Source organism: Amycolatopsis ruanii (assembly GCF_003385175.1).
GTDB lineage: Bacteria > Actinomycetota > Actinomycetes > Mycobacteriales > Pseudonocardiaceae > Amycolatopsis_E > Amycolatopsis_E thermalba.
In genome coordinates, this window is record NZ_PQHY01000041.1 from 1 (window position 1) to 56,951 (window position 56,951).

57 protein-coding genes (1 of these 57 running past the window's edge) are annotated in these 56,951 nt (G+C 73.0%); 19 read left to right on the forward strand and 38 right to left on the reverse strand.

Features of this window, described 5'->3' with window-relative positions; translation table 11 throughout:
- Together D0D28_RS21310 and hmgA are read right to left on the reverse strand one after the other, a co-directional pair.
- Positions 1-446: phosphoribosyltransferase (locus D0D28_RS21310; protein ID WP_275895912.1), on the reverse strand; the 446-nt coding region annotated here is incomplete at its 3' end.
- 120 nt (positions 447-566) lie between these two features.
- Complete coding sequence (gene hmgA / locus D0D28_RS21315) at positions 567-1,889, reverse strand: homogentisate 1,2-dioxygenase (protein WP_116111747.1); 1,323 nt, start codon at positions 1,887-1,889, stop codon at positions 567-569.
- A 113-nt stretch (positions 1,890-2,002) separates the two neighbouring features.
- On the opposite strand from hmgA, the gene D0D28_RS21320 reads away from it, so the two are divergent.
- Together D0D28_RS21320 and D0D28_RS21325 are read left to right on the forward strand one after the other, a co-directional pair.
- Positions 2,003-2,602 (forward strand): HNH endonuclease, encoded by a 600-nt coding sequence (locus D0D28_RS21320; protein ID WP_094008370.1) that lies wholly within the window; start codon positions 2,003-2,005, stop codon positions 2,600-2,602.
- Between the two features lie 59 nt (positions 2,603-2,661).
- Positions 2,662-3,993 carry a carboxylesterase/lipase family protein gene (locus D0D28_RS21325; protein ID WP_116111748.1) on the forward strand — a complete coding sequence of 444 codons (1,332 nt, stop codon included), beginning with the start codon at positions 2,662-2,664 and terminating at the stop codon, positions 3,991-3,993.
- A 202-nt stretch (positions 3,994-4,195) separates the two neighbouring features.
- Here the strand turns inward: D0D28_RS21325 and D0D28_RS21330 are convergent, their stop codons facing one another.
- Positions 4,196-5,104, reverse strand: coding sequence for a proteasome assembly chaperone family protein (locus D0D28_RS21330; protein WP_116111749.1), 909 nt, complete (start codon positions 5,102-5,104; stop codon positions 4,196-4,198).
- Between the two features lie 211 nt (positions 5,105-5,315).
- Here D0D28_RS21330 and D0D28_RS21335 point away from each other — a divergent pair, with 211 nt between their 5' ends.
- The 3 genes from D0D28_RS21335 to D0D28_RS21345 are packed head-to-tail and all read left to right on the forward strand — an operon-like array spanning position 5,316 to position 8,950.
- A complete protein-coding gene (locus D0D28_RS21335) occupies positions 5,316-6,842 on the forward strand; it encodes a prenyltransferase/squalene oxidase repeat-containing protein (RefSeq protein ID WP_116111811.1) in 1,527 nt (508 codons plus the stop codon).
- Positions 6,843-8,075: a cytochrome P450 gene (locus tag D0D28_RS21340; RefSeq protein WP_116111750.1), complete on the forward strand. Its 1,233-nt coding sequence runs from the start codon at positions 6,843-6,845 to the stop codon at positions 8,073-8,075.
- On the forward strand, positions 8,063-8,950 hold the full coding sequence (locus D0D28_RS21345; RefSeq protein WP_116111751.1) for a UbiA family prenyltransferase: 888 nt from the start codon (positions 8,063-8,065) through the stop codon (positions 8,948-8,950). Before D0D28_RS21340 ends, D0D28_RS21345 begins: the two co-directional genes overlap by 13 nt.
- Here D0D28_RS21345 and mmuM read toward each other — a convergent pair.
- Positions 8,919-9,797, reverse strand: coding sequence for a homocysteine S-methyltransferase (gene mmuM, locus D0D28_RS21350; protein ID WP_116111752.1), 879 nt, complete (start codon positions 9,795-9,797; stop codon positions 8,919-8,921). The genes D0D28_RS21345 and mmuM overlap by 32 nt on opposite strands.
- Positions 9,794-10,417: a TetR/AcrR family transcriptional regulator gene (locus D0D28_RS21355; protein WP_094008376.1), complete on the reverse strand. Its 624-nt coding sequence runs from the start codon at positions 10,415-10,417 to the stop codon at positions 9,794-9,796. Before D0D28_RS21355 ends, mmuM begins: the two co-directional genes overlap by 4 nt.
- 299 nt (positions 10,418-10,716) lie before the next feature.
- Here D0D28_RS21355 and D0D28_RS21360 point away from each other — a divergent pair, with 299 nt between their 5' ends.
- The 4 genes from D0D28_RS21360 (at position 10,717) to D0D28_RS21375 (ending at position 15,383) form a co-directional block, all read left to right on the forward strand.
- Positions 10,717-11,808, forward strand: coding sequence for a helix-turn-helix domain-containing protein (locus tag D0D28_RS21360; protein ID WP_116111753.1), 1,092 nt, complete (start codon positions 10,717-10,719; stop codon positions 11,806-11,808).
- 7 nt (positions 11,809-11,815) lie between these two features.
- Positions 11,816-12,469 (forward strand): YdcF family protein, encoded by a 654-nt coding sequence (locus D0D28_RS21365; RefSeq protein WP_094008378.1) that lies wholly within the window; start codon positions 11,816-11,818, stop codon positions 12,467-12,469.
- 13 nt (positions 12,470-12,482) lie between these two features.
- On the forward strand, positions 12,483-13,199 hold the full coding sequence (locus tag D0D28_RS21370) for a WbqC family protein (protein WP_233157493.1): 717 nt from the start codon (positions 12,483-12,485) through the stop codon (positions 13,197-13,199).
- A gap of 78 nt (positions 13,200-13,277) precedes the next feature.
- On the forward strand, positions 13,278-15,383 hold the full coding sequence (locus D0D28_RS21375; RefSeq protein ID WP_116111754.1) for a transglycosylase domain-containing protein: 2,106 nt from the start codon (positions 13,278-13,280) through the stop codon (positions 15,381-15,383).
- A gap of 69 nt (positions 15,384-15,452) precedes the next feature.
- On the opposite strand, the gene D0D28_RS21380 is transcribed toward D0D28_RS21375, so the two are convergent.
- On the reverse strand, positions 15,453-15,824 hold the full coding sequence (locus D0D28_RS21380; protein WP_162831143.1) for a peptidase inhibitor family I36 protein: 372 nt from the start codon (positions 15,822-15,824) through the stop codon (positions 15,453-15,455).
- Between the two features lie 82 nt (positions 15,825-15,906).
- Complete coding sequence (locus D0D28_RS21385; protein ID WP_162831144.1) at positions 15,907-16,947, reverse strand: GlxA family transcriptional regulator; 1,041 nt, start codon at positions 16,945-16,947, stop codon at positions 15,907-15,909.
- 80 nt (positions 16,948-17,027) lie between these two features.
- Between D0D28_RS21385 and D0D28_RS21390 the strand changes: the two genes are divergently transcribed.
- Genes D0D28_RS21390 through D0D28_RS21400 form a run of 3 tightly spaced genes read left to right on the forward strand, consistent with a single transcriptional unit; the run spans position 17,028 to position 21,192 of the window.
- Positions 17,028-18,851: a serine/threonine protein kinase gene (locus D0D28_RS21390; RefSeq protein ID WP_116111756.1), complete on the forward strand. Its 1,824-nt coding sequence runs from the start codon at positions 17,028-17,030 to the stop codon at positions 18,849-18,851.
- Entirely contained in the window at positions 18,848-19,936 is a 1,089-nt protein-coding gene (locus D0D28_RS21395; RefSeq protein ID WP_162831145.1) for a hypothetical protein, read from the forward strand. Before D0D28_RS21390 ends, D0D28_RS21395 begins: the two co-directional genes overlap by 4 nt.
- Entirely contained in the window at positions 19,933-21,192 is a 1,260-nt protein-coding gene (locus D0D28_RS21400; RefSeq protein WP_116111758.1) for an ABC transporter substrate-binding protein, read from the forward strand. The genes D0D28_RS21395 and D0D28_RS21400 overlap by 4 nt, the downstream gene beginning before the upstream one ends.
- Positions 21,193-21,241: 49 nt before the next feature.
- Here the strand turns inward: D0D28_RS21400 and D0D28_RS37695 are convergent, their stop codons facing one another.
- Together D0D28_RS37695 and D0D28_RS21410 are read right to left on the reverse strand one after the other, a co-directional pair.
- On the reverse strand, positions 21,242-21,775 hold the full coding sequence (locus D0D28_RS37695) for a helix-turn-helix domain-containing protein (RefSeq protein WP_429727767.1): 534 nt from the start codon (positions 21,773-21,775) through the stop codon (positions 21,242-21,244).
- A 194-nt stretch (positions 21,776-21,969) separates the two neighbouring features.
- The gene (locus tag D0D28_RS21410; RefSeq protein ID WP_094008384.1) at positions 21,970-22,374 is read right to left on the reverse strand and encodes an SsgA family sporulation/cell division regulator; all 405 of its coding nucleotides are present in this window, start codon (positions 22,372-22,374) and stop codon (positions 21,970-21,972) included.
- Between the two features lie 129 nt (positions 22,375-22,503).
- Between D0D28_RS21410 and D0D28_RS21415 the strand changes: the two genes are divergently transcribed.
- Both D0D28_RS21415 and D0D28_RS21420 read left to right on the forward strand, forming a co-directional pair.
- Positions 22,504-24,234, forward strand: coding sequence for a YibE/F family protein (locus D0D28_RS21415; protein WP_240323293.1), 1,731 nt, complete (start codon positions 22,504-22,506; stop codon positions 24,232-24,234).
- An 87-nt stretch (positions 24,235-24,321) separates the two neighbouring features.
- The gene (locus D0D28_RS21420; RefSeq protein WP_094008385.1) at positions 24,322-24,594 is read left to right on the forward strand and encodes a hypothetical protein; all 273 of its coding nucleotides are present in this window, start codon (positions 24,322-24,324) and stop codon (positions 24,592-24,594) included.
- On the opposite strand, the gene D0D28_RS21425 is transcribed toward D0D28_RS21420, so the two are convergent.
- Positions 24,551-25,204: a hypothetical protein gene (locus D0D28_RS21425; RefSeq protein WP_094008410.1), complete on the reverse strand. Its 654-nt coding sequence runs from the start codon at positions 25,202-25,204 to the stop codon at positions 24,551-24,553. The two genes, D0D28_RS21420 and D0D28_RS21425, sit on opposite strands and share 44 nt — an antisense overlap.
- A gap of 11 nt (positions 25,205-25,215) precedes the next feature.
- Positions 25,216-25,821: an MBL fold metallo-hydrolase gene (locus D0D28_RS21430; RefSeq protein WP_116111760.1), complete on the reverse strand. Its 606-nt coding sequence runs from the start codon at positions 25,819-25,821 to the stop codon at positions 25,216-25,218.
- A 145-nt stretch (positions 25,822-25,966) separates the two neighbouring features.
- Between D0D28_RS21430 and D0D28_RS21435 the strand changes: the two genes are divergently transcribed.
- Positions 25,967-26,815, forward strand: a complete 849-nt coding sequence (locus tag D0D28_RS21435; protein WP_094008387.1) for a peptidylprolyl isomerase — start codon at positions 25,967-25,969, stop codon at positions 26,813-26,815.
- A 55-nt stretch (positions 26,816-26,870) separates the two neighbouring features.
- On the opposite strand, the gene D0D28_RS21440 is transcribed toward D0D28_RS21435, so the two are convergent.
- From D0D28_RS21440 to pdxS, 13 genes are all read right to left on the reverse strand, one after another.
- Entirely contained in the window at positions 26,871-27,644 is a 774-nt protein-coding gene (locus D0D28_RS21440; RefSeq protein ID WP_116111762.1) for an enoyl-CoA hydratase-related protein, read from the reverse strand.
- A gap of 22 nt (positions 27,645-27,666) precedes the next feature.
- Positions 27,667-29,997, reverse strand: coding sequence for a RelA/SpoT family protein (locus D0D28_RS21445; protein WP_094008411.1), 2,331 nt, complete (start codon positions 29,995-29,997; stop codon positions 27,667-27,669).
- A gap of 106 nt (positions 29,998-30,103) precedes the next feature.
- On the reverse strand, positions 30,104-30,622 hold the full coding sequence (locus D0D28_RS21450; RefSeq protein ID WP_116111765.1) for an adenine phosphoribosyltransferase: 519 nt from the start codon (positions 30,620-30,622) through the stop codon (positions 30,104-30,106).
- Between the two features lies 1 nt (position 30,623).
- The gene (secF, locus tag D0D28_RS21455) at positions 30,624-31,853 is read right to left on the reverse strand and encodes a protein translocase subunit SecF (protein ID WP_116111768.1); all 1,230 of its coding nucleotides are present in this window, start codon (positions 31,851-31,853) and stop codon (positions 30,624-30,626) included.
- A gap of 1 nt (position 31,854) precedes the next feature.
- Positions 31,855-33,429, reverse strand: a complete 1,575-nt coding sequence (gene secD, locus D0D28_RS21460) for a protein translocase subunit SecD (RefSeq protein WP_094008391.1) — start codon at positions 33,427-33,429, stop codon at positions 31,855-31,857.
- 140 nt (positions 33,430-33,569) lie between these two features.
- Entirely contained in the window at positions 33,570-33,974 is a 405-nt protein-coding gene (yajC, locus tag D0D28_RS21465) for a preprotein translocase subunit YajC (protein WP_094008392.1), read from the reverse strand.
- A gap of 99 nt (positions 33,975-34,073) precedes the next feature.
- A complete protein-coding gene (ruvB, locus tag D0D28_RS21470) occupies positions 34,074-35,057 on the reverse strand; it encodes a Holliday junction branch migration DNA helicase RuvB (protein ID WP_233157495.1) in 984 nt (327 codons plus the stop codon).
- A gap of 87 nt (positions 35,058-35,144) precedes the next feature.
- A complete protein-coding gene (ruvA, locus tag D0D28_RS21475) occupies positions 35,145-35,738 on the reverse strand; it encodes a Holliday junction branch migration protein RuvA (protein WP_116111770.1) in 594 nt (197 codons plus the stop codon).
- Entirely contained in the window at positions 35,735-36,364 is a 630-nt protein-coding gene (ruvC, locus tag D0D28_RS21480; protein WP_116111773.1) for a crossover junction endodeoxyribonuclease RuvC, read from the reverse strand. Before ruvC ends, ruvA begins: the two co-directional genes overlap by 4 nt.
- 96 nt (positions 36,365-36,460) lie before the next feature.
- Positions 36,461-36,979 (reverse strand): DUF4262 domain-containing protein, encoded by a 519-nt coding sequence (locus tag D0D28_RS21485; RefSeq protein ID WP_094008395.1) that lies wholly within the window; start codon positions 36,977-36,979, stop codon positions 36,461-36,463.
- Between the two features lie 109 nt (positions 36,980-37,088).
- Positions 37,089-37,841, reverse strand: a complete 753-nt coding sequence (locus tag D0D28_RS21490; protein WP_116111775.1) for a YebC/PmpR family DNA-binding transcriptional regulator — start codon at positions 37,839-37,841, stop codon at positions 37,089-37,091.
- A complete protein-coding gene (gene pdxT, locus D0D28_RS21495; RefSeq protein WP_116111777.1) occupies positions 37,838-38,473 on the reverse strand; it encodes a pyridoxal 5'-phosphate synthase glutaminase subunit PdxT in 636 nt (211 codons plus the stop codon). The genes D0D28_RS21490 and pdxT overlap by 4 nt, the downstream gene beginning before the upstream one ends.
- 1,096 nt (positions 38,474-39,569) lie before the next feature.
- Positions 39,570-40,484 (reverse strand): pyridoxal 5'-phosphate synthase lyase subunit PdxS, encoded by a 915-nt coding sequence (pdxS, locus tag D0D28_RS21500; RefSeq protein WP_116111780.1) that lies wholly within the window; start codon positions 40,482-40,484, stop codon positions 39,570-39,572.
- A gap of 209 nt (positions 40,485-40,693) precedes the next feature.
- Between pdxS and D0D28_RS21505 the strand changes: the two genes are divergently transcribed.
- Together D0D28_RS21505 and D0D28_RS21510 are read left to right on the forward strand one after the other, a co-directional pair.
- Positions 40,694-42,817: an elongation factor G-like protein EF-G2 gene (locus D0D28_RS21505; protein ID WP_116111783.1), complete on the forward strand. Its 2,124-nt coding sequence runs from the start codon at positions 40,694-40,696 to the stop codon at positions 42,815-42,817.
- A 43-nt stretch (positions 42,818-42,860) separates the two neighbouring features.
- A complete protein-coding gene (locus D0D28_RS21510) occupies positions 42,861-43,175 on the forward strand; it encodes a hypothetical protein (protein WP_094007139.1) in 315 nt (104 codons plus the stop codon).
- 618 nt (positions 43,176-43,793) lie between these two features.
- Here the strand turns inward: D0D28_RS21510 and D0D28_RS21515 are convergent.
- The 6 genes from D0D28_RS21515 to D0D28_RS21540 form a co-directional block, all read right to left on the reverse strand.
- Complete coding sequence (locus D0D28_RS21515) at positions 43,794-44,294, reverse strand: XdhC family protein (RefSeq protein ID WP_094007137.1); 501 nt, start codon at positions 44,292-44,294, stop codon at positions 43,794-43,796.
- A 73-nt stretch (positions 44,295-44,367) separates the two neighbouring features.
- The gene (locus D0D28_RS21520; RefSeq protein ID WP_116111785.1) at positions 44,368-44,862 is read right to left on the reverse strand and encodes an NUDIX hydrolase; all 495 of its coding nucleotides are present in this window, start codon (positions 44,860-44,862) and stop codon (positions 44,368-44,370) included.
- Positions 44,859-45,998: a glycosyltransferase family 4 protein gene (locus D0D28_RS21525; protein ID WP_094007134.1), complete on the reverse strand. Its 1,140-nt coding sequence runs from the start codon at positions 45,996-45,998 to the stop codon at positions 44,859-44,861. The genes D0D28_RS21520 and D0D28_RS21525 overlap by 4 nt, the downstream gene beginning before the upstream one ends.
- The gene (locus D0D28_RS21530) at positions 45,995-46,912 is read right to left on the reverse strand and encodes a phosphatidylinositol mannoside acyltransferase (RefSeq protein WP_116111788.1); all 918 of its coding nucleotides are present in this window, start codon (positions 46,910-46,912) and stop codon (positions 45,995-45,997) included. The genes D0D28_RS21525 and D0D28_RS21530 overlap by 4 nt, the downstream gene beginning before the upstream one ends.
- Entirely contained in the window at positions 46,912-47,520 is a 609-nt protein-coding gene (pgsA, locus tag D0D28_RS21535) for a phosphatidylinositol phosphate synthase (protein WP_116111791.1), read from the reverse strand. Before pgsA ends, D0D28_RS21530 begins: the two co-directional genes overlap by 1 nt.
- Before the next feature lie 144 nt (positions 47,521-47,664).
- Positions 47,665-48,171, reverse strand: coding sequence for a MarR family winged helix-turn-helix transcriptional regulator (locus D0D28_RS21540; protein ID WP_094007169.1), 507 nt, complete (start codon positions 48,169-48,171; stop codon positions 47,665-47,667).
- 93 nt (positions 48,172-48,264) lie between these two features.
- On the opposite strand from D0D28_RS21540, the gene D0D28_RS21545 reads away from it, so the two are divergent.
- Positions 48,265-48,813 carry a YceI family protein gene (locus tag D0D28_RS21545; protein ID WP_116111793.1) on the forward strand — a complete coding sequence of 183 codons (549 nt, stop codon included), beginning with the start codon at positions 48,265-48,267 and terminating at the stop codon, positions 48,811-48,813.
- Between the two features lie 52 nt (positions 48,814-48,865).
- Here D0D28_RS21545 and D0D28_RS21550 read toward each other — a convergent pair whose 3' ends face one another.
- From D0D28_RS21550 to D0D28_RS21570, 5 genes are all read right to left on the reverse strand, one after another.
- Positions 48,866-49,414, reverse strand: a complete 549-nt coding sequence (locus D0D28_RS21550; protein ID WP_094007129.1) for an HIT family protein — start codon at positions 49,412-49,414, stop codon at positions 48,866-48,868.
- Positions 49,411-51,447, reverse strand: a complete 2,037-nt coding sequence (thrS, locus tag D0D28_RS21555) for a threonine--tRNA ligase (protein ID WP_116111796.1) — start codon at positions 51,445-51,447, stop codon at positions 49,411-49,413. The genes D0D28_RS21550 and thrS overlap by 4 nt, the downstream gene beginning before the upstream one ends.
- 74 nt (positions 51,448-51,521) lie before the next feature.
- The gene (locus D0D28_RS21560) at positions 51,522-52,136 is read right to left on the reverse strand and encodes a malonic semialdehyde reductase (protein WP_116111798.1); all 615 of its coding nucleotides are present in this window, start codon (positions 52,134-52,136) and stop codon (positions 51,522-51,524) included.
- A gap of 80 nt (positions 52,137-52,216) precedes the next feature.
- Positions 52,217-53,020: a glycoside hydrolase family 16 protein gene (locus tag D0D28_RS21565; protein WP_116111800.1), complete on the reverse strand. Its 804-nt coding sequence runs from the start codon at positions 53,018-53,020 to the stop codon at positions 52,217-52,219.
- 36 nt (positions 53,021-53,056) lie between these two features.
- A complete protein-coding gene (locus D0D28_RS21570) occupies positions 53,057-53,893 on the reverse strand; it encodes a glycosyltransferase family 2 protein (RefSeq protein ID WP_116111803.1) in 837 nt (278 codons plus the stop codon).
- A 56-nt stretch (positions 53,894-53,949) separates the two neighbouring features.
- Between D0D28_RS21570 and D0D28_RS21575 the strand changes: the two genes are divergently transcribed.
- Positions 53,950-55,287, forward strand: coding sequence for a hypothetical protein (locus tag D0D28_RS21575; RefSeq protein ID WP_116111805.1), 1,338 nt, complete (start codon positions 53,950-53,952; stop codon positions 55,285-55,287).
- Between the two features lie 5 nt (positions 55,288-55,292).
- Here the strand turns inward: D0D28_RS21575 and D0D28_RS21580 are convergent, their stop codons facing one another.
- From D0D28_RS21580 to D0D28_RS21590, 3 genes are all read right to left on the reverse strand, one after another.
- A complete protein-coding gene (locus D0D28_RS21580; protein ID WP_094007120.1) occupies positions 55,293-55,523 on the reverse strand; it encodes a hypothetical protein in 231 nt (76 codons plus the stop codon).
- The gene (locus D0D28_RS21585) at positions 55,520-56,083 is read right to left on the reverse strand and encodes an acyltransferase (RefSeq protein ID WP_116111808.1); all 564 of its coding nucleotides are present in this window, start codon (positions 56,081-56,083) and stop codon (positions 55,520-55,522) included. Before D0D28_RS21585 ends, D0D28_RS21580 begins: the two co-directional genes overlap by 4 nt.
- The coding region annotated (locus D0D28_RS21590; protein ID WP_116111820.1) for a hypothetical protein crosses the window boundary (this coding region is incomplete at its 5' end): on the reverse strand, positions 56,080-56,951 show 872 of its 1,925 nt. The annotated region continues 1,053 nt past the right edge of the window. The genes D0D28_RS21590 and D0D28_RS21585, both read right to left, overlap by 4 nt.

Here is a 56,951-nt window from a genome sequence, read left to right on the forward strand (position 1 = left end):
CCCGCCGCCCGCGCGGCCGCCACCGCGACCCGCGCGCTCGCCCCGGTCGCCACCCCGTCGTCGACGACGATCGCCGTCCGTCCCGCCAGCGGCACCGGCGCCCGGCCGGACCGGAACCGGGCGGCGCGACGGTCCAGTTCGGACCGTTCCGCGGCCTCCACCGGGGCCAGCTCCGCCGCGCTGATCCCGAACCGCCGCACCAGATCCGGGTCCACCACCCGCAGCCCGCCCTCGCCGATCGCGCCCAGCGCGAGCTCCGGCTGGAACGGCAGGCCCAGCTTGCGCACCAGGACCACGTCCAGCGGCGCGCCGAGCGCGCGGGCCACCTCCGACGCGACCGGCACGCCCCCGCGCGGAAGCCCCAGCACCACCGCGTCGCTGCCTCGCCACCGGTCCAGTCGCGCCGCGAGGCGGCGACCGGCGTCCCTCCGGTCGGTGAACGGCATCGGAGTACCTCCTCCGCGAAGTTCTCCGGCGACCGTATCGGCGGCGAGGATCCGCGGCGAGAGTCCTAGGGCCCCACTGGGCCGGACGGCGGTACGGGACCCGCCGCGCACCTTCCGTGCTCAGCCGGTGAACTCGCGCCGGATCCCGCGCCACACCTCGTCGTAGCCGGGTTGCCGGTGCGCCGCCGACGCGGCGAAGTCCGTCGTCACCACGGGCCAGCGCGTTTCGAACATGAACGCGAGCGTGTCGTCGATCTTCTGCGGCACCAGTTCCTGCGTGCTGGCCGTGGCGTAGGTGGCGGCGTCCGGGCCGTGCGCCGACCACATGTTGTGCAGGCTCGCCCCGCCCGGCACGAACCCTTCGGCCTTGGCGTCGTAGACACCCTTGACCAGGCCCATGAACTCGCTCATCACGTTGCGGTGGTACCAGGGCGGGCGGAAGGTGTCCTCGCCGACGAGCCAGCGCGGCGCGAAGACCACGAAGTCCGCATTGGCCTGTCCGGAGAGTTCCGACGGCGAGGTCAGGACCGTGTAGATCGACGGGTCCGGGTGGTCGTAGCTGACCGTGCCCATCACGTTGAACCGCGCGGTGTCGTACTTGTAGGCGGCGTGGTTGCCGTGCCAGGCCACGACGTCCAGCGGCGAGTGGTCGTACTCGGCCGCCCACAGCCGCCCGCCGAACTTCTGCACCACCTCGACGGTCGCCTCCCGGTCCTCGAACGCCGCGACCGGGTACTGGAAGTCGCGCGGGTTGGCCAGGCCGTTGGCGCCGATGGGCCCGAGTTCGGGGAGGGTGAACGGCTGCCCGTAGTTCTCGCACACGTATCCGCGCGCGCGGTCGCCGAGCAGGTCGACGCGGAACCGCACACCGCGGCCGATCACCGCGATCTCCCCGGGTTCGACGCGCAGCCTGCCGTATTCGGTGTGGACCATCAGGCCGCCGAGTTCCGGCACCAGCAGCAGTTCCCCGTCCGCGTCGGCGAAGCAGCGGCCGGTCATCGAGCGGTCGGCGCGGTAGACGTGGATGCCGATGCCGGCGCGCTGCAGGACGTTGCCGGTCGCGCCGATGGTGTAGAGGCCGTCGACGAAGTCGGCCGGTTCGCCGGGGAAGGGCACCGGGTCCCAGCGCATCCGGTTCGGGTCCGGCAGGCCGTCGGTCACCGGGGCGCTGCGCAGCGTCGGATGCTCGATCGGGTGAAACGGCGGATGCGCGGCGGAGGGCCGGATGCGGTAGACCCAGCTGCGCCGGTTGTGGGCGCGCGGTTCGGTGAAGGCGGTGGCGCTGTGCTGCTCGGCGTAGAGCCCGAGCGGCGCGCGCTGCGGGGAGTTGCGGCCGACCGGCAGGGCGCCGGGGACCGCTTCGCTGTGGTGCTCGTTGCCGAAGCCCGTCAGGTACGCCAGTTCGGTGCCCGCCCGGACGCCCGGCTCGATCGTGCTCGTCATCGTGCACACCCCTCGTCGGCTGCTGAGCTGACTCCAGCGTGGTCGGGCGGCGCACGCGGGTCAACTTCGGCGGCACCCCAGGATCATGGCGCTCCGGCGGCGGGAGGGTTGCGGTGAGGACGACGAGCGGGAACGCGGCCGGCTACCCCGATGCGCTCGACGACCTGGTCCGGGCGCTCATCCGGCGCGATCGCGCGGCGGCGGACGCGCGGATGGCCGCCATCGCCGAGCGGCTCCGGCCGCCCGTCCACCGGCGGACACCCTCGGTCCGCGCCCGGGCCGGGATCTTCGAGCGCGACCGCTACCAGTGCCGCTACTGCGGCGTCCGGACCGTCCTCACGCCCGTCATGCGCCTGGTGTCGGCCGCGTACCCGCGGGAGTTCCCGTACCACCGGAACTGGAAGGCCGGCGAAGTGCACCCGGCCGTCGAGACGATCTCGGCCACCCACGACCACGTCGATCCGGTGACCCGGGGCGGCGACCCGCTCGATCCGGCCAACATCGTCACCGCCTGCTGGGTGTGCAACAGCGCGAAGGGGAACCTGCCTCTGGACGCGCTGGGGTGGACGCTGCGGGACCCGGCCGACGACGGCTGGCACGGTCTGGCCGACCGCTACGCCGACCTGTGGGACTCCCTCGGCCGGCCGCCCCTGGGCCCGGACGAGGCGCACTGGCTGTCGGTCACCCGGCGGCTCTACCCGCGCCCGTCCTGAGCGGTGCGGCGGAATCCGCTCCGCGATCATCGCGCGGGGGCCGCGGTTACAGTGGTGGTGTGGACACCGTGGTGGCCGCCGGGGGCGGCAAGCTTCGCGGATTCGTCACGGCCGACGGCCTGGCCGAGTTCCGCGGCATCCCGTTCGCCCGCGCGCCCCGGTTCGCCCCGCCCGAGCCCGCCGAGCCGTGGACCGGGGTGCGCGACGCCGGCCGCCACGGCCCGGTCAGCCCCCAGCCGCCGGTGCGGCCGGACGGGGTCATGGGCGTCCCGGCGGACGTGCCGGGCCAGGACGAGGACTGCCTCAATCTCACCGTGATCACGCCCGCCGCCGACGATCGCAAGCGGCCGGTCATGGTGTGGCTGCACGGCGGCGCGTACGTCACCGGGGCGAACTCGTTCGGGTTCTACGGTGGACACCGGCTGGTGACCGAGGGCGACGTGGTGTTCGTGGCGCCCAACTACCGGCTCGGCGCGCTCGGCTACCTGCGCCTGCCCGGGGTCTCGCCGGGCAACCTCGGCCTGCTGGACCAGCTCGCCGCGCTGCGGTGGGTCCGGGAGAACGCGGCGGCCTTCGGCGGCAACCCGGACGACGTCACCGTGTTCGGGCAGTCGGCGGGGGCGCATTCGATCGCGTGCCTGATGGCGCTGCCGGAGGCGCGGGGCCTGTTCCGGCGGGCGATCCTGCAGAGCGCGCCGCTGGGCCTACGGCTCGCCGGCCCCCGCAGCGCCGCGCGCACGGCGCGGTTGTTCACCACCGCGCTGCGCGGGGATCCGCGGACGGCCCCGGTCGCGGAGATCCTGCGCGCCCAGAACGACACGATCGTCAAGGCCGCCGGGCCGGGCGGGCTGTACTCGGTGCCGCCGTTCTGCCCGGTCGCCGACGCGCCGCCGCTGCCGAGCGTGACGCACTGGCTGTCGCAGCGGGCGCGGTTCGCCCCGGACGTGGACGTGCTGATCGGCACCACGGCGGCCGAGATGAACTCGTTCCTCACCGGCAAGCCGGGATTCGCCCACCTGGAACGGTTCCCGGTCACCGCGCGCGGGGTGGCGGCGGTGAAGGCCGGCATCACGCGGTGGATGTTCGGGGCCCCCTCGCGGGCCTTCGCCGACCAGCTCGCCGCGCGGGGCGGGCGGGTCTACAGCTACGTGTTCGACTGGGGCGCGCCGGATTCGCCGTACGGCGCCGGGCACTGCGTGGACCTGCCGTTCCTGCTCGGCGACGAGACGGCGTGGCGGGCGGCGCCGATGCTGGCCGGCGCCGAGTGGACGACACTGACCGAACTGGGCCGCGAGCTACGCGCGGCATGGCTGTCCTTCACCCGCACCGGCACCCCGTCGCCGGGATGGCCGCGGCACACGCCGAAGCGCGCCCCGCACCGCCTCCCCTGACTGCGCGAGTCCCACGCTCCCGCCCGCGAGTCCCACGTACACGCCCGCGAGTTCCGCGTTCGCGCCCGCGAGTTCCACGTTCGCGCCCGCGAGTTCCGCACTGCGCCTCGCCAACGGCGGCCTGCTGGCCGCGCCCGGGCGGGCAACTCGCGCGCCTGAGCGTGGGACTCGCGCGCCCGAGCGTGGGACTCGCGGGCCGGGCTCAGTCGCGGCGGTCCTGTTCGGCCAGGAAGCGTTCGAACTCCGCGCCGAGCTCCTCGGCGGTCGGCATCGCGCTCTCGTCGGCCAGCAGGGTCTTCTTCCCGTCCATCGCCTCGACGAACAGGTCGTACTGCCGCTCCAGCGCGTGCACGACGTCGGCCACCTCGTCGGATTCGGCCACCTGCCGGGCGATCTCGGCGTCCGTGCGGCGGGAGGCCGCCCGCAGCGCCTCGTCCGGCAGGGACAGGCCCGCCAGCCGCGTGATCGAGCCCAGCACGGTCAGCGCCGCCGCCGGGTAGCGGGACTGCGCCAGGTAGTGCGGCACGTGCGCGGCGAACCCGACGGCGTCGTGCCCGGCCTCGCCGAGCCGGAACTCGGTCAGGTTCAGCGCGCTGCCCGGCACCTCCAGCCGGTTGAGCACCGGCTCGTAGTCACCGATCAGCTCGCGCCGGGTCGCGTGCGCGGTCACGCCGAGCGGGCGCGTGTGCGGCGCGCCCATCGGGATCCCGTGGAACGACACGGTCATCCGCACGTCCCACCGCTCCACCAGCGTCCGCACCGCGGCGGCGTAGCGCTCCCACATCGCGTCCGGCTCCGGGCCGCTCAGCAACAGGAACGGCGTGCCGACCTCGTCGTGGAACAGCCGCACCGCCAGCTCTGGTGTGTCGTAGCTCTCCCAGTGGTCGGTGTCGAACGTCATCACCGGCCGCCGCGCGCGGTAGTCGATCAGCCGGTCCACGTCGAACCGGGCCACCACCCGGTTGTCCCAGTTCGCCTTGAGGTGCTCGCTGACCAGCGCCCCCGCCTGGCCGGCATCCATGAAGCCGTCGAGCTGGTGCAACAGCACCGCCCCGCTCAACTCCGGGAGCTCCGAGTCCACCTCGTAGAGATCCGTCGGATCGAACACCACAGCCTCCTGCCTGTTCCGGGCACCTCTCCTCGACACTCAACGTAGCGAGGGCCGAGATCCATCCCATCGAAGGGTTTCGTTCCACCGGGTTACTGCGCCACTCGGGCGAAACCGGTTAAGAACGGTGTTCAGGGATGCTAGGTTGGATCTCTCCGTCACGGCCGGTACACCGAGCGTGATCAACGTGCCGCTGGACCACGAGGGACCGCCCATGACCGCCGACCTGGCCGAGCACGCGCACCACCTGCTGCGCGCCATGGTCACCGATCCGTACGGGGACTTCTCCCCGTCGGTGTACGAAACCGCCCGTCTCGTCACGCTCCTGCCCGGACTGCCCGGGCACGCCGGCCGCGTCGCGTTCCTGCTCGACCGGCAGGCCGCCGACGGCGGCTGGGGCGGGCCGGAGGGCTACGGTCTGCTCCCGACGCTGAGCGCCACCGAGGGCCTGCTGACCGAGTTCCGCCGCACCGGCGCCCCGGCGATCGCGGCCGCCGCGGAGCACGGGCTGCGGGCGCTGTCCACGCGGTGGGGCCCGGACCTGCGGGTCCGCCTCCCGGACACGGTCGCGGTCGAGATCCTGGTGCCGTCGCTGGTGTCCGCGCTCAACGCGCACCTGGACGCGCTGGCGGCCGACGGCGTCGTGCTCACCGGCGGCCGCCGCCTGCCGCACCCCGAGGGCACGCACCCGGCCCTGCTGCACGAATTGCGCCGGCTGGCCGAGGACGGGCGGGCGCTGCCGGACAAGATCCTGCACTCGCTGGAGGCGCTGGGGCCGGCCGCGCGCAACGTCGGCTCCGCCCCCGGCGAGAACGGGCTGGGCTGCTCCCCCGCCGCCACCGCGGCCTGGCTCGGCGGCGAGGGCGGCGCCCACCCCGGCCTGCGGTACCTGGAGAACGTCCAGGCGCGCCACGGCGGAGCGGTGCCGGTCGCCGCGCCGCTGACGGTGTTCGAACGCTCCTGGGTGCTGTCCACGTTCGCCGACGCGGGCCTGGCGGTGACCGTCCCGGACGAGGTGCTCGACGACCTGGCCGCGGAGATCGGCCCGCACGGCCTCGCGGGCGGGGCGGGCCTGCCGCCGGACGCTGACGACACCTCCACCGCCCTGTACGCGCTGGCGGCGCAGGGCCGGCCGCATCCGCTGGACTGCCTGCGGGAGTACCACGTGGACGGTCACTTCTGCACCTACCCGGACGAGCGCACGCCGTCGGTGACCACGAACGCCCACGTGCTGCAGGCGCTCTGCGCGCACGGACCGTCCGAAGTGGCCGGACGGGTCGCCGCGTGGATCGGGGACCAGCAGCACCCGGACGGCAGCTGGACCGACAAGTGGCACGCCTCCCCGTACTACGCGACCGCGCGGTGCTTCCTCGCGCTGGCGGGCAGCGGGCGCGGCGCGACGGCCCGCGCCCGGGCGCTGCGGTGGATCGCGGCGACGCAGCGGCCGGACGGCTCGTGGGGCCGCTGGCAGGGCACGTTCGAGGAAACCGCCTACGCCGTCCAGGTCCTGGCCCGCGCCGGGGAGCCGTGGGCGGACGAGGCCGCCGCGCGCGGCTGCGTGTTCCTGCTGTCCTGGCCGGACACCGCGCATCCCCCGCTGTGGCACGACAAGGACCTGTACACCCCGGGCCGGATCGTGCGCGCGGAGGGGATCGCCGCGCTGCACCTGGCCCGCCGCCGGCCGCGGGTCGCGGCGCTGCTGGCGCGGCTCGAGCCGGCACCGGCCGAGCGGACGGCGTGAATGAACCGGGTGGAACTCGCGCTCGCCGCCGCACCGCTGCGGTTCCTCGACGCGCACGCCGACGACCCGGCCGCGATGCTGGACGTGCGCACCGGCCCGGCGCCGAAGATCCTGGTGTGGCACCACGAAGCGCTCACGGCGCTGTTCCGGCAGGACCCGCGCCTGCGGCACCCGGGCAGCCGCTCGCTCGCCCCGCTGCTGGGGCCGAAGTCGATGCTGTGGGCCGACGGCGCGCGCCACGCGGCGTACCGCAAGCTGCTCGGCGCACCGCTGCGCGGACGGCGGTTGCGGGCCTACCACGGCCTCATCGCGCAGGCGGCCGCGGCGGCGATCGACGCGCTCGGCGCGGGCACGGTGTTCGGCCTGGCGGCGTGGACGCGGCGGCTCGCGCTGGACATCGTCGCGCGGATCATCCTGGGTGAGGCGGATCCGGCGCTGCTGCGCGATGTCACGGCGTGGCTGGACCACGCGCTGGGGTCGCGCCGCCGCGCACTGGCCCACCGGTTCCTGCGCGGCGGCCTGCCCGCATCGGGCGCGGAGCTGGACGCGCGGCTGGTCGCCGCCGCGAAGGCGGATCCGCGGAACCTGGTGTCGCCGCTGCTGACCGGGCACGGCGGGCTCGGCGCGGTGCCGGACGACGAGCTGCGCGACCAGGTGGTGTCGCTGCTGTTCGCCGGGCACGAGACGACCGCGTCGGCGACCGCGTGGACGCTGTACTGGCTCACGCGCCGGGCCGACCTGCGCGAGGCCGTGCTGTCCGAACTGGCCGCCACCACCGGCGACGGTTCCGATCCGGCGGAGGTCCCGGTGCTGCAGGCGGTGATCTCCGAGGTGCTGCGGCTGCACCCGCCGGTCGAGGTCGCCGGGAACCGGGCGCTGCCGGAGACGGCAGAGCTGCTCGGCCGGACACTGCCCGCCGGGACCGTGCTCACCCCCGCGATCTACCTGGCGCACCACCGGTCCGAGTACTTCCCGTCCCCGCACACCTTCGACCCCGGCCGGTTCCTGGGCCGCCGCGGCGTGCCCGAGGGCTACCTTCCCTTCGGCGGCGGCACCCGGTTCTGCCTGGGCAGCCAGCTCGGGCAGCTGGAGATCCGGATGATCACCACCGCCCTGCTGCGCCGCCGCGCGCTGCGGTGCGTCAACCCGCGGGCCGGGGTGGCGAAGCTCCGCGGGCACGCGATGGCGCCGTCGGCCCGGCTGCGCGTGGAAGTGGTGGCGTGCCGGGACTGACGTGGTGGCGCGACGTGGTTCTCGTGCACCGCCTGCACTTCCCGCTGCCGCTGAGCTATCTGGCCTACGCCTGCTGGGGTGCGGCGTTCGCGGATCCGCGGCACCTGCTCGGCGGACCGGTGCTGCTCACCGTGGCGGCCACCCTGCTGGTGCTGCTGGCCGCGCTGGCGCTGAACACCGCGGCCGATCTGCGCACCGACGAGCAGGACCGGGACAAGACGGCCCTGGCGGGCGCGGCGCGGCGGATCGGCAGCGGGCGGATCTTCGCCTGGGCGGCGGCCGAAGCAGCGGCAGCGCTCGCGCTGGGCGCGGCGGTGGCGGTGTGGCTGGGCCGGTGGGCGGCGCTGCTGGTGATCACGGTGGCGCTGGCCGCGCACCTGGCGTACAACCTGGAGCCGGTGCGGCTGAAGCGACGCGGGTTCGCCGGTCCCGCGGTGTTCGGGGCCGGGTTCCTCGCGGTGCCGGGGCTGGCGTCGTACTTCGCGGTGCGGCCGGCGCTGGAGCGGTCGATGGTGCCGGTGCTGGCGGGGCTGTGCGTGCTCGCGTTCGGCCGCACGGCGTGGTTTTCCGCGCCGGACCACGCCGCCGACGCGCGGACGGGGGTGCGCACCCCGGGCGCGCGGTACGGTCCGCGCCGGACGCTGGTGATCTCGTGCGGGGTCGTGGCGGCCGGGCTGGCGCTGCTGGGCTGCGGGCTGTGGTGGCGGTACGGCCCGGGCTGGGCGGTTGCCGGGGTGGTCGCCGAAGGCGCTTTCCTCGCCGGGATGATCGCGCTGGCCGGGCCGCGCGGTTCCCTGTCCCGCATGCGCCGGCTCGCCACGCCGATCGTGCTGGCCGGCGACCTCACGCTGGTGGCGATCCCCCTCCTGGCGTGACCACCGCGGCCAGCGCGGCGATGTCGTCCGGGCGCACCCGGCAGCACCCGCCCACGTACTCGACGCCGGCGGCGAGCCAGTCGCGCACCGCCTCCGGCGAGAACCGTGCCTGCCCGGTCCAGCGGCGCGCCCGCGCGTCCCAGGTCTCCCCGCTGTTGGGGTAGGCGATCACCGGTTTCCCGCTCGCCTCCCGCGCGATCCGCGCCGCCACCGCGACATCCCGCGGATCGCAGCAGTTCACGCCCACGGCCACGATCTGGTCGTTGCCGCGAGCGACCGAAAACGCCTCGGTCAGGGGCTGCCCGGCGCGCGTGCTCCCGCCCTCGATCGTGTAGGACAGCCACGCCGGGACGCCGAGCCCCTCGATGGCGAGCAGCATCGCTTCGGCTTCGTCCACATCGGGCACCGTCTCGCAGGCCAGCAGGTCCGGCCCGGCCGCGGCGACGAAGTCCGCGCGGGGGCGGTGGAACGCGGTCAGCTCCGCCACGGTCAGCCCGTAGCGGCCGCGGTACTCCGACCCGTCGGCGAGCGTGGCGCCGTACGGCCCGATCGAGGCGGCGACCAGCTCGTCGCCGGTCACCCGTGCCTCGCGGGCGAGTTCGACGCTCAGCTCCAGCAACCGGACCGCCTCGCCGGAGTCCAGGCCCAGCTCCGCGAACCCGCCGAGGCTCGCCTGGTAGCTCGCGGTGGTCGCGATCCGCGCCCCGGCGCGGAAGAACGCGCGGTGCGCGGCGACGATCGCGGCCGGGTCGTCGGCGAGCAGCCGGGCCGACCACAGCTCGCCGGACAGGTCGTGCCCGCGCGCCTCCAGTTCGGTGGCCAGCCCACCGTCCAGCACGACGGTCACGGGCCGGTGCGCAGGAAGGTCAGCTCGCGCCACCACACGTCGGCGAGCACGTCCAGCACCAGCGCGCGGTCGTGACCGACGCCGCGGATCAGCCAGTGGTAGCACGCCTGTTCCAGCTGCAGCACGAGCAACAGCGCGCGGGTCAGCCCGGCCTGCTCGTGCTCGCCGGTCCACTGTGTCAGGTACGGCGCCAGCTCCCGCGCCGCGTCCACGCCCCACTGGTAGTGCCGTGCCGCGACGCGCGGGTCGTCGGCGACCGCCTGCGTCAGCACGTCGATCTCCACGGCGTAGCGTGCCCAGAACGCGAGCACGTGCTCGTCCAGCCAGTCGCGCACGCGGTCGCGGGTCAGCTCCGGGAAGCGCGCGAGCATCCGGTAGAGCGCGGCCGTGTCCGGCAGGATCCGCTCGAACAGCGCCGCCGCGATGTCGGCCTTGTCGCGGAAGTGCGCGTAGAAGGTGGCCCGGCTGCCGTTGGCGGCCGCCACGATGTCGGCGACCGTGGCGGCGTGGTAGCCGAGACGGGCGAAGACCTCGCGGGCGCACTCGAGGTAACGGTCGTGCGCCTCCCGCCACTGCTGCTCGCGGAACGTGTTCCGGGCAGGCGTGGAAATGCCGGTCATCACCCCATCGTAGTGCGCCGTCCGGGGGACGACACCTCCGCGCGGGCGGTTTCCCCTGCCGCAGCGCGGGATCCGCGCCGGGGCGGGCGCGGAGATCCCGCGGGCACGAGGAGCGCGCCCGCCCCGGCACGGGAGGGAGGGTGGAGCGGCACCCGGCGCCGGGGATCGGCCCGGGACAAAGGAGTCAACCCGGCGACGAGTGCCTTGCTCTAGCCTGAACGAGCGAACTCGTGACGGAAACGAACCACCGTTGCACTTTCGGTGTACTTACCGCCCCCCGATGTGGTTACCCTGATCGTGTGGCCGCCGGGACGAACCCTCCGGGAGCCGCGACCGCCCAGCAGTGGACGGGGCGGGAGGCGCGGCTGCTGCGGCACGCCCTCCGCCTGTCGGTGCGGGGGTTCGCGGCCTACCTCGGCGTCGCGGCGCGCACCGTCGCCAAATGGGAGAGCGGCGGCACCTCGACGGTGCCGCGGCCGGACACGCAGGCCATCCTCGACACCGCTCTGGCCAGGGCCGACGCCGGCGCCCGCACCCGGTTCGAGGTGCTGGTGACCCAGGCGCGCGAAGCCGGCCGCGCGCCGGAACCGGTCCCCCGCTACGACTACGAGGCCTGGACCGACGACCTGGACCGCACGGTGGCGTGCCTGGGGCGCCAGGAGTTCCGGCTCGCGCGCACGCTGCTGGACCGCTGGCTGGCCCGGTTCGAGCCGAACAGCTCCGACCGGCAGGGCATGTACCTCTACGGCCGGTCGCTGCGGCTGCTCGGCGAGGTGCGGCAGGACCAGGGCGCGCTGCGCGGCCGGCTGTCCGCCGAGCACGTCTACCGGCAGGCGCTGCGCGTGTTCACCGAGCTGGAGTCCCCGCGCCGCGTGGCCCAGCTGGAACTGCAGCTGGTCGTCATCGACGAGATGTCCGGGCAGCTGGATTCGGCCGCCGCGCGCTACGAAAGCCTGACCGCCGACGAGCGGCTGTCCGCGCACGACCGCACGCGCGCCCGGCTGTGGGTGGGCACGGCGCTGAGCAAGCGCGGGCTGCACGAGACGGCGACGCACCACATCGTGCCGGCCATCCGCGAGTTCGAGGCGCTGGAAGAGCCCGCGGACTGGTCGATCGCGCACCAGAAGCTGGCGCTGGCCCACCGCGGCGCGGGCGATCTCACCGCGGCCGGCCGGGCCATCGACGTGGCCCTGACCAACCGGGTCGACGACACCCCGCTGCAGCAGGTGCGGCTGGACACCGCGCACGCGCACATCCTGCTCTCCGACACCGCCACCGCGGATTCCGGGCTCGCCATTCTGGACCGGACCGCGCGCATTTCCACCCGCTACGGGCTCATGCACCAATTGCGCAGCATCGACGGCATTCGCCGCCGTTTCGAGTCCCGGTGAGAAACCCATGCGCAAAGTACTACTCGACACGGTGTGGGCCGACGCCGAACTCGTCTGGGAGTTCCACCGGCTGCGCCACCGCCCGAAACCGTGCTCGGCCGCGGTGGCGCTGGGCTGCAACGACCTCGGCGTCGCCGCGCACGCGGCCGAACTCTACCACCGCGGGCTGTTCCCGGTCGTGGTGTTCAGCGGCGGCAACAGCCGCGAGACCGCGCGTGCCTTCCCGCGCGGCGAGGGCGTGCACTACCGGGAGCGGGCGCTGGAACTCGGGGTGCCCGACGACGCCATCCTCGTCGAGCCGCACGCGACCAACACCGGGGAGAACATCGCGCTGTCGCGGCGGGTTCTCGCCGCCGCGGGCATCGAGGTCTCGTCGTTGATGCTGGTCTCCATGCCCTACATGGAGCGGCGGGCGTTCGCGACGACGCGCAAGGTGTGGCCGGAGGTCGAGCCGGTGTGCGCCTCGGCCCCGGTGTCGCTGACCGAGTACGCGCTGCGGACGCAGCACGGCACCGAACTGATCGACATGATCGTGGGCGATTTCCAGCGCCTCATCGAGTATCCCCGAAAGGGTTTCGCCATTCCGCAGAAAATTCCCCCGATCGTGTATTCGGCCTATCGCCGACTGGTGGCCGCCGGATTCCGCAGCCGCATGCTGTGATTCCATACGGCCCGTGTCCGAGACGCTTTCCTGCGCCGTCCATCAACCGAATCTCTTCCCCCGACTGTCCACACTGGGCAAACTGCTCCGCGCCGACGTGTGGGTCGTGCTCGACGACGTGCAGTTCAACGCCCGCGACTACCAGCACCGCGCCCGGCTCGCCGCGGCCGCCGACCCGGAGGCCCAGCGCTGGCTGACCGTGCCGGTGCACCGCCCGCGCGGCCGGGACAGCCGGATCGGCGAACTGCTCCTGGCCGATCCGGCCGGCACCCACCGCACGGTGTCCCGCCTGGTGCGGCAGTACTACGGCCGCTGCCCGCACTGGCGCGAGACCGGCGAGCTGGTCGAGGAGGTGCTCGCCGCGCTGGCGCTGAACGAGCGGCCGGCGGTCGTGGCCGAGGTGTCGGTGCGCGCGATGCTGCACCGGCTCGGCTGGCGCGGCGCGGTGGTGCGCAGCAGCGACCTGCCCTCGCGGGAGGGCCGGTCGCAGCGGCTGGCCGACCTCGCCGCCGCGGTCGGCGCCGGCACCTACCTGTGCGGGCCGGGCGGGGCGAAGTACCTGTCGGAGCGCCCGTTCCTGGAGCGCGGGCTCCACGTGCGCTACCCCCCGCCACCCCCGCTGAGCCGGGAACGCGGGATGCGCACGGCCAGCGCGCTGTGGGCGTTCGCGCAGCGCGGCGCGGCCGGTGTCCGCGACGCGCTCGCCGTGGACTGCGTGCCGGCGCGCTGACCCAAGACCCCTTGTCCACAAGGTAAAGACCATTCCGGCAACCGGGTCTTCACGGCGGCCCGCTTACCCTCGGCTCCCGTGCGTCCGTCTCGTGGTGTGCCCCGGTTCCTCGCCTTCTGCGCGGTCGCGGGGGTGCTCGCCGCCGGGGTCGCCGCGCCCGTCGTGCTGGGCGCGGGTGTGCTGTCGAACCAGGTCGCCGACGCCGTGGACGGGATCTCCGCCACGCTCGCCGGCAGCGAGCAGCCGCTGGTGACCACCGTGACCGACCGGGACGGCACCCCGATCGCGACGTTGTTCGACCAGTACCGCCTCCCGGTCACCGCCGGGCAGATCTCCCCGGCGATGAAGGCCGCGATCGTGTCGATCGAGGACCGGCGCTTCTACGACGAGGGCGGCGTCGACGTGAAGGGCATGGTGCGCGCCGCGCTGCACGACTCCTCCGGCGGCAGCACGCAGGGCGGGTCGACGATCACCCAGCAGTACGTCAAGAACTACCTCGTCAACGTCGTCGACCGGAACGACCGGGCGGCGCAGCTGGCCGACCAGGCCGACACCATCGCCCGCAAGCTGCGCGAGGCCAAGATCGCCGTCCAGCTCGGACAGACCGTGTCCAAGGAGGACATCCTCACCGGATACCTCGACGTGGTCGAGTTCACCGGCAACATCTACGGCGTCGGCGCCGCAGCGCACGCGTACTTCGGCACCACGCCGGACAGGCTGACGGTGCCGCAGGCCGCGCTGCTGGCCGGGATGGTGAACAACCCCAGCCTCTTCAACCCCTACACCCACCCGGACCAGGCCCGGCAGCGGCGGAACCTGGTGATCGACGCGATGGTCGGCACGAAAGCCCTCACCGCGGCCGACGGCGCCATCGCGCAGGCCGCGCCGCTCGGCGTCCGGCCCGGCGGCCCGGACGTCCCGTCCAGCACGTGCCTGGGCGCCGCGCCGGACGCCGGTTTCTTCTGCCAGTACGCGGAGAGCTACCTGATCCGGTCCGGGTTCATCGCCGACCAGCTGGAGACCGGCGGGTACGTCATCCGCACCACGCTGGACCCGCGGGTGAGCCGGATCGCGAAGGACGCCGTGGACGCGAACGTGCCGGTCACGCAGGACGGCGTCGCGAACACCTTCGCGGTGATCCGGCCGGGCCAGACCACCCACGAGGTGCTCGCGATGGTCGCCAACCGGAACTACGGCACGGACCCGGCGCGGGGCGAGACGGCGACCAACATCGTCGCGGGCGCGGGCAACGTGTTCGGCGCCGGATCGTCCTTCAAGATCTTCACCGCGGCCGCCGCGCTGGAGAGCGGCAAGGCGGGCCTGGACACGCCACTGCCCAACCAGGCCGGCCAGTGCTTCACCCAGCCCGGAGCGAACGAGTACACGCAGCCGTACTGCGTGCAGAACGACGGCGTGCACTACCCGGACCCGATCTCGCTGCGGGACGGTCTGGCCACCTCGCCGAACGTCGCGTTCGTCAACCTGGAGCAGCAGGTCGGCATGCCCGCGGTGCTGGACGTGGCGCGGCGGCTGGGCCTGCGGAACACGCTGACCACGAACGACGCGGGCGCGAAACCCGACCCGTCGTCGCCGGACCCGCAGTACAGCCAGCCGCAGTCGCAGTACTTCCAGGACAAGCTGTCGTTCACGCTCGGCAACAGCCCGGTGAGCCCGCTGGAGGTGGCGAACGTGCCGGCGACGCTGATGAGCGGTGGCACCTGGTGCCCGCCGGACCCGATCCTGTCGGTCACCGACCGGTACGGGCACGACGTCCCGGTGCGGCGGCAGGCGTGCGAGCAGGCGGTGCCGCCGGGGCTGGCGGACTCGCTGCTGAACGGCCTGAGCCAGGACACGGTGTCGGGCACGTCGGCGGCGGCGGCCGCCGCGGCGGGCTGGCACCACGCGGACTTCGGCAAGACCGGCACGACGCAGCGGAGCGAGTCGGTGGCCTTCGTCGGCGGCGTCGACGACTACGCCGTGTCGTCCATGGTCTTCGCCGACGGGCCGCACCCGGCCGAAATCTGCCCCGGCCCGCCGGTGCACCTGGGCTCGTGCGGGCACGGCGCGTTCGGCGGCACGGTGGCCGCGCCGCCGTACTTCCACGCGATGAACGAGATCCTCGGCAACCGCCCGGACACCCCGATCCCCGCGGCCGATCCGGCGTACCTGCGGGCCCGCGCGTAGCCGGCGCAGCGGGAGGCCGGGTCGCCCGGCCTCCCGCTTGATCACCTGGCCGGTGGGCGTGGTCGTGGCTCAGCAACGCCCGTAGCTGTCCGCCCGATCGTTGGTTCCCTCCGGCATCGTCCGGCGGGACTTGCCCGGGGAGAGGGTGTCGAGGAGTTCCTTGTTGCCGTTGTCGTACAGGCAGTACTGGTACGGGGTCTTGTTGGCCCAGCTGCTGACCCGGTCGTGGTCGCCGGGGTTCAGCGAGCGGAAGGAGACCGCCGGGTAGGCCGTCGGGGCGTAGGCGAAGTTGCCTTCCGTCCACATGCAGACCCGCCCGTTCGGGCAGTCGCTCAACGAGTAGACGTGGATCGGGGACGCCTGCGCGGCCGGTACCGCCAGGGCGGTGAAGGCGGCGGCGACGGACAAGGCGATCGAGAGCTGGGCAAGAGGTCGGTGCACGACGGATCCTCCGGTTTCGGTCGATGGCAGTACCCGCGATGCGCCGCTGTCTCCCCGGACATCCCCAGTCGAACCACGATGACTACGCCTCGCGCGGCTGCCCCTGTTCCTGACACCGGTCAGTCTCGGGAAGCGCCGGGGTCAGCGGCCGGGGCATGTCCGTGATCCTGCGAATCCTGTCCCCGGTCATCCCGTAGTGGCTCAGGAACGCCTGGCGGAGCGTCTCCGCGGACCGGAACCCGCACCGCCGTGCGATCGCGGCGAGCGACAGGTCGCTGCCGCGCGCCAGGTGGGCGGCGGCTTCGGTGCGCACCCGGCGAACCGCGCGAGCCGGCGTGACTCCCAGCTGGCTCGTGAAGAGACGGGTGAGGTGCCGGGTGCTGATCCCGGCGCGGGCCGCCAGCGCCGGTGGGCTGAGATCCGCCGGAAGGTGAGCGGCGACGTACCCCAGCAGGTCCCGGACGATCCGGCCGCCGGGCGGCGGGGCCAGGAACGTGCTGATCTGCGCCTGATCGGCCGGCCGGTGCAGGTAGGCGACCAGTTCCCGGGCGACCTCACGGGCCAGGGTCGGTCCGTGATCGTCCTCGATCAACGCCAGGGTGAGGTCCAGAGCGCTGGTGATCCCGGCGGAGGTGTAGACGTTGCCGTCGCGGACGTACAGCGGCGCCACGTCGACGGTGACGGCCGGGAACGCCGAGGCCATCAGATCTCCGTATTCCCAGTGCGTGGTGGCGCGGCGGCCGTCGAGCAAGCCCGCGGCCGCCAGCACGAAGGCGCCCGTGCAGACCGACGCGATCCGCCTGCAGCGCGGCGCCAGACGGCGCACCTGCGTCAGCAACCCATCGTCGGCCATGGCGGTTTCCGTCCCCGGTCCCCCGACGACCAGCATCGTGTCGAGCCGCCCGGTGACCGCCGCCAGCCGCCGGGCCCCGGTCAGGCCGATTCCGGAGGAACTGCGAACTTGCCGCCCGCGCGTCGTGGCGAGCTCGATCGCATACGGTGGCGCCGCGCCGCGGTTGTTCGCGATCTCGAACGCCGCGCTGGGGCAGGCGAGGTCGAGAATCTGCGCATCGTCGTAGGCGACCAGAAGCACGCGCCGGACCGCGCTGTCCTCGGCTGGCACGTCACACCCCCTTCGCGTCGTGGCGGACAGCCTGGGGTCAACCTAGCCACGCACCGGGGCCGTGTCGTAACCTCCGGTGAGTGGGCTTCGAGGAAGAGCCCCCGGAACCCGCCGGGCTCGGGCCGGGTGAGCTGGTCGCCGGGCAGTACGAGGTCGACCGGTGCTTCGCCCGCGGCGCGTTCGGCTACGTCTACCTCGCCCGCGACCGGAACCTGCAGGGCAAGCAGGTGGTGCTCAAGGGCCTGACCCGCCCGCACGACACGGCCGCGATCAAGCTGGCCGTGCACGAGAGCCGCGTGCTCACCGCGCTCGAACACCCCAACATCGTCCGCATCGTCAACGTCGTCACCCACCGCGGCCTGCGGTACCTGGTGATGGACCACGTCGACGGGCCGTCGCTGCGGAGTGTGCGTGACGCGGGCGGGATGACGATCGCCGACGCGCTCGCGTGCGCCGTCGACGTGCTGGGCGCGCTGGCCTACCTGCACGGCAAGGGCCTGCTGTACTGCGACATGAAGCCGGACAACGTGATCCGCACGCGCCGCTCGGCCAAGCTGATCGACTTCGGCGCGATCCGCCGCACCGGCGACCGGGAGAGCCCGATCCTGGGCACCACGCCCTACCTGGTCGGCCACACCGAGATCCGCGAGCACGGGCTGACCGAGCGGGCCGACATCCACGCCGTCGGGGTCATGCTCGACGAGCTGGTCGAGTGCGGCGACGGCGATCCGGGGGCGGAGTCGTTCCGCCGTCTGGTCGCCCGCGCGACCGCCGGCTACGACCGGCGCTTCGCCGACGTGCCGGAGATGCTGAACCAGGTGCGCGGGGTGCTGCGCGAGGTGCGCTGCCTGACCGACGGCAAGTCGCGGCCGGCGCGGTCGGCGGTGTTCGCCGAATCCGCGGCGCTGCTGGACGACGGGCTCAGCCTGGCCCCGCCGCTGACCACGTGGACCGGCGGCGGCAGCACCACCCTGGCCGGCGGGCGGCCCTCCCCGGCGGACGTGGCGACCGGCCTGCCCGTGCCGTTCCCCGATCCGGACGACCCGCACACGCCGCTGCTGCACACCGTGCGCGCGCCGGACCCGCGGCGGCTGCTCACCAAGCTCGCGCGCGTCCCGGGATCGGTGGAGGTGGACTTCCACCGGGCCCGCGCGCACCTGGAAGCAGGCAACCTGACCGCGGCGGGGCACTGCCTGCGGTCGGCGGAGCGGCAGCTGGGCTGGCGGGCGCACCACGACTGGCGCACCAGCTGGCACCGCGGCCTGCTGCCGGTGGCCGGGCCCCGGGTGCGCGAGGCCGGGGAGCTGTTCGACGAGGTCTACCGGGCCACCCCCGGCGAGCTCGCGCCGAAACTGGCGCTGGGGTTCTGCGCCGAGTACCTGTCGCGGCCGGACACCGCGGCCGCTTTCTACCAGGCGGTGTGGGCGTGCGACCGGTTGCAGGCCAGCGCGGCGTTCGGGCTGGCGCGCATCCGGCTGCGCGCCGGGGAGCGCGGCGCGGCGGTGGCGATCCTCGACGAGGTGCCGGAGATCTCGCTGCACCGGCACGGCGCCGCGGTGGCCGCGGTCCGGATCCTCGCCGGTCACCTGCCCGGTGGCGCGCACCCGTCGGCGAGCGACGTCGCGGCGGCCGCCGACCGGCTGCACACCTTGACGCTGGACAGCGAGGAGTCGTGGCAGCGCCTGGCGACCGCGGTGCAGGAGAGCGCTTTCTCCTTCGTGCTGGAGCACGGCGACGGCTCGCTGCCGCCCGGCCCGGTGCTGGGGAATCCGGTGTCGGAGAAGGGTTTGCGGGACCGGCTGGAACGGTCCTACCGCGAGCTGTCGCGGCAGGCCCGCACCGCGGACGAGCACGGTGTGCTGATCGACCGGGCCAACGGCGTGCGAGCGAGGTCCCTGTGGTGAGCTCGACGACGCGGCGCACGCTGGTCCGGCTGCGGGTGGCCCTGCTGGTGACCACCCTGGCCGTGCTGGTCACCGGGTTCGCCACGGTGCGGGGCGTGCAGATGGCGGCGGAGACCGTGCGGGACCGGACGGCGGAGGCGGTGGTCGAGGTGGCGGCGGCCGAGTCGGCGCTGATCCGGGCGGACCGGGCGGCGGTGCGCAGCTTCACCTCCGGCGAGGTCCGCCTCGCCGGGGCCGGCACCGAGTACGCGACGCAGACCGCGCTGGCGAGCCAGAGCCTCACCCGCGTCGCCGAGCTGAACGAGGCCGGGGACGCGGGCAGCCAGATCCTGCGCCTGGTCGAGGGACTGCTCGCCGCCTACCGGGCCGCGGTCGCGCAGGCCGACGCGCACTACCGGCAGGGCGGCGGCGAGGTCGTCGGCACGGCGGACCTGTGGGACGCCTCCTCGCAGCTGCTGCACTCCCCCGACGGCGTGCTGGAGCAGCTCGGCGACCTGCGGTCGGTGCAGGAGCAGGCCCTGGCGCGGCAGCTGACCACCGGCTGGCTGCACCCGGCCACGCCCGCGCTGTGGGCGGTGCCGATCGCGGTGCTGCTCGCGCTGCTGTGCGTCACCCAGCTGTACCTGGGAAAGCGCTTCCAGCGGCTGGTGAACCCGCAGCTGCTGGCGGCCACGCTGCTGCTGCTCGGGTTGTGCGCCAGCATGATGTTCACCCTCGTCGCCGCGCACCGGCTGGACACCGCGCGAGACCGGCTGACCGAGGTGCTGGCCGGGTGGGACCGGCGGATGGCGCTGACCGACGCCGACGGCCAGGACAAGCTGATCCGCCTGGTCACCGCGCACTGCCGGGGCGGGGACTGCGGGCCGACGGTGGGCGCGGCGGGCCAGGTGCCGACGAGCGTGGCGGGCACCATTCCGGACGAGGCGACCACCGCGGCGGGCACCCGGGACGTCAGCGACCGGCTGGAGGCGGCCGCGGCGAGCAGCCAGTTGCCGCTGGTGGTGCCCGCGGTGACGCTGGCGATCGCCGTGCTCGCCGGGTGGGGGCTGCACGCCCGGCTCGACGAATACCGGTTCCGCTCATGAGGGGCCTGGCCGGGGTGCTGATCCTGCTCGCCGCGTGCCTGACCGGCTGCGGCGCCGGGGCGGGCACGCGCACGATCACCGTGCTCGCGTCGTGGACCGGCGCGGAGGGCGCGGCGTTCGAGCAGGTGCTGGCGGGGTTCACCGCGGAGACCGGGATCCGGGTGCACTACCAGGGCACGCGCGCGGTGTCGCAGGTGCTCGCCTCGGACGTGCAGAACGGCAACCCGCCGGACATCGCGGTCGTGCCGAACCCGGGTGAGCTGGTCACCTACGTGCGCTCGCACAACCTGTACCCGCTGGACGACGTGCTCGGCGCGCCGCCGGCGGAGATCTACGGTCCACAGTGGCTCCAGCTGCAGGTGGCCGGGCAGGCGCACCTGTACGGGATCGCGGTGAAGGTGGACCTGAAGAGCATCGTGTGGTTCAACCCGGCGCTGCACGGCCTGGCCCAGCCCGGCACCTGGGACGAGTTCGCGGCCGCGACCGGCGCGCGCCCGTGGTGCCTCGGGCTGAGCGCGCCACCGGTGTCCGGGTGGCCGGGCACCGACTGGGTGGAGGACGTCCTGCTGCACCAGTCCGGACCGGACGTCTACCGCCAGTGGGCGGCCGGGCAGCTGGCGTGGACCGCGCCCGCGGTGCGGCGCGCGTGGCAGACGTGGGGCGCGATGATGGCCGGCACCGTCGGGGACAACCCGGGCCGGGTGCTGCTGACCAACTTCGCCGGCGCCGGCAAGGGCATGCTGACCTCGCCGCAGAGCTGCGCCTACGAGCACAACGGCTCGTTCATGCTGGCGCGCTACCCGGACGCCGGACGTGAGCTGGACTTCGTGGCCGTCCCGCCGGCCGGGCCGGACGTGGCGCCGGGGACGTACGAGGTGTCGGCCGATCTGGCGGGGATGTTCACCGACACGCCGGCGTCGCGGGCGCTGATCCGGTACCTGGCGACCCCGGCGGCGCAGGAGATCTGGCCGCGGGTCAGCGGAGGCAGCGCGTTCTCCGCGACGCGCTCGGTGGACCTGCGCGTCTACGACGGCCACCCGGCGGCGCGCAAGATCGCCGAAACGCTGCGCTCCGGCGGCACCCTCTGCTTCGACGCCTCGGACCTGATGCCCGCGACGATGGCGAACGCCTTCTACCGCGCGACGCTGGAGTACCTCGACGACCCCGGCCGCCTGGAGACGCTGCTGGAGCAACTCGACCGGATCCGGCTGGGCGTCAGCCCGCAGGAGTGGCTGAGCGTCCCTTGTGGACGCTGAGCGCCACGGCCTGCGACCTGAGGTGACGGAGTGCCGCCGTGCGGAGCCATCAGTCCCGCTTCCGGCCGGCGGTCTTCCAGATCACCACCATGGCGATGAGCACCAGCACCACCACGATGAGGCCCTTCACGAGGAAGTCGTGCAGCAGCTCGCCCATGATGCCGTCGCCGTCGGCCAGGAGCAGTCCGCCGGTCATGTCCCCAGACCCTTTCCCCGGCCGTGTCTCAGCGCCGGTGGTCGTTCGGGCGGTTCCGGTCGTCCAGGTGGTCGAGGGCGCCCCTGGTGACGGCCCCCTTCCAGCCGCTTCCCCGGCGCCTGCCCTGTCCCGCCCGGCTTTCCACGTAGGCACGGGCCAGAGCTGGTGCTCCAGGCCGTAGCGGACGGCTTCGGCACGGTGCCGGACGCCGATCTTCGCGAACGCGTTGTTGATGTGGGTCTTCACCGCCTCGCCGATGCACAACTCGGCGGCGATCTCCGCGTTGGTCAGCCCGCGGGCGATGAGCCCGACGACCTCCGCCTCGCGTGCGGTCAGTCCGTCCGGCAGCGAGGGCTTCCCCCGGGGCCGGGCGTCCAACGCGGCCACCAGGCGTTCGGCGACCTTGGCGTCGAAGGTCGCCTGGCCGGCCCGACCGACGAGCCGGTGGGGGTGATGCCGTTGACGCCCGCGACGGCGTGCCGCGCGGCGACGAGGGCGGAGACGGTGGCCCGCTCGGCGACGGCGGCCGGGTGCAGGATCACGACCGGGTGAACGCCGTTCGCCGCCGCGGGGAACGGGTTTCAGACCTTGGTGATCTCCGCGATGAACCCGTCCACGTCGACCAGGGCGCTCTCCGCGCCGAGCGGGACGAGCGCGTGGGTGGAGGCGATGAAGCGGGCCGCGCCCTCGCGGCTGAGCTCGACGACGGCGTACCCGTCCGGCGATTCCAGCTCGATGAGCAGCTGGTCCGGACCGGTCGGCAGGTCGGGCCGGATCCGCACGTCGCCCTCGCCCGCCGGTTCGCTGATCCCGGCGACGAGGAGGTCCCGCGCGAAGCACCACTCGACCCAGCGGCCGCGGTCGGCCCGGAAAGCGAGGGTGATGGCGTAGGGATCGGCGGTGGTGTAGCTCCACCGCGAGAAGACCGGGATGTCGTAGCCGTCCAGGCTGACGAACTGGTGCTCCTCGACCGTTTCCGCGTGCACGATGGCCTCCTGTCCTCCCGCGGCTCTTCGCCAATAGGACGGATCCGGGGGGCCGTCGTTACGCGGTTTCGCGGAGGAATTTCACGACCCACCCGCTGGAGTGACGGCGGCGGGCGGGACGATGGACCGATGCAGCACGACGACGACCCCACGGCGGAGACCGGCCCGATCCGCCGGATCCCCGGGCCGCCTGCTGCCGACCCCCGCCGCGCGCGACGGGCGCGGCGCTACGCCGAGACCGGCGACTCCCCCGCCCGGCCCGCGGGTGGCGACGCCCTGGGTGGCCGGCCCGCCGCGGGGGCTTCCTCCGCGGAGCACCGAGCGGACGGGCGTCACGGCACCGGAAGTGGCAGCTCCGCACGTGCTGGTGGCGGCGCCCCGGGCACCGGCCGGCGATCGCGCGCGACTGCCGCCGAAGCGGACTCGCGTCGCACTGGCCGCCGGAACCCTGACGAGCGCACGGCGCGCCCGCCCCGGAGCCCTGCCGGATCGGACGAGGCCGCCGGGCCCTCCGAGGCGAGCCTTCCGCGCGCGGCGCATCGTGCGAGCGGAGCCGGCCGCCCGCGACGGGGGCGCGCCGAAAGCACCGGCCACCGGGCGCGCCGCTCCGAAGACACCCCGCCCCGCGCCGCCGCGCCACCCACCGGGCACGGGCACGGCCACGGCCACTCCCCCGCACCGCCGGCCTCCCGGCGCGTCAAGCTCCTCCTCATCTGGCTGCTGGCCCCCATCGCGCTCGCCACCGTCGCCGGCCTGCTGCTGCTCTACCCCTGGGGCCAGGCCGAACCGGACTCGGCGATCTCGCAGGGCACCCCCGTCCACGGCACCATCAGCACCGCCACCTCCGGCCCCTGCCTGGCCGCCGGTCAGGTGCAGGTCGGCGACCAGCCGGACGCCAAGCCCTGCCTCACCGCCACCATCACCCTCACCGACGGGCCGGGCAGCGGGCGCACCGTCGAGCTGACCGTGCCCATCGAGCCGAGCACCCCGCGCTTCAGCGCCGGCGACGACGTCGTCCTGGCCTACAACGGCGGCGATGCGGCCGATCCCGGCTCCTACCAGCTGGTCGACTTCCAGCGCGGCCTCCCGCTCGCCGTGCTCGCCGCGCTGTTCGCGATCGGCGTGGTCGTCCTCGGGCGCTGGCACGGCCTGGCCGCGCTCGGCGCGCTGGTGCTCAGTTTCGTCGTGCTGGTGGCGTTCGTGCTGCCCGCGATCCTGGCCGGGGAGAACCCGCTGCTCGTCGCGATCGTCGGCGCCGGGCTCATCATGTTCATCGCCCTGTACCTGACCCACGGCCTGTCCGCCCGCACCTCCGTCGCCGTGCTGGGCACGCTGGTCAGCCTGGCCCTGATCGGCGCGCTGTCGGCGACCTTCTCCGCGGCCGCGTCCCTGACCGGGCTGGACGACAGCACCTCGACGCTCATCGCCTCCCTCGGCCACGGCATCGACGCGCGCGGCCTGCTGCTGGCCGCCATCCTGATCGGCGCGCTCGGCGTGCTCGACGACGTCACCGTCACCCAGACCAGCGCCGTGTGGGAGCTGCGCCGCGCCAACCCGTCGCTGACCTGGCGCGAGCTGTACTCCGCGGGGCTGCGGATCGGCCGCGACCACGTCGGCTCGGCGGTGAACACGCTGGTCATGGCCTACGCCGGCGCCGCGCTGCCGGTGATGCTGTACTCGTCGATCTCCGGCGTCGGGCTCGGCGCGATCCTCGGCTCGCAGGACGTCGCGCAGGAGATCGTGCGGACCCTGGCCGGCAGCGTCGGCATCGTCGCGGCCGTGCCGGTGACCACCGTGCTGGCCGCGATGATCGCCAGCCGCGAACCCGTCAGCCCCACCAGGCACAGCAGCGATCACTAGCCCCAGGCGAGCACCCCGCGCTGGTCAGGCCCCTCGCCATGGGGTACGAAGGCCGGGCACACGGTTCCCGTCCGGCGGGGAGGGGTCTTGGTCGTTCACGCATTGCCGCGGCGCCTGACGAACGCCGCCGTCCGCACGCTCACGAGCCTGCCGCGCATCGCGACCGCGCTCACCGAACTGCGTGACGCGGCCAAGCACCTGGAACGGCTGGCGACCTTCGCCGCGGAGGAGCTGCCGGAGATCGTCTACCAGCTGGAGGGCATCCGCGAGCAGCTGACCGCGATCGAGAACCGGCTCGGCGGCCGCGACGGCGAGGTCAGCCCAGCCGCGCCACGAACCGGCTCACGGCCTCCATCGTGAACCGCTGCGCGATCTTGCCCGGCGGCGCAGCGGACGCCAGCTGGTAGAGGGGCCGGTCCGGCACACCCGCGCCGCGCGCCTCGGCCCGCAGCTGCGCGACCAGCAGCTCGGCGAAGACCAGCCCGTTGGCCTCGATGTTGTTCGCCACCGCGTCGGCCAGCCGCCGCAGGGTGAGGATGGGCAGCTCGCGCCCGCCGGTCCCGGCGTAGACGGCGAGGTCGATCTTGACGACCTGGCCGCGCTGCCCGGAGTTGAACAGCAGGCTGACCGTGCGCGCCCCGCGGACGTCGGTGACCAGCAGGTCGATCCGCCGCGCCTGAGCCAGGTCCACGCGGCGGGTGCGGAAGGTGCGCACCAGCACCGCGGTGCCCTCCAGCCACAGCTTGCGCCGCACGTTCCACACCACCACGTACAGCAGCGGCAACCCCACCACCGCCGCGGTGACCAGGCCCGGGACCTGCCCGCCGATCAGTCCCGCGATGCCGCCGAACGCCGCGGCCATGATCAGCACCCCGGCCAGACCGGAGAGCAGCCGGCGCCGGGCCAGCCCCGGATCCTCCTGGTGCAGCGGCAGCCGCCGCGGTTCGGCCGGCTTCTTCGGCTCGGTCACTTCTTCCCCCATCACGGCATCGGGACGACGCTGCGCGCCCCGCTCAGGAACGGATTGCCGGCCCGCTCACGGCCGATCGTCGTGGCCGGGCCGTGCCCGGGCAGCACCACCGTGTCATCGGGCAGCGGCAGCAGCACGTCACGCAGGGACTCCCCCAGCCGCCGCTGGTCGCCGCGGCCGACCGAGCCCGCGAAGAGCGTGTCGCCGGTCAGCGCGAGGCGGCCGCCCTCGGGCGTGGTCACGCGGAACACCACCGAGCCGTCGGTGTGGCCGGGCACCAGGTCGACGTCGATCACCAGGCCCGCCAGTTCCAGCGGCGCGCCGGTCAGGTCGCGCACGTCCGCGGGCAAGCCGTCGTGCAGGCCGCGGTCGGCCGGGTGGATCCACATCGGAACGTCGTGGGCCGCAGTCAGCACCGGAGCGCCTCCGACGTGGTCGGGGTGGCCGTGGGTGGCCAGCACCGCCGCCGGGGTCAGCCGGTGCTCGGCGAGCGCCTCGGCGACGCGGCCGGCCGAGTCCTCGCCCGGGTCGACGACCACGCGCCCGGCGCCCGGGCCGGGCGCGAGCAGGTAGCAGTTGGCCCGCAGCGCGCCTGCCGGGAACCCGACGACGAGCACGAAAATCCACCTCCGCGTCCGCGCGTCCACCCGTGCCCGGGATGTCCGGCACCCACCCTAACCGGGGCTGTACAGGGTCCTCACAGGCTGTGCCCATAGACTGCCGCCACCCGATCGGTGACGTCGAGTGGATTCTGGAGGGCAGGTGGCGACCAACCAGCAGCGCCGTGAGGCCGCGAAGCGCAAGCTCGAGCGGCAGATGGCCCGCCGGGCGGAGCAGGCGAAACGCCGCAAGATCGTCGGCGTCGGCGCGACCGTCGGCGCGGTGGTCGTGGTCGCCGGGCTGGTGGTGTTCTTCGCGACCCGCGGCAGTGACGGCGGTGACGCCGCCGCCTCCCCGACGACGGCCCCGTCCTCCGGACTGAACATCCCGACGCAGCGCGCCGCGGTGCCGCAGCGGCCGACGCCGCTGCCGAACCCGGTGCAGTGCGAGTACCCGGCCACGCCGGGCGAGTCCGCGGCCAAGCCGAACAACCCGCCGCAGGGCAAGGACATCCCGTCGACCGGCACGGTGAACGTCACCCTGAAGACCACCGCCGGGGACATCCCGCTGACGCTGGACCGCGCGCTCGCGCCGTGCACCGTGAACAGCTTCCTGAGCCTGGCGCAGCAGGGGTACTACACCGACACGTCGTGCGCGCGGCTGGGCACCGACGCGAGCCTGATGATGCTGCAGTGCGGTGACCCGAGCGGCACCGGCAGCGGCGGCCCGGGCTACTCGTTCGCCGACGAGACCTTCCCCGAGCTGACCTACGGCCGCGGCCTGCTGGCGATGGCCAACGCGGGCCCGAACACCAACGGCAGCCAGTTCTTCATGGTGTACGGCCCGGCGGAGCTGAGCCCGGATTACACCGTGTTCGGCTCGATCTCCGACGCCGGCCTGGAGGTGCTCGACAAGGTGGCCCGCGCCGGCCACGACGGCAGCTTCGACCCGAGCCCGGGCGGCGGCAAGCCGAACACGGAGGTCAAGTTCACCGCGGTGACGATCGGCTGATCCTCGTCCCGGCAGCGGCCTGGAGTCCAGTGTGGACCCCAGGCCGCTGCCGCGTTCAGGAGGCCGTGAACTTCGGCTGGCGGCGGCCCAGGAAGGCCGCCACGCCCTCGGCGTAGTCCTCGCCGTGGATGGCCGCGGAGCGGATCTCCTCGACCTCGCCGTCGCTTTCGGACTGTCCGTCGAGGATCTTGCCGATGATCCGGTTCATGCCGCGGATCGAGGCCTGCGAACGGGAACACAGGGTGGTGACGAAGTCCGACACCCCGGCGTCGAGGTCGGCGAACGTGTCGTTGACGAGGCCGATCTCGCGGGCGCGGGCGGCGTCGATCAGCCGGCCGGACAGCAGGAAGTAGCGCGCGTGGGCGGGCCCGATCAGCGACACCAGCTGGCGCGTGGAGCGGAAGTCGTAGACGATGCCGAGTTTCGCCGGGGTGATCCCGAAGCGCGCCCCGTCCTCGGCGAAGCGGAAGTCGCAGGCGACGGAGATCTGGCAGCCGCCGCCGATGCAGTTGCCGCGGATCTTCGCCACGGTCGGCTTGGTCATGCCGGCCAGCGCGGTCACCGCGCCCTCGACGACCTCGTCGTAGGCGGCGGCGCCGTCCGCGGTGGAGCGCAGGCTGCCGAATTCGGAGATGTCCGCGCCCGCGGAGAAGTCCGGCCCGGCGCCGGTCAGCACGAGCACCTTGAGCGCCGCCCCGGCCTCGACCGCGGCGACGGCGTCCGGGATCGCCGCCCACATGTCGTGCGTGATCGCGTTCTTCTTCTCCGGCCGCGCGAAGGTCAGCGTGGCCACTTCCCCGTCGCGCGCGAACTCCAGCCCTGGTGCCATACCGGCACCCTAACCGCCGGGGTCAGGAGGCGGACGTGACGCGGTACACGTCGTAGACGCCCTCGACGCCGCGGACCACCTTCAGCACGTGGCCCAGGTGCTTCGGGTCGCCCATCTCGAAGGTGAACCGGCTGACCGCCACCCGGTCCCGCGAGGTCTGCACCGACGCGGACAGGATGTTGACCTTCTCGTCGGCCAGCACCTTCGTCACGTCGGACAGCAGCCGGTGCCGGTCCAGCGCCTCGACCTGGATGGACACCAGGAACACCGAGTTCGCCGACGGCGCCCACTCCACCTCGACCAGCCGCTCCGGCTGGGCGCGCAGGTCCTCGGCGTTCGTGCAGTCCGTGCGGTGCACGCTGACGCCGCCGCCGCGGGTGACGAACCCGAGGATCTCGTCGCCGGGCACCGGGGTGCAGCAGCGCGCCAGCTTGGTCCACACGTCGGTGGCGTCCTTGACGACGACACCCACGTCGTTGGCCGCGCGGCGGCGGGTGACCGTGGACGGCGTGGACCGGGCCGCGAGCTCGTCCTCGGCCTCCTCCACGCCACCGATCAGCGCCACCAGCCGCTGCACGACGTGCTTGGCGCTGACGTGGCCCTCGCCGACCGCGGCGTAGAGCGAGCTGATGTCCGGGTGGTGCAGCTCGGCCGCCAGCGCGCCCATCGCCTCCGCCGACACCAGGCGCTGCAACGGGAGGCCGACCTTGCGGACCTCCTTGGTGATCGCGTCCTTGCCGGCGTCGATGGCCTCGTCGCGGCGTTCCTTGGCGAACCACTGGCGGATCTTGGCGCGCGCCTTGGGTGATTTGGCGAAGGTCAGCCAGTCGCGGCTGGGCCCGGAGTTCTCCGCCTTGGAGGTGAAGATCTCGACGACGTCGCCGTTTTCCAGCTTGCGTTCCAGCGCCACCAGCCGGCCGTTGACGCGGGCGCCGATGCAGCGGTGCCCGACCTCGGTGTGCACGGCGTAGGCGAAGTCCACCGGCGTGCCGCCGACGGGCAGGGTGACGACGTCGCCCTTGGGCGTGAACACGAAGATCTCGCGGGCGGCCAGCTCGTAGCGCAGCGAGTCGAGGAACTCGCCGGGGTCGGCGGCCTCCCGCTGCCAGTCCAGCAGCTGCCGCATCCACGCCATCTCGTCGATGTCGACGGCGGTGCCGTGATGGGTGCCCTTGGTCTCCTTGTACCGCCAGTGCGCCGCGATGCCGTACTCGGCCGTGTGGTGCATCTCGTAGGTGCGGATCTGCACCTCGAGCGGCTTGCCGTCCGGCCCGATCACCGTGGTGTGCAGCGACTGGTACACGCCGAACCGCGGCTGGGCGATGTAGTCCTTGAACCGGCCGGGCATCGGCTGCCACAGCGCGTGCACGACGCCCATCGCCGCGTAGCAGTCGCGCACGTCCTCGACCAGGATCCGCACGCCCACCAGGTCGTGGATGTCGTCCAGGTCGCGGCCGCGGACGATCATCTTCTGGTGGATGGAGTAGTAGTGCTTGGGCCTGCCCTCGACCTTCGCGGTGATGCGGGAGCCGCCCAGGGCGCCGGTCAGCTCGTCGATCACCTTGCGCAGGTAGATGTCCCGCGAGGGCGCGCGGTCGGCGACCAGCCGGACGATCTCGTCGTACTTCTTGGGCTGCAGGATCGCGAACGCGAGGTCCTCCAGCTCCCACTTGACCGTGGCCATGCCCAGCCGGTGCGCCAGCGGGGCCAGCACCTCCAGGGTCTCCTTGGCCTTGCGGACCTGCTTCTCCGGCGGCAGGAACCGCATGGTGCGCATGTTGTGCAGCCGGTCGGCGAGCTTGATGACCAGCACGCGCGGGTCGCGGGCCATCGCGATGACCATCTTGCGGATGGTCTCGGCCTCGGCCGCGGTGCCCAGCTTGACCTTGTCCAGCTTGGTGACGCCGTCGACGAGCTGCGCGACCTTCTCGCCGAAGTCGGCGGTCAGCTGCTCCACCGAGTAGCCGGTGTCCTCGACCGTGTCGTGCAGCAGCGCCGCGACCAGCGTGGTGGTGTCCATGCCCAGCTCGGCCAGGATGGTCGCCACCGCGAGCGGGTGCGTGATGTACGGGTCGCCGGACTTGCGCCGCTGGTGACGGTGCAGCTCCTCCGCGACGTCGTAGGCGCGCTGCAGGAGGCTCAGGTCCGCGTTCGGGTGCAGGTCGCGGTGGATCGCGGCGAGCGGTTCCAGGACCTGCTTGACCGGGGCGGCCCGCTGGGCGGTGATCCGCCGCGCGAGCCGGGCGCGGACACGCCGGGTGGCGGACGGTGCCCTGGTGACGCCCTGCGGCTGCGTGCCGCGGTTGTCGGGGGTCTCCCGGGCGGGCGCCGGGCTTTCGAGCTCCTGGCTCAAGCCCACCTCCTGCTGATCGCGCGGCCTGTAGACCACCAAGCGTAACCCCGGCGGGCCACCTCGTTGTTCCCAGCCGCGCCGACCGCCGCGCTCGCGCGCCGAACGGTCAGGTGACCAGGAGCGAGCTGACCTTCCGGCCGGCCAGCGCCGACCGCCCGTCGAGGGCGGCCAGCTCCATCACCACGGACACGCCGGTGACCGTCGCGCCCGCCTTCTCCAGCAGCTCACAGGCCGCGGCGACGGTGCCGCCGGTGGCGAGCACGTCATCGACCACCACGGCCCGCTGCCCCGGCCGCACCACGCCGGAGGGCAGCTCCAGCGACGCCGTGCCGTACTCCAGGGCGTAGTCCACCCGCCCCGCGACGCTGGGCAGCTTGCCGGGCTTGCGCACCAGCACGACGCCCATCGCGCGGGCGTAGCCGACGGCCGCGGCGAGCAGGAACCCGCGTGCCTCGACCGCGGCCAGCACGTCGGTGCCCGGGTCGACCGTGGCCGCCAGCGCGTCGATCACCGCCGCGAACCCGTCCGCGTCGGCGAACAGCGGCGACAGGTCCCGGAACAGCACGCCCGGCTCCGGGAAGTCCGGGACCTCGGCGATCAGGCCGAGCGCACGCTCCAGGTCCACGTCAGCGCTTCCGCTTGCCCGAGGGCCGCCCGCGCCGCGGCTGCGCCTTCGGGGTGCGCGCCGGGACGCTCGCCGCGGCCGCGTACGCCTTCTCCTTGCGCAGCTCGGCGCCCAGCGCCTCGTCGTCGCTGGCGTCGAAGTCCTCGTCGCGCTCGGCGGCCTTGCGCGCCTGGCTCGCCCGGCGCGCGCGGACCCGGTCGGCCTGCTGCTTGTACTTCGGGTCGCGCATCTTGAAGTCGACCAGCAGCGGGGTCGCCAGGAACAGCGACGACAGCACACCGGCGAGCATGCCGCTCAGCTGCACCAGCGCGAGGTCCTGCAGCGTGCCGGAGCCGAGCAGGACGTAGCCGACGACCAGCAGGCCCAGCACCGGCAGCAGCGCGATGACCGAGGTGTTGATCGAGCGCATCAGCGTCTGGTTCAGCGCCAGGTTCGCGGTCTCGGCGTAGGTGCGGCGGGTCAGGCCGAGGATGCCGCGGGTGTTCTCCTTGACCTTGTCGAACACCACCACGGTGTCGTAGAGCGAGAACCCGAGGATCGTCAGCAGGCCGATCACCGTCGCCGGCGTGACCTCGAACCCGACGAGCGAGTAGATGCCCGCGGTGACGAGGATGTCGTGCACCAGCGCGATGAGCGCGGTGACCGCCATCCAGCGTTCGAAGTAGACCGCGAGGAACACGGTCACCAGCACCATGAACACGGCGAGCGCGATCAGCGCCTGCTGGGAGATCTCCTGGCCCCAGGACGCGCTCACCGCGCTGTCGCTGATGGCCTGCACGCTGGGCTGGCCGTTGCTGCCGATCGGCTTGAGCTGGTCGAACAGGGTCTGCTTGACCTTGGCGACCTGGTCGGCGTCCAGGGTGTCGGACCGCAGCTCGACGGTGGCCGCGTCGCCGACGCCGACCGTCTGCGCCGAGTCGGCCTGCTCGCCGAGCGCGTCGGCGAACGCCTGCTTGGCGGCGTCGGCGGTGATCGGGCCGTTCGCGCCGCGCGCGGGCATCTGGATCTGGGTGCCGCCCTCGAACTCGATGCCGAGGTTGAAGCCCTTGATGCCGATCGAGGCGATGCAGACCAGCATCAGGACGGCGAAGAACAGGTACCAGCGCTTGCGCTTGCCGACGATGTCGAAGGCGCCGGTGCCGACGTAGAGGCGGTGGAACACGCTCTCCTTACCGGCCTTCTTCGTGGCCGGCGCGGCGTCGGTGCTCGGGGTGTTCGGCTCGTCTGCCACGTCAGGACTCCTTCGCGCCCGCGCCGGCGGGCACCTTGCGCGCGGACCGGCGCTGCGCGGCCAGCGTCTGCACGCCGCCGAGGCCGGTGAGCTTCGGCTGGGACAGGAACTTCGACTTCGACGCCAGCACGACCAGCGGGTGCGTCACGAGGAACACCACGATCAGGTCGAGCACGGTCGACATGCCCAGGGTGAAGGCGAAGCCCTGGACGTCGCCGACCGCGATGGCGTAGAGCACCGCGGACGCGAGGAACATGACCGCGTCCGAGGCGAGGATCGTGCGCCGGGCGCGCACCCAGCCGCGGGGCACCGCCGAGCGGAAGCTGCGCCCGCCCTCGCGGATCTCGTCCTTGAGCCGTTCGAAGAACACCACGAACGAGTCCGCGGTGACACCGATGGCGATGATGAACCCGGCGACCCCGGCGAGGTCGAGGGTGAAGTTGATCCAGCGCCCGAGCAGGACCAGGACCGCGTAGACGATCAGGCCGGACAGCGCCAGCGAGACGACCGTGAGCACCCCGAGCAGCCGGTAGTAGACCAGGCAGTAGACGAACACCAGCGCCAGGCCGATGCCGCCGGCGATCAGGCCCGCCTTGAGCGAGGCCAGGCCGAGTGTGGCCGACACGGTGGTGGCGTCGGAGGAAGTGAACGACAGCGGCAGCGAGCCGTACTTCAGGATGTCCGCGAGGTCCTTGGTCTGGGCCTGGGTGAAGTTGCCGCTGATCTGGGTGTTGCCGTCCAGGATCGCGCTCTGGATCGTCGGCGCCGACACGACCTGCGTGTCGAGCACGAACGCGGCGCGCTGGCCGATGTTCTTGGTGGTGAAGTCGGCCCAGGTCTGGCGGCCCTCGGACTTGAACGACAGGTCGACCGTCCAGCCGGGCTTGTTCTGCGCCGGCGCCGAGGACATCGCGTTGTCGATCTCGGTGCCCTTCAGGAACACCGGGCCGAGCAGGTACTTCTCGGTGCCGGTCTGGTCGCAGGCGAGCAGCGGCAGGTTCGGGTCGTCGTTGCCGCGCAGCGGGTCCTGCGTGGAGCAGGTGAACGCGGCCAGCGCCTGCGCGGCCGCGGGGCCGGCGGCGAGCGTGTCGCCGCTGCCGGTCACCAGGTCAGCGGCCTGGCGGGCGGCCTTGGCCTGCTGGATCGCGGCCGGATCGTCGCCCTGGCCCGGGGGCGGCACGACCGGCGGGGTGGTCACGGTCTGCGCGTCGAGCACCTTGCGGAAGCCGAGCTGGGCGGTCTGGCCGAGCTTCTTGGCCTGGTCACCCTGCTCGCCGGGCACGGTGATGACGATGTTGCTGCCGTCGAGGATCACCTCGGTGCCGCTGACGCCGATCCCGTTCACGCGGGTCTCGATGATCTGGCGGGCCTGGTTGAGGGACTCGCGCGAGGGCGCCGAGCCGTCCGGGGTGCGGGCGCTCAGCGTCACCCGTGTGCCGCCCTGCAGGTCGATGCCCAGCTTCGGCGTGGGCTTACCGCCGCCGGTGAAGAACACCAGGGCGTAGAGCACGACCACGATCAGGACGAAGAAGCCGAGATAGCGTCCCGGGCGGATCCGCCCGGCCGGTGGTGCCACGGTGGTCGTTCTCCTCGACGGTCAGCTACGCGGGAACTCGTGCCGCCTACGCGGCGGTACGCAGACACTACTCGCCGCGTTGTGAACGCGGCGTTGACCCCGGCGCCACCGTCGGACGCCGGGGTGCTGCCCTCGCCGGGCTACTTCTTCTCGCTCTCCAGCGAGGGAGCAGCGGTCTTCTCGTCGGCCTGGACCTTGGGCGCCACCGTGGTGTCCGAGGTGTCGGCGACCTCGGCGGTCTCGACGACGTCGGCCTCGTCGGTCTCGATCTCGTCGGCCACCTCGGGCGCGACCTTCTCGCGCACCGCCTGGCGCAGCCACGTCGTCACGACACCGGGCGCGATCTCGATGTCGATCGTGGTGTCGTTGCTGGTGTCGGCCACCGTGCCGTAGAGGCCGGAGGTCGTCATCACCCGGTCGCCCTCGGACAGGCTGCTCTGCAGCTTCTGCTGCTCCTGCACGGCACGCTTCTGCTTCCGGGTGCCCATCACCAGCGGGATCGCCACGACGAGCATGAGCAGCAACGGCAGGAAAAGCTGTTCCATGATTCTCCATTCGGTGTCACGGCCCCCGGCCGTCGCACCTATTTGTCCGGATGTGCTCTTTCGAGTGTGCCAGGCGCCACTGACCAGGCCTGCACCCGGTTAGTCGAACAGGGTAGGCCCTGCCTGGTCCGGGCGCGGCGGTGGGCGCAGACCCAGGTGTTCCCAGGCACTCGCCGTCGCGACCCGGCCACGCGGGGTGCGCGCGAGCATACCCGCGCGCACCAGGTAGGGCTCGCAGACTTCCTCGACCGTCGCCGGTTCCTCACCCACCGCGACGGCCAGCGTGGAGACCCCGACCGGCCCGCCGCCGAAGGAGTGCACCAGCGCCTCGAGCACGGCGCGGTCGAGCCGGTCCAGGCCCAGCTCGTCGACGTCGTAGACGGCCAGCGCGGCGCGGGCGACGGCCAGGGTGACCCGGCCGTCCTCGCGCACCTCGGCGTAGTCGCGGACGCGGCGCAGCAGCCGGTTGGCGATGCGGGGCGTGCCGCGGGAGCGGCGGGCGATCTCCGCGCTGCCCTCGGCGTCGATCTCGATGTCCAGGATCTTCGCCGAGCGCCGGATCACCTGGTCGAGCTCGTGGTCGGCGTAGAACTCCATCTGCCCGGTGAAGCCGAACCGGTCGCGCAGCGGGCCGGTCAGCGCACCGGAGCGGGTGGTGGCGCCGACCAGGGTGAACGGGGCGATCTCCAGCGGGATGCTGGTGGCGCCCGGGCCCTTGCCGACCACCACGTCGACCCGGAAGTCCTCCATCGCCAGGTAGAGCATCTCCTCGGCGGGGCGGGCGATGCGGTGGATCTCGTCGATGAACAGCACGTCGCCCTCGGCGAGGTTGGACAGCATCGCGGCGAGGTCGCCGGCGCGTTCCAGGGCCGGGCCGGAGGTGATGCGGATGGCGGCGTCCAGCTCGGCCGCGACGATCATCGCCAGGCTCGTCTTGCCCAGGCCGGGCGGGCCGGACAGCAGCACGTGGTCCGGCGGGACGCCGCGCCGCCGGGCGCTCTCCAGCACCAGTTCCAGCTGCTCGCGCACCCGGGGCTGGCCGATGAACTCGCTCAGCCGGCTCGGGCGCAGCGTCGTCTCCATCTCGCGCTCGCCCAGCTGGGGCAGCGCGGAGAGGGTCTCGTCCGCCGGGTGCTCGGTCACCTCGTCATCGTGCACGCGTCAGCAGCCTCACTTGCGCCCGAGGGTGCTCAGGGCGGCGCGGAGCACGGCCGGGGTGGTGTCGGCCCCGCCCGCGGCCAGCACCTTCTCCACGGCCTGCTCGGCCTGCCTGGCGGGGAACCCGAGCCCGGTGAGGGCCTCGACGACCTCGGCGCGCACGGCGCCGGCGGCCGGGGCCGCGGTGGTCTCGGCGCTCCCGCCGGCCGCGGCGACCTTGTCCCGCAGTTCGAGGGTGAGCCGCTCGGCGCCCTTGCGGCCGATGCCCGGGACCTGGGTGAGGACGGTGATGTTGCCTTCGGCCAGCGCGGTGCGCAGCTTGTCCGGGTCGAGCACGGCCAGCGCGGCCAGCGCCAGCCGCGGGCCGATGCCGGAGACGGTCTGCAGCAGGCCGAACAGCTCGCGGGCCTCGGCGTCGGCGAAGCCGAACAGGGTCAGCGAGTCCTCGCGCACCACCAGCGAGGTGTAGAGGCGGACCTCTTCGCCGCGCCGCAGCGTGGCCAGCGTCGACGGCGTGGCCTGCACCGCGAGGCCGACCCCGCCGACCTCCACCACGACGTGGTCGAGCCCGACCGAGAGCACCTCGCCCCGGACCGAGGAGATCATCCCCGCACTCCCTTCCCTGGTGTCCGCGCCTTCGTCCGGCGCGGAACCGCCGCCGACACGGTATTGGCCGCCTTCGCCGCCGCGGCGAGCCGGGCCTGGTGCGCGCGGGCGAATTCGGCCGCGCGGGCCTCGGCCTCGGCGAGGCGGTCGCGCATCGGCTGGCGCCACAGGTGGCAGATGGCCAGCGCGAGGGCGTCCGCGGCGTCGGCCGGGCGGGGCGCGCTCGCGAGCCCGAGCAGCCGGGTCACCATGCCGGTGACCTGCGCCTTGTCCGCGCGGCCGCTGCCGGTGACGGCGGCCTTGACCTCGCTGGGGGTGTGGAACACGACCGGCAGCCCGCGGCGGGCGGCGGCCAGCGCCACGACTCCCCCGGCCTGCGCGGTGCCCATCGCGGTGCGCACGTTGTGCTGGCTGAAGACGCGCTCGATGGCGACGGCCTCCGGGCGGTAGGTGTCCAGCCAGCGCTCGACGGCGTCGGAGACCGCGAGCAGGCGCCGTTCCAGGGTGTCGTCGACCGGGGTGCGGACGACGTCCACGGCCACGCAGCTGACGGTGCGGCCGGTGCCCCCGTCCACCACGCCGAGCCCGCACCGGGTCAGCCCGGGGTCCACGCCGAGCACTCGCACCGATCACCCTCCTGCCGCCGAACACGCGTTCGAGGTGAGGCTACCGCGCCGGGCGGCGCCGCCCCGGCAGGACGCGCCGGGGCGGATGATCGTCCATTAAGGACCGTCGACGCCCGGGGTCCAGCTCTCCGGCGCGCCGCTCTCGGTGAGCACCGGCTGCCAGCCGGCGAAGCCCTCGGGCGCGCCCGCGCTCCACGGCCAGTGCCCGTCCGGGGTGGCGACGATGATCTGCACCGCCGGGAAGTCGCCGTCCGGGTAGACCAGGAACGCGCTGCCGAAGTACTCGAGGTAGTGGCCCTTGGCGACGCGCTCGAAGGTGACCGGCACGCCCTCGAAGAAGTCGTCGTAGACCTTGCCCGGCACGAACTCCTCGCCGTTGGCGGCGCGGTCGACGTAGGCGTCGAGCAGGACCGGCGCCATCTGCTCGGGCAGCCCGACGACGACGGCCTCGGGGACCTCGTGCAGCGCCCACACGCACGCCGTGAACGCGTACCCGGCCCCGGAATCGTCGCCCGCCACGGAGATCACCGCGTTGCCGCGGGTTTCGGCCTGGTTGACGATCCACTCGAGGAGCTCGGATTCTTCGGGCGCGAGGGTCTCGGTCACGGGCGGCATTCTGCCGTACGCGGGTGGCGGCGGCACAGCCCCCGGTGGTGGAAAATTCTTCTTGCACGACAAGGCCCTCCGGTGCGGCTGCGCCGGAGGGCCTTGGGACGCGCGGGTGTTATGCGCCGACTTCTTCGAGCACCTCGTCGGAGACATCGAAGTTGGCGTAGACGTTCTGGACGTCGTCGCAGTCCTCGAGCGCGTCGATCAGCCGGAAGACCTTCTTGGCGCCCTCGGCGTCGAGCGGGACGCTCACCGACGGCAGGAACGTCGGGTCGGCCGACTCGTAGTCGTAGCCGGCGTCCTGCAGCGCCTTGCGGACGTTGACCAGGTCGGTGGCCTCGGAGACGATCTCGAAGTTGTCGCCGAGGTCGTTGACCTCCTCGGCGCCCGCGTCGAGGACGGCCATCAGGACGTCGTCCTCGGACAGGTCGTTCTTGGGCATGATCACCACGCCCTTGCGGTTGAACAGGTACGACACCGAGCCCGGGTCGGCCAGCGAGCCGCCGTTGCGGGTCAGCGCGGTGCGGGCCTCGCCGGCCGCGCGGTTGCGGTTGTCGGTCAGGCACTCGATCAGCACGGCGACGCCGTTGGGGCCGTAGCCCTCGTAGTTGATCGTCTGCCAGTCCGCGCCGCCCGCTTCCTCACCGGCGCCGCGCTTGCGGGCGCGCTCGATGTTGTCCTGCGGGACCGAGTTCTTCTTCGCCTTCTGGATGGCGTCGTAGAGGGTGGGGTTGCCCTCGGGGTCGCCCCCGCCGGTCCGCGCGGCGACCTCGATGTTCTTGATGAGTCTCGCGAACAGCTTGCCACGCTTGGCGTCGAGGGCGGCCTTCTTGTGCTTCGTGGTGGCCCACTTGGAGTGGCCGCTCATCTCTCCTCCGTCTCGCTCGTCGTCGCCGCGTCCCGCACCATCTGCACGAACAGGCGATGGACCCGATCGTCCCCGGTCAGCTCCGGGTGGAAGGCCGTGGCGAGCACCGGCCCCTGCCGGACCGCGACGATCCTAGCGCCGGTCGTTTCGGTCGCGGGCACCGTGGCCAGGACCTCGACCCCGTCGCCGGCTTTTTCCACCCAGGGGGCGCGGATGAAGACCGCGTGCAGGGGGCCGCCCGGGAGGGCGTCGAAGGCCAGGTCCTCCTCGAAGGAGTCGACCTGGCGGCCGAAGGCGTTGCGCCGGACGATGACGTCGAGCGCGCCGAGCTGGTGCTGGTCGGGGCGGCCGTCCAGGGCCTGCTTCGCGAGCAGGATCATGCCCGCGCACGAGCCGAAGGCGGGCATTCCGGCGGCGAGCCGCTCCCGGAGCGGGCCGAGCAGCTCGAAGGTCTCGAGCAGGCGCGACATGGTGGTGGACTCCCCGCCGGGCAGGACGAGCCCGTCGACGGCCGCGAGCTCGGACGCCCGCCGGACGGTGACGGCGCGCCCGCCGGCGCGCTCGACCATGGCGGCGTGCTCCCGGACGTCCCCCTGGAGCGCGAGCACGCCGATCTGCGGTACCGCGGACACCTGACCTCCTGAAACGCTTCGTGATTACTGTATTCCGCCGCGGGCCTCGCCGGGTGGGCGAGGGCCCCTCGGTGGGTTTCGTTCCGCGGGCGGCCGCCCCGGCGTGCTACCTCGCGGCGGGTCCAGTCGCGGGTTTGACGAGAGGCCCACTCACCCCGCCACGAGATGCCCAGCCGCACGATCGCCAGCCGCACGATCGCCAGCCGCGCCCGCACGAACGGCACTCTCGCGCCCACACGAGTGGCACCCTCGCACCCGCACGAACGGCCCCCTCACGCGCGCACGAGTGGCACTCTCACACCCACACGAGCGGCTCACTCGCGCCGACACCTGCGGGACTCCCGCACCCGCACGAGCCGCCCAGTCACGCCCACACGAGCGGCCCAGCCACCCCCACACGAGCTGCACTCCCACACCCAGACGACCCGCACTCGCGCGCGCCCGCACGAGAAGCACCACTCGCGCCCGGGCGAAAAGCACACTCGTGCCTGCACGACTGGCACAGTCGCCGCCGCACGAGATGCCCAGTGGCTCGCCGCCGAGCGAAAGGACCAGTCACGAGCCCACGACAGACCTTCTCGCTCGCCACGACACGCCCACTCGCGCAGGCGCCACTCGCACCCACACGACAGGCACTCTCGCGCACCAAGAGCTGCCCACTCACAGCCGCACGAGTGGCACTCTCACACCCGCCCAAGTGGCACTCTCGTGCTCACACGAGAAGCACCACTCGCGCCCGGGCGAAGAGGCCAGTCGTGCGCGCACGACTGGCACGGTCGTCGCCGCACGAGGTGTCCACCGGCTCGCCGCCGAGCGAGAGGGCCAGTCATGAGGCCACGAGGGGTCCACTCGTGAGTGCACCCCCGCCTGACGCACCCGCCAGGCGAACCCACCCGCCAAACGAACGGACCCACCAAGCGAAGGCGCCTGCCAAGCGAGCACCCCACCAAGCGAAGGCGCCCACCAAGCGAACGCACCCACCAAGCGGAGCATCCGCCAAGCGGAGGCACCCACCAAGCGGAGGCACCCACCAAGCGGAGGCACCCACCAAGCGGAGGCACCCGCCGAGCGAGCACCCCCGCCTCGCCGAGCGCGCCTACCAACCGCGGCCGGCGAGGCGGTGCGGTTCCGGCACCTCGTCCACGTTGATGCCCACCATCGCCTCCCCGAGGCCACGCGACACCTTCGCGATCACGTCCGGGTCGTCGTGGAACGTGGTGGCCTTCACGATCGCCTCGGCGCGCTTCGCCGGGTCGCCCGACTTGAAGATCCCCGATCCGACGAACACGCCCTCGGCGCCGAGCTGCATCATCATCGCCGCGTCGGCCGGGGTCGCGATTCCGCCGGCGGTGAACAGCACGACCGGCAGCTTGCCCTTCTCCGCGACCTCGCGCACCAGTTCGTACGGCGCCTGCATCTCCTTGGCGGCCACGTACAGCTCGTCCTCGGGCAGCGACGTCAGCCGCCGGATCTCGGCGCGGATCTTGCGCATGTGGGTGGTCGCGTTCGACACGTCGCCGGTGCCGGCCTCGCCCTTGGAGCGGATCATCGCGGCGCCCTCGTTGATGCGGCGCAGCGCCTCGCCCAGGTTCGTCGCCCCGCACACGAACGGCACGGTGAACGCCCACTTGTCGATGTGGTTCGCGTAGTCGGCCGGGGTGAGCACCTCGGACTCGTCGATGTAGTCCACCCCGAGCGACTGCAGCACCTGCGCCTCGACGAAGTGGCCGATGCGCGCCTTGGCCATCACCGGGATGGACACCGTGCCGATGATGCCCTCGATGAGGTCCGGGTCGCTCATCCGCGCGACCCCGCCCTGCGCGCGGATGTCGGCGGGCACCCGCTCCAGCGCCATCACGGCCACCGCGCCGGCATCCTCGGCGATCTTCGCCTGCTCGGGGGTGACGACGTCCATGATCACGCCGCCCTTGAGCATCTCGGCCATCCCACGCTTGACACGCGCGGTGCCCCGCCCGGGCGCGGCGGAACTGCTGGACTGAACTTCGGACACGACAGGACGCCTTTCACGAAAACACGAAGGGGTTCGACGTCCAGTTTAGGTTCTGGTGGACCGCTCCCCCAGGCCAGTTCGCCGCGATCTCAGCAGTCCACTTTTCGCCCCGCAGGCGCAACCTGACCCCGCGGGCTTGCCGGACCATGCTCCCCGGGTGTGTGATCGAGGACACACCTGTAGACAGCGTCGCCCCCGGGGAGCCCGCCATGGCCGACAAGCAAACCCGCACCGCCGACACCGGAGCCGCGGTCGCTGTGGACGACCCGGTCAAGGTCCGCAACGTGGTCCTGGTGGGTCCCTCGGGATCCGGCAAGACCACCCTCACCGAGGCCCTGCTCGCGGTGTCCGGCACCGTGACCAGGGCCGGTTCCGTTGTGGAGGGGACCACGGTCTGCGACCACGACCCGGCGGCCGTGCGTCAGCAGCGTTCGGTCGGGCTGTCGGTGGCGCCGGTGATGCACGCCGGCCACAAGATCAACCTGATCGACACCCCGGGGTACGCCGACTTCGTGGGCGAGCTGCGCGCCGGGCTGCGCGCCGCCGACGCCGCCCTGTTCGTGGTGTGCTCGGCCGAGGGCGTCGACCCGGCGACGGTGGCCATCTGGGAGGAGTGCGCCGCCGTGGGCATGCCCCGCGCCGTGATCGTCTCGCGCCTGGACCACCACCGCGCCGACCCCGAGGGCGAGATCGCCGCGTGCCAGGACGCGTTCGGCGCCGGCGTGCTGCCGCTGTACCTGCCGGCGAGCGGGCCGGAGCCGGGCCTGGTCGGGCTGATCACCCGTCGCCGCTACGACTACTCGCAGGGCTTCCCGCCGCGGCTGACCGATCCCTCGCCCGAGGACCTGGAGCGGCTGACCGAGGCACGCAACGAGCTGATCGAGGGCATCATCGCCGAGAGCGAGGACGAGACCCTCATGGACCGCTACCTCGCCGGCGAGGAGATCAGCGAGGACACCCTGATCGCGGACCTGGAGACGGCCGTCGCCCGCGGGTCGTTCCACCCGGTCATCCCGGTGTGCGCGACCACCGGCGTGGGCCTGGCCCAGGTGCTCGACGGCATCGTGCGCGCGTTCCCGTCACCGCTGGAGCACAAGCTGCCGCCGGTCACCACGCCCGACGGCGCGCCGCACCCGGAGCTGAACACCGATCCCGACGGGCCGCTGGCCGCCGAGGTGGTGCGCACCGCGGTGGACTCCTACGTCGGGCGCGTGTCGCTCGTCCGGGTGTTCTCCGGGACGCTGCGGCCCGAGCGGCCGGTGCACGTGTCCGGGCACGGCCTGGCCGAGCGCGGCCACGAGGACCACGACACCGACGAGCGCGTGGCGCACCTGTACTCGCCGCTGGGTGCGAACCTGCGCGAGGTGCCCTACTGCGTGGCCGGCGACCTGTGCGCGCTGACCAAGGTCGGCTCGGCCGAGACCGGGGACACCGTCTCCTCCCCCGACCACCCGCTGCTGATGCGCCCGTGGCCGATGCCCGAGCCGCTGCTGCCGGTGGCCGTGGTCGCCCGCAACCGCAGCGACGAGGACGCCCTGGCGCGCAACCTGTCCCGGCTCGTGGCCGGCGACCCGACGCTGCGGCTGGAGCGCAACGCCGAGACGTCGCAGCTGGTCCTGTGGTGCATGGGCGAGGCGCACGCGGACGTCGTGTTGTCGCGGCTGCGGGCCGGTGGGGCCGAAGTGGACACCGAGCCGGTCAAGACGAGCCTGCGCGAGACGTTCGCCGGCCCGGCGAAGGGGCACGGGCGGCACGTGAAGCAGTCCGGCGGGCACGGCCAGTACGCGGTGTGCGACATCGAGGTCGAGCCGCTGCCGCGTGGCGCCGGGTTCGAGTTCGTGGACCGGATCGTCGGCGGGGCGATCCCGCACCAGTTCATCCCGAGCGTGGAGAAGGGGGTGCGGGCGCAGCTGCAGCGCGGGCTGGTGGCCGGCTACCCGGTGGTCGACGTGCGCGTGACGCTCGTCGACGGCAAGGCGCACAGCGTGGACTCCTCGGACGCGGCGTTCCAGACCGCGGGCGCGCTGGCGCTGAAGGAGGCCGCCGCGAACGGGCGGGTCGTGCTGCTCGAACCGCTGGACGAGGTCGACGTGCGGGTGCCCGACGAGTACCTGGGCGCGGTGCTGGGCGACCTGTCCTCGCGGCGGGGCCGGGTGCTGGGCACCGAGTCGGTCGGTGGTGGGCGGAGCGTCATCCGCGCCGAGGTGCCGGCGACCGAGTTGCTGCGGTACACCACGGAGTTGCGTTCGCTGAGCTCCGGCACGGCGACGTTCACCCGGCGGCACACGCGGTACGACCCGCTGCCGGAGAACCTGGCCGCCGCGTACGCCTGAAATTCACCAGCGCGGGCGGCGGTGTGTTGCCTATTCTCACGGGATGACCGGACAGTACTCGCGCTACCGCGAGGATGCGGAGGTGCTGGCGGCGATCGGCACGGCGATCGGGGAGCACCGGATCACCGTCCGGCTGCCGCGCGCGCTCGCGGAGGCCGCCGTGGCCGCGTGGCAGCGCGACGAGACCGAGCCAGTGGGGGCGGAGACGCCGGAGCAGTGGGCGCTGCGCGACCTCGCGGCCGAGCTGGCGCTGATCGGGCTCGCGGTGACGGAGCGGGGCCGGGCGGACGGCGAGTTCGTGACGGTGGATCTGGACGTGGGCAGCGCCGGAGCCGCGGCGCGGGCGGCACTGCGCTGAGCCGAGTTCCGCGCTCGCGGCCGCGTGCGGAACCCGCGCCGCGGAGCGGGCAGTTCGCGCCCGCGAACGGGGAACTCGCGGCCACGAAGGTGGGACTCGCGGTCACGAAGGTGGGACTCGCGCAAGGTCGCTCGGCCGCGCGAGTCCCGCGCTCAGCCGCGCGAGTTCCACATTCAGGCACGCGAGTCCCGCGCTCAGCCGCGCGAGTTCCACATTCAGGCACGCGAGTCCCGCGCTCAGCCGCGCGAGTTCCACATTCAGGCACGCGAGTCCCGCGCTCAGCCGCGCGAGTTCCACATTCAGGAGCGCGAGTCCTGCGCTCGCCGCGTGAGTTCCACATTCAGGAGCGCGAGTTCCGCACTCGCCGCGGGAGTTTTGGCTCTGGCGCGTGAGTTCCGGGGTCGCGGGTGGGATCGATCTTCGCCACGCAAGGCGCGGCCGGGCGCGCAAGGCACGCCGTCGGGCGCGCGAGGCGCGCCGTCGCCTCCGGGGGTGCCGCGCGGATTGCTGGCGGGCGTGAGTCGCGCCGGCCGGCGCGCGCGGCCCGCGCGAACTTCCCGGCCGCGCGCCCCGCGGCGGGCGCGGGGTCGTCGGGGGGGGGCGCGGGGCCCCGGCCGGTCAGCGGGTGAAGAAGCCGCCGGGACGGTTGTTGCGGTCCGCGATCAGGCCGGCCAGTGTCGCGATCGCGATTTCGGCTGGGTGGCGTGAGCCGATGTCCAGGCCGATCGGACGGTGCACCCGGGCGATGTCGGCCTCCGGCACGCCCAGCGAGCGCAGCGCCGCCACGTGCGGGCCCTCGTGCCGCGGGTTGCCCATCACCCCGGCCCAGCGCACCGGCCGCGCCAGCACGTCCCGCAGCGCGGCACCCAGCTCGGGCCGGTGGTGGTCGGTCACCACGACGTCGGTGTCCTCGTCCAGATCCGGCAACTCGGCCGTCGCGCCCGGAACCGCTCGCGACGGGTCCGGGTCGTACAGCACCGTCCGGTATCCGAGGTCCTCGCCGTAGCGCAGCAGGAACTCCGCGACCGGTGAGGCGAACACGGCAACCAGCGTCCGCGTCTGCGCCGGCGAACCCTTCGCGCCGTGCGCCACCGCGCACGCCGGATCTTCCGCAGCCATGCCCCGATCCTAAGCGCCCGGCACCAGCGATTCCGTCACCAGCGAAGCGAACACGGCAACCAACGCCCCGCCCCTAAGCGCCGGGCACCGGCGGTTCCGCGATCTCGAAGTACTCCGGCTGCCGCGCGGTGCCGGCGAGCTTGAAGTACCTCACCTTCCGCCGCCGGCGCAGCACCAGCACCGCCCGCACCGCGTCGTTGTGCACGCGCCGCGCGATGACGACCCGGTGTTCGGCATCGGCGAGTTCCCCGGCCAGCTCCGCGGGCAGCCGGGCCCGGTCGATCGACGCCAGCAGCCGCGTCAGCTCGTTCTCCGCGACCTCCCGCTCGGCGCGCGGCGCCTTCTCCGCGATGTCGGCGGCCTCCCGGAGACCGGGCGCGGCCCCGTCGACCGCGGCCACCGCCCGCGCCACCACCGCCCGCCGCGCCAGCGCCGCGTCCAGCGCCGCCCACCCGGCGTCCAGCCGGACGTGCAGCCGGTCCAGCCGGTTCGCCGTGGCGACCAGGAACAGCCCGCCGAGCACCACCACCGCCGCGACGATCGAGACGACCAGCACGAACCAGTTCACAGCGGCACGTCCTCCGCACTGACCCGCCGCGGGTCGGCGGCGATCGCCGTCTCGTAGACCCGCAGCACCTGCGTCACCACCACCGGCCAGTCGTAGATCGTGACCCGCTCCCCCGCCGCCGCGGCCAGCGACGTCCGCCGCGCCGGGTCGCCGAGCAGCTCCCGCAGGCAGTTCGCCAGCGCCACGCTGTCGCCGGTGGTGAACAACGCCCCCGCGCGCCCGTCGTCGAGCACACGGCGGAACGAGTCCAGGTTGCTCGCCACCACCGCGGTCCCGGCCGCCATCGCCTCGGTCAGGATCATCCCGAAGCTCTCGCCGCCGGTGTTGGGCGCGCAGTAGACGTCGACGCTGCGCAGCGCCCGCGCCTTCGTGGCGTCGTCGACCTGGCCGAGCAGCTCCAGGTGCGGCGCCAGCTCCGGGCCCGCCATCCGGCGCAGCACGTCCGCCTCGCCGCGGCCCACCACGAGCAGCCGCAGCTCCGGGAACTCCGGCAGCAGGCGGCGGGCCGCGCCGAGCAGGACCTCCATGCCCTTGCGCGGCTCGGTGAACCGGCCCACGAACCCGATCGTGCCCCCGGCCCGCGGATACCCGTCGAGCGGCTGGGCGCGGGAGAAGAACTCGACGTCGACCCCGTTGGGGATCTCCACCGCGTCCCCGCCGGCGTGCTCGACCTGCACCCGCCGCGCCAGCGCGGACACCGCGATGCGGGCGGTGATCTTCTCCAGCAGCGGCCGCAGCACCGGCTGGAACGCCGACAGCGTCCGCGACCGCGGCGTGGACGTGTGGAACGTGGCGACGATCGGCCCGTCGGCGACCTTCAGCGCCAGCAGCGACAGGCTCGGCGCGGCCGGCTCGTGCAGGTGCAGCACGTCGAAGCCGCCCTCACGCAGCCACCGCCGGACCCGCGCGTAGGACACCGGGCCGAACTGCAGCCGCGCGACCGACCCGTTGTACGGGATGCCCAGCGCCTTGCCCGCGGGGTGCACGAAATCGGGCAGATCGGCGTCCTCGTCGGCGGGCGCCAGCACCGACACCTCGTGGCCGCGGTCCAGCAGCGCCCGCGCCAGGTCCGTGACGTGCCCCTGGACCCCGCCGGGGACGTCGAAGGAGTACGGGCAGACGATCCCGACCTTCACGCCGCTTCCTCCGTCGCGGAAAAGGTCGCCTCCTCGAAATCGGCGGTCCACAGCTTCTGCATCATGTGCCAGTCCGCCGGGTGCGCCGCGATGTCACCGGCGAAGACGTCGGCCAGCGCCTGGGTCGCGGCGGGCACCTCGGTGCGGTGCGCCACGCGGATCCGCGGGTGGATGCGGATCCCCCAGCCGTCCTCGGTGAACCAGCTGCCCACCGGCAGCAGCGCCGCGCCGGTGCTGGCCGCCAGCCGGGCCGGACCGGCCGGCATGCTGGTCTTCTCACCGAAGAACGACACCGGCACGCCGCTGCCGGACAGGTCGCGGTCGGCGATCAGGCACACCACCCGGTTCTCCCGCAGCCGCTGCAGCAGCAGCCGGAACGAACCGGTGCCGCCGTCGGCGGACAGGATCTCGAACCCGAGCGACTCGCGGTAGGCCACGAACCGCTGGAACAGCGACTCCGGCTTCAGCCGCTCGACGACCGTGGTGAACGGGCCGTACCGGCCGACCGCCCAGATGCCCGGCACGTCCCAGTTCCCGCTGTGCGGCAGGGCGACCACGGCGCCGTTGCCCTCGGCCAGCGCCGCGTCGAGGTTCTCCACCCCGCTGATGGTCGCGCCGACCCGGGCCCGGATGTCGTCCGGATCCACGCTGGGCAGGCGGAACGCCTCGTGCCAGTAGCGCGCGTAGGAGCGCACGGCCTGCCGGGTCAGTTCGTCCAGTTCGGTGTCGTCGGCCTGCGGCACGACGCGGGCCAGGTTGCGGCGCAGCTGCCGCACCCCGGGGCCCTTGCGCTTGGCCGCGAAGTCCGCGGCCAGCCCGAAGCCGGCCTTGGCCAGCGGCACCGGCAGGCGGCGCACCACGTTCCAGCCCGCCGCGTAGCCGAGGTCGGCCATCCGCTCGCCGAACCGGCCCATCAGCCCGCCTCCCGCGCGGAGGCGGCGACGGCGAGCATGCGCTGGATCGTGGTGATGATCGAGCCGAGCGCGAGCAGCCACAGGGTGCCCTCGACGGCGAACGGCACGCCCAGGCCCTCCAGCCCGGTGCCGACGAGCGCGATGATCAGCCGCTCGGCGCGCTCGACCAGCCCGCCGTCGGCCTTGAGACCCTCCGCTTCGGCGCGGGCCTTGATGTAGGAGATCACCTGGGCCAGCACGAGGCAGATCAGGCAGGCCGCGGCGGCGCGCAGGTTGTGCTCGACCGCGAAGCACCACCACGCGATGCCGGCGAACAGGGCGCCGTCGGCGAGCCGGTCGCAGGTGGCGTCCAGGGTCGCGCCGAACGGCGTGCCGTACCCGCGGGCGCGGGCCATCGCGCCGTCGAGCAGGTCGAGCATCGCGAAGCCCCACACGGTGAACGTGCCGGCGAGCAGCATCCCGTTCGGGAAGAACACCAGGGCACAGGCGATCGCGCCGGCCGTGCCGATCATGGTCATCGCGTTCGGGGTGAGCCCGGCCCGCACCAGCGCGTGGCCGAGCGGGTCCAGGGCTCGCGAGACGGACGCTCGCGCGAAGATGTTCAGCATCGGATCGTCGGGGTGGCGGTATCGGCGGGCATGTCCATCGCTCTCGGCGTTCCACCTGGGGCTGCGGGGTCGGTTTGCTGACCGCAGCCTATCCACCCGCTACGACACTCCGGTGACGCGGCGCGCCCAAGGCGCCGCGCGCGCTCAGGCGAGCTGGTCCAGCTGCTCGTCCGCGGCGGCCCTCGCCTTCGCGCACTGGGGCGTGAGCTGGTCGCGGATCGCCTCGGAGATCTCCTCCAGCGCCCGCACCTGACCGGGGGTGAGCGCGTCGAACAGGGCCTCGCGCACGGCCTCGACGTGCCCGGGAGCCGCGGCGACGAGCGCGGCGAAGCCCCGGTCGGTCAGCCTGGCGAACGAGCCGCGCTTGTCGGTGCCGCAGCTGTCGCGGCGCACCCAGCCGTTGGCCTCCAGGCGCGCGACCGCGTGCGAGAGCCGGCTGCGTGACGAATGGCACTTCTCGGCCAGCTCGCTCATCCGCAGCGTGCGGCCGGGCGACTCGGACAACACGACGAGGACCTCGTAGTAGGTGTGCGGCATGCCGGCGTCGCGCTGGAGCTGGGATTCCACGTGGCTGCGCAGCATGGTGACGGCGGCCGAGAACGCGCGCCACACACGCTGTTCGTCTTCGCTGAGCCATCGCGGTTCGGACATGACGTACATGGTACCTCTAGTTGAGAGCTCAACCAGCGTGCGCTACGGTGTGGTTGAGGGCTCAACCAAGCATAGTTTTCGAGGAGACGACTGATGACCGCTTCGACGACCGAGATCCCCGGTTACATCGCCGGCACCTGGACCATCGACTCCACGCACTCCGACGTCGACTTCGTCGTGCGCCACCTCGGCGTGTCCAAGGTCCGCGGCCGGTTCGCCGAGGTCGAGGGCGAGATCGTGACCGGCGCCGACCTCGCCGACTCGAAGGTCACCGCGACGATCAAGGCCGACAGCATCGACACGAAGAACGCCGACCGCGACGCGCACGTCAAGAACGCCGACTTCCTGCACGTCGAGCGGTTCCCGACCCTGACCTTCGTCTCCACCGGCGTGCGCGCCGAGGACGGCGAGTACTTCATCGACGGTGAGCTGACCGTCCACGGCGTCACCAAGGCCGTCACCCTGGCCGCCGAGGTCGGCGGGTTCGCCGACGGCATGACCGAGGGCAGCAAGGTCTTCGGCATCTCGGCCACCACCGAGATCAGCCGCTCCGACTTCGGTGTCGGCGCCTCCATCCCGACCGCCGTCCTGGGCGACAAGGTCAAGATCGAGCTGAACATCGAGGCCGGTCTCAAGGCCTGAAACACCGCGACGAAACGGGCCCGGACCTCCCGGTCCGGGCCCGTTCGCGCGCTCAGATCCGGTGCCAGGCCGTCGACAGCAGCTCGCGCGTTTCGCCCAGCAGCTGGGGCAGCACCTTCGTCTGGCCGATCACCGGCATGAAGTTCGCGTCGCCACCCCAGCGGGGCACCAGGTGCTGGTGCAGGTGCGCCGCGATGCCGGCACCGGCGATCACGCCCTGGTTCATCCCGATGTTGAACCCGTGCGCCCCGGACACCGACCGCACCACCTTCATCGCGTGCTGGGTGAACTCCGCCAGCTCCCGCGTCTCCTCCGGCGTCAGGTCCGGGTAGTCGGCCACGTGCCGGTACGGCAGCACCATCAGGTGCCCCGGGTTGTACGGGTACAGGTTCAGCACCGCCCACACGTGCTCGCCCCGCGCGAGGATCAGCGCCTCGGCGTCGTCCAGGCCGAGCAGGCGGCAGAACGGGCACCCCTCGGGCTCGTCGCCCTCCGGTTTGTCCTGCCCCTGCACGTAGGCCAGCCGGTGCGGGGTCCACAGCCGCTGCAACGCGTCCGGCACCCCGACCCCGTCCTGGCCCACCAGCTCCGGCTCGGTCAAGGCAGGACCGCCTGGAGCGCCTCGGCCGTCGGCGAGCTGTTCTCCCTCCGCGCGATCCAGCCGGCGATCGCCTCCACCGCGTCGTCCACCGGCACCCCGTTGATCTGGCTGCCGTCGCGGAACCGGAACGACACCGCGCCCGCCTCGACGTCCTTGCCACCGGCCAGCACCATGAACGGCACCTTCTGGGTGGTGTGGGTGCGGATCTTCTTCTGCATGCGGTCGTCGCTGGTGTCCACCTCGACGCGGATCCCCTTGGCGCGCAACGCCTTCTCCACGCCGCGCAGGTGCTCGGCGTGCTCGTCGGCGATCGGGATCCCGACCACCTGCACCGGCGCCAGCCACGCCGGGAACGCGCCCGCGTAGTGCTCGGTGAGCACCCCGAAGAACCGCTCGATCGAGCCGAACAACGCGCGGTGGATGACCACCGGCTGCTTGCGGCTGCCGTCGGCGGCGGTGTAGCTCAGCTCGAACCGCTTGGGGTGGTTGAAGTCCAGCTGGATGGTCGACATCTGCCACGACCGGCCGATGGCGTCCTTGGCCTGCACCGAGATCTTCGGGCCGTAGTAGGCCGCGCCGCCCGGGTCCGGTACCAGCTCCAGCCCGGAGTCGATGGCGGCCTGCCGCAGTGTCTCGGTGGCCTCCTCCCACTCCTCGTCGGAGCCGATGAACTTGTCCGAGTCCCCGCGGGTGGACAGCTCGAGGTAGAAGTCCGAGAGGCCGTAGTCGGCCAGCAGGTCCAGCACGAACCGCAGCAGCGACCGCAGCTCGCCCGGCATCTGCTCCTGCGTGCAGTAGATGTGCGAGTCGTCCATGGTCAGCCCGCGCACCCGGGTCAGGCCGTGCACCACACCGGACTTCTCGTAGCGGTACACCGTGCCGAACTCGAACAGCCGCAGCGGCAGCTCCCGGTAGGACCGCCCGCGCGACCGGAAGATCAGGTGGTGCATCGGGCAGTTCATCGCCTTGAGGTAGTACTCCTCGCCCTCCAGGGGCAGCGGCGGGAACATGGTTTCGGCGTAGTAGGGCAGGTGACCCGAGGTGTAGAACAGCCCGGACTTGGTGATGTGCGGGGTGTTCACGAACTCGTAGCCGGACTCCTCGTGGCGGCGGCGCGAGTAGTTCTCCAGCTCGCGCCGGATGATGCCGCCCTTGGGGTGGAACACCGGCAGGCCCGAGCCGATCTCCTCGGGGAAGGAGAACAGGTCCAGCTCCGCGCCCAGGCGGCGGTGGTCGCGCCGCTCCGCCTCGGCCAGCCGCTCCAGGTAGGCGTCCTGCGCCTCGGCCGATTCCCACGCGGTGCCGTAGATCCGCTGCAGCTGCGGGTTCTTCTCACTGCCGCGCCAGTACGCGGCGGCCACGCGGGTCAGCTTGAACGCCGGGATGAACTTCGTGGTCGGCACGTGCGGGCCGCGGCACAGGTCGCTCCACACGCGCTCCTTGGTGCGCGGGTCGAGGTTGTCGTAGATGGTCAGCTCGCCGCCACCCACCTCCATCACCTCGGAGGTGTCCACTGTGTCTTCAGCGGACTTGAGGTCGATGAGCTCCAGCTTGAACGGCTCGTCCGCGAGCTCCTCGCGCGCCTGCTCGACCGAGTCGAAGCGGCGGCGCGAGAACTGCTGCGCCCCCTTGATGATCTGCTTCATGCGCTTCTCCAGCGCCTGCAGATCCTCCGGGGTGAACGGCTTGTCGACGAGGAAGTCGTAGTAGAAGCCGTCCTTGACGGGCGGGCCGATGCCGAGCTTGGCCTCCGGGAACTGCTGCTGCACCGCCTGCGCGAGCACGTGCGCCGCGGAGTGGCGGATGACGCTGCGGCCGTCCTCGGTGTCCGCCGCGACGGGCTCCACCGGGGCGTCCGCCTCGGGCGCCCACGCCAGGTCGCGCAGGCGCCCCTCGGCGTCGCGGACGACGACGATCGCGTCCGGCCCCTTGGCCGGCAGGCCCGCCTCGCGGATCGCGGCTCCGGCCGTGGTCCCGGCCGGCACCACCACGCTGGCGGCGGGTGCGGCTGCGGTGGACGACGGCTGGTTCACGATGGGCTCCTTCGAACGAAGTGATGTCCCACCGATGCTATCCGCCGCCCGCCCGCGGTCTTCCGCGAGGGACTTCAGACGGTCTCGACGACCTCGTCGTAGTCCAGCCGCGGCAGCCGGTCGAACCACGGGTTGTCCCCCGGCTTGCCGACGTTGACCACGACCAGGGACTTCCACTTGCGGCCGGCGAAGAACTCGGCGTCGATCCCGGCGGCGTCGAAGCCGGTCATCGGGCCGGCGGCCAGCCCGGCGGCGCGCACGCCGATGATGAAGTAGCCGACCTGCAGCAGCGCGTTCAGCCGCGCGAAGCCCTCCCGGCCGGACTCGTCGGCGAACAGGTCCTTGGCGTCCGGCTTGTGCGGGAAGGTCTTGGGCAGGTTCTCGTGGAAGTCGGTGTCGGCGGCCAGCACCACGGTCACCGGGGCGGCGGCGGTCTTGGCGCGGTTGCCCTCGGACATGTGCGGCAGCAGCCGCCGCTTGCCCTCCTCGGTGCGGATCACCAGCGCGCGCAGGGGCTGGGTGTTCATCGACGTCGGCGCCCACTTCACCAGGTCGTAGATCGCCTGGATCTGCTCCTCGCTCACCGGCTCGGCGGAGAACGAGTTCGCCGTGCGCGCCTCGCGGAACAGCAGGTCCTGCACGTCCTGCGGCAGGTGGAGGGTGTCGGCGAGGCTGGCGGTAGAGGTCATGGGTACTCCCGAGAGACGTGTCGGTGCCTTCCCTCCCCCCAACCTAGTTGAGCGCTTGACTATTTCTGGTGTGCGGCTCGTCACTCGTAGATGCGGACCCAGTCGATCTCGGCGGTGCTGCGGATCGGCGGGGTGGCCTTGTGCCGGTTGTGGTTCTGCTGGATGACCAGGTGCATCGGCTCGCTCGGGATGGTGCCGGGCTCGCCGTAGGTCGCCCAGGCGACGCCGTCGATGTAGCAGGTGACGTGGCCGGGCTGCCATTCCACCGCGTAGTTGTGCCACTGGGTGATGTCCAGGTCCTTGCGCATGTGCCCGGCGTCGGTGTTGCCCGGCCCGTGCAGCCAGCTCTCCACGTACTGGCGCGCCGGGTCGTAGATCTCGGCGAAGTCGATCTCGCCGTCGAGGTTGGTGTCGCTCTCCGGCCACAGCAGCAGCACCGGGTTGAAGTCGGGGTCGGCCGGGGCCGGGAAGCGCGCGCGGACCTCCCACCGGCCGTAGGTGCGGTCCTCGTGCCAGGCGATGCCGCAGGTCGCCGCGGTGGCGTCCCCGTCACCGACCAGGGTGAGGACGCCGCCGCGGACCACGCACTGGTCCGCGCCGAGGGTTTCCCCCGACACCGGGTTGTGGCCCTGGTAGATCTCCCAGTTGGCGGTGTCGACCCGGCGGCCGTCGAAGTCGTCCTGGGCGATCAGCCGCCAGCCGAAGTTGACCGCGGCCTCGCCGGACGCCTCGGGGGTGATCACGGCGGTGCCCGGCGCCTCGGTGACCACGGTCGGCGAGGCCCCCTCGGTGTCGCCGAACCGCTCCGACGTCACCCGCACGGCGAGAATCGCGACACCCGCCAGGACTACACAGGCGACCAGGATGACTACGCGACGCACCACCGCGACAACTTATCGTCCCCCGGACGGGTGGCCGCTCTAGCCCCGCTCGCCCTGCCGCTTCGCGACCAGGAACAGCGCCTGCCGCCGCAACCGGGCGCCCGGCGCCATCGCCGCGCCGACGAGCCGGTCGACCGGCCGCACGCCCCACCCCGGATCACTGGCCAGCCCCTCGGACAGCGCCCGCTGCTCGGCGTACTCCGCGCGCTGCGCCCGCGCGGACAGCGAATCGCGGCCGATCCGGAACGCCGCCAGCGACTCCGGCTGGCCGAAGAAGTCGCCGTGGCCCAGCAGCCCGATCCACAGCGCCAGGTCCATCGGGAACGTCCAGCGCGCGTCCCACCCGCCGACCGCGTCGAACTGCTCGCGGCGGAACAACGCGCCACCGGGCTCGCCGAGCGGGTTGCCGCCGTGGCGGACGATCTTGCGGATCACCGCGCTCGCCTCGTGGCGGCCCACCAGCCCGCGCAGCCCCCGGTTGGCGGCGAGGACCTCGCCGGCCTCGTTGATCATGTCGCGGCGCGAGCACACCAGCGCGATGCCCGGATCGGTCGCCAGGACCTCGTACTGGCGGCGCACGCAGTCCGGGTGCAGCAGGTCGTCCGCGCACAGCACCTTCACGAACCGGCCGCTGGATGCGGCCACGACGCGGTTCCAGTTCTCCGCCAGCGGCAGCACCCGGTCGTTGCGGAGCACCTTCAGCCGCGGATCGGCGAAGCCCCGCAGGATCTCCGGGGTCGCGTCGGTCGAGGCGTTGTCCAGCACGACGAGCTCGAAGTCGCCGAAGGTCTGCGCAAGGACGCTGGAGACGGTGTCGGCGATGTACCGCCCGGCCTGGTAGGCCGGGACGCACACGGAGACCGTGGCCGCGCTCACGGCTTTTCCCCCTTCCGGGTGTAGCTCTGAACAGGCAAAACGGTGGTCGGTCGCGCATGCTGGCACGCGTGGGGATCTTCGCGATGGTCGCCCTGCTGGTGGCGGGGCTCTTCGGCTGGCCTCCGGCTGATCGGGACGAACCCGGGCCGCCGGCCGTGACGCTGCTGCCCGGCGCCGGGGATGGGCTCGTACTCGGCGTGACGCACGCACAGTACAGCCTCGACTCGTGGCTCACACCCGGACAACGCACGAGCGGGGAACAGATCCTGGGTGCCACCCCGCTGCTGCAGAACCAGCACATCATGGGCTTCGGCGTGGGCAACCCCGAACCCGCGCCCGGCCGCTTCGACTGGTCCCGCCTGGACGAGCGGATGGACCTGATCGAGCGCACCGGCGGCACCCCGGTGATCACCCTGTGCTGCGCACCGGACTGGATGAAGGGCGGCGCGGCGGGCACCACCGACTGGGACGACCTGGCGGCCGCCCCGCTGCCGGCGCACTTCGACGACTTCGCGCGGCTGTCCGCCAAGGTCGCCCAGCGCTACCCGCAGGTCAAGTACTTCCAGGTGTGGAACGAGCTCAAGGGGTTCTGGGACGCCCAGGCCGGCGCCTGGGACGCGAAGGGCTACACCGACCTGTACAACCAGGTCTACGACGCGGTGAAGGCGGTGCGGCCGGACGCCCTGATCGGCGGCCCGTACGTGGTCCTGAACAGCTGGTCCTCGGCGTCGGCCACGAACCACCCGTCCGAGTTGCGTGGCCCGTACGGCGTGGTGGACCAGCGGTCGCTGGACGTCGTGGAGTACTGGAACGAGCACAAGCACGGCGCCGACTTCGTCGCGCTGGACGCCTCCACCGGCACCCGGGACCAGGGCCTGATCACCACGCCGGACAAGGCCAGCCAGATCTACGCCGACGCCACCCGCTGGGCGCGCAGCCTCACCGGGCTGCCGGTGTGGTGGTCGGAGTTCTACCCGGAGACCGCTCCCCCGCCGCAGGAGTCCACCGGGAAGGCGAAGAGCGCGCCCGTGCCGGCGGACCAGGCCCGCGCGGTGGCCACTTTGGACGCCGTGGCCAGGGCGGCGGAGGCGGGCGCGGCGGCGATGCTGCTGTGGCAACCGGAAGCCAGCGACGACCTGCCGTACGCGGCGCTGTGGTCGGAGGCACGGCCCGGCGTCGACGTGCTGCGGCCGACGAGCCTGACCGCCGCGTGGACCTGGCTGGCGCCGCGGCTGCGCGAGGGGCTGGTCGACGTGCAGCGGCCCGCGGACGTGGTGCAGTTCAGCACGCCGGGCGGGAAGGTCGTCGTCAACCCGCGGCCGGAGACCGGGCTGGTCCGGGCGGGCGGTCTCAGCGTGCGGGTGCCGCCGCTGACCATCCGGGTGCCGGGCTGAGCCCGTCACAACGACAGTCCCACCACGATTCGCCAGATCGCGCCGACCGCGGTGAGCACGGTCAGCCCCACCGCGACCAGGTCGAGCGTGCGGATCCGCTCGGTGCGCGCCGACGCCGTGTCGGTCGAGCGGCGGCCGACGGTCATCTCCTTGAGCACGGTCCGCCACACGAGCACCACCAGCAACGCCACCCCGGACAGCGCCGTGACCAGGGTGAGGAAGTCGGCCTGGCTCACGCCGGCTCCGCCACGACGGACGTCTCGCGCACCAGGCGGGCGGGCACCCCGGCGTAGACCCCGGGCACCGGGCAGTCGCGTGCCACGACCGCGCCCGCGGCGAGCAGCGCCTCGTCGGCGATGCGCACCCCGGGCAGGATCTGCGCCCGCGCCCCGACCCACACGCGGTCGCCGATCACGACCGGCCGGGCCTGGGCGACCCGGGAGACCCGGCCGTCGGGCAGCGTCGGGTGGTGCGAGGTGACGATCATGACCTGCGGGCCGAACTGGCAGGACGCGCCGATGGTGATCGGCCCGACCGACTCCAGGTAGCACTCGGCGTTGAGGAACGTGTGGCGCCCGATCTCGACGTTGCGCAGGGCGCCGTGGATCCGCAGCCCCGGGAAGATGTTCCCGGAGCGGATGCGCGCGCCGAACGCGCGGTAGCCCAGCAGCCGCAGCGGGCGCGGCACCAGCGCGCTGCCGAGCACGCCGTTGACGATCGCGCCGACCGTCATCGACCACAGCTCGATGTGCACCTGCTCGCGCAGGCGCCGTCCCAGGGACCGGGTCTGGTTCACGTGTTCCCTCCGCCACTGCCCTGCACGAACTTGTCGGCGGGCGTCGTCCGGCCGAGCACCAGCGAACCCTGATCGTCGAACACCAGGCGGTACAGCCCGGTGGCCTCGAGCTCGCGCACGAGGTCGGCGCCGTAGGTGTCGGGCACCTGGTCGAAGATCTTCATGTAGGCCCACTGCGGCTCGGTGAGCACAAGATAATCGGGGCCCTTCAGGCGCAGGCAGGCGACCAGCGCGGGAACGTCGTCCATCACCTCTTCGCAGTAGCCGTCGACTTCGAACTGGGACACCTCGCCCACGCGCGCGAACGACAGCGGCACCGAGTTGACCAGCGAGTCCACCCGCTGCCCCGGCTGCGCCTGGTGCACCGCCCAGCTCGCGGCGGCGATGTCGCTTTCGTGGAAGCTGATGTAGGCGTCGTTGCCGCCGCGGGCGGTGACCGTCGAGGCGAGCAGGCCGGTGAGCACGACCCACGGCACCGCGGCGGCGAGCACCGTGCGCGCCGGCCGGTTGCGCCAGCGCAGCCGGCGGGCCGAGGTGACCGCCTTCTCCAGCGCGAGCGACGCGGGCAGGGCCATCACCGGCAGCGAGAACAGGAAGCAGCGCATGAAGACCTCGCCGCCGTAGGGCTGGGCCACGGCGAGCCCGAACGGCGCGACGCACAGTGCGGGCAGCAGCCACGACTTCAGCGAGTCGCGGCGCATCTGCCAGATGCCGTAGGCGGCCATGCCGGCGACGAACAGCGTGATCCCGATGCGCACGGTCAGCACGACGAGCCGGCCGGGGCTGCCCGCGAACCGGGCCACGATGCCCTCGTCCACCGAGGAGCCGACGTCGCCGAGCGGGCTGAGGATCATCTGGACCAGCTGGC

Excerpts from the sequence above, each read along its gene's own strand:
- D0D28_RS21400 (WP_116111758.1), top strand. The coding sequence starts at position 19,933 with ATGAGGGGCCTGGCCGGGGTGCTGATCCTGCTCGCCGCGTGCCTGACC.
- hmgA (WP_116111747.1), bottom strand. The coding sequence starts at position 1,889 with ATGACGAGCACGATCGAGCCGGGCGTCCGGGCGGGCACCGAACTGGCG.
- yajC (WP_094008392.1), bottom strand. The coding sequence starts at position 33,974 with ATGGAACAGCTTTTCCTGCCGTTGCTGCTCATGCTCGTCGTGGCGATC.
- D0D28_RS21340 (WP_116111750.1), top strand. The coding sequence starts at position 6,843 with ATGAACCGGGTGGAACTCGCGCTCGCCGCCGCACCGCTGCGGTTCCTC.
- pgsA (WP_116111791.1), bottom strand. The coding sequence starts at position 47,520 with ATGCTGAACATCTTCGCGCGAGCGTCCGTCTCGCGAGCCCTGGACCCG.
- ruvA (WP_116111770.1), bottom strand. The coding sequence starts at position 35,738 with ATGATCTCCTCGGTCCGGGGCGAGGTGCTCTCGGTCGGGCTCGACCAC.
- D0D28_RS21575 (WP_116111805.1), top strand. The coding sequence starts at position 53,950 with ATGCTGGCACGCGTGGGGATCTTCGCGATGGTCGCCCTGCTGGTGGCG.
- D0D28_RS21545 (WP_116111793.1), top strand. The coding sequence starts at position 48,265 with ATGACCGCTTCGACGACCGAGATCCCCGGTTACATCGCCGGCACCTGG.
- D0D28_RS21530 (WP_116111788.1), bottom strand. The coding sequence starts at position 46,912 with ATGGGCCGGTTCGGCGAGCGGATGGCCGACCTCGGCTACGCGGCGGGC.
- D0D28_RS21365 (WP_094008378.1), top strand. The coding sequence starts at position 11,816 with ATGCGCAAAGTACTACTCGACACGGTGTGGGCCGACGCCGAACTCGTC.
- D0D28_RS21540 (WP_094007169.1), bottom strand. The coding sequence starts at position 48,171 with ATGTCCGAACCGCGATGGCTCAGCGAAGACGAACAGCGTGTGTGGCGC.
- D0D28_RS21505 (WP_116111783.1), top strand. The coding sequence starts at position 40,694 with ATGGCCGACAAGCAAACCCGCACCGCCGACACCGGAGCCGCGGTCGCT.
- D0D28_RS21440 (WP_116111762.1), bottom strand. The coding sequence starts at position 27,644 with ATGGCACCAGGGCTGGAGTTCGCGCGCGACGGGGAAGTGGCCACGCTG.
- D0D28_RS21415 (WP_240323293.1), top strand. The coding sequence starts at position 22,504 with ATGCAGCACGACGACGACCCCACGGCGGAGACCGGCCCGATCCGCCGG.
- ruvB (WP_233157495.1), bottom strand. The coding sequence starts at position 35,057 with ATGGAGACGACGCTGCGCCCGAGCCGGCTGAGCGAGTTCATCGGCCAG.
- D0D28_RS21510 (WP_094007139.1), top strand. The coding sequence starts at position 42,861 with ATGACCGGACAGTACTCGCGCTACCGCGAGGATGCGGAGGTGCTGGCG.
- D0D28_RS21355 (WP_094008376.1), bottom strand. The coding sequence starts at position 10,417 with ATGACCGGCATTTCCACGCCTGCCCGGAACACGTTCCGCGAGCAGCAG.
- D0D28_RS21560 (WP_116111798.1), bottom strand. The coding sequence starts at position 52,136 with ATGACCTCTACCGCCAGCCTCGCCGACACCCTCCACCTGCCGCAGGAC.
- D0D28_RS21485 (WP_094008395.1), bottom strand. The coding sequence starts at position 36,979 with ATGCCGCCCGTGACCGAGACCCTCGCGCCCGAAGAATCCGAGCTCCTC.
- D0D28_RS21335 (WP_116111811.1), top strand. The coding sequence starts at position 5,316 with ATGACCGCCGACCTGGCCGAGCACGCGCACCACCTGCTGCGCGCCATG.
- D0D28_RS21515 (WP_094007137.1), bottom strand. The coding sequence starts at position 44,294 with ATGGCTGCGGAAGATCCGGCGTGCGCGGTGGCGCACGGCGCGAAGGGT.
- D0D28_RS21490 (WP_116111775.1), bottom strand. The coding sequence starts at position 37,841 with ATGAGCGGCCACTCCAAGTGGGCCACCACGAAGCACAAGAAGGCCGCC.